General features: G+C 66.8%; 47 protein-coding genes and 8 tRNA genes. 20 read left to right on the top strand and 35 right to left on the bottom strand.

Annotation, left to right across the window (positions count from 1 at the left end; genetic code table 11):
• Nucleotides 1-145 precede the first annotated feature (145 nt).
• From AB9O74_RS16065 to AB9O74_RS16125, 13 genes are all read right to left on the bottom strand, one after another.
• Nucleotides 146-222, bottom strand: a tRNA-Asp gene (locus AB9O74_RS16065).
• Nucleotides 223-251: 29 nt separating this feature from the next.
• Nucleotides 252-326, bottom strand: a tRNA-Val gene (locus AB9O74_RS16070).
• Between the two features lie 11 nt (nt 327-337).
• Nucleotides 338-610 carry an HU family DNA-binding protein gene (locus AB9O74_RS16075; RefSeq protein WP_019185801.1) on the bottom strand — a complete coding sequence of 91 codons (273 nt, stop codon included), beginning with the start codon at nt 608-610 and terminating at the stop codon, nt 338-340.
• 207 nt (nt 611-817) lie between these two features.
• Nucleotides 818-3292 (bottom strand): endopeptidase La, encoded by a 2475-nt coding sequence (gene lon, locus AB9O74_RS16080; RefSeq protein ID WP_176990735.1) that lies wholly within the window; start codon nt 3290-3292, stop codon nt 818-820.
• 142 nt (nt 3293-3434) lie between these two features.
• Complete coding sequence (clpX, locus tag AB9O74_RS16085) at nt 3435-4724, bottom strand: ATP-dependent Clp protease ATP-binding subunit ClpX (RefSeq protein ID WP_019185803.1); 1290 nt, start codon at nt 4722-4724, stop codon at nt 3435-3437.
• A gap of 126 nt (nt 4725-4850) precedes the next feature.
• Entirely contained in the window at nt 4851-5477 is a 627-nt protein-coding gene (clpP, locus tag AB9O74_RS16090; protein ID WP_369349923.1) for an ATP-dependent Clp endopeptidase proteolytic subunit ClpP, read from the bottom strand.
• A gap of 66 nt (nt 5478-5543) precedes the next feature.
• Complete coding sequence (gene tig, locus AB9O74_RS16095) at nt 5544-6836, bottom strand: trigger factor (RefSeq protein WP_179460886.1); 1293 nt, start codon at nt 6834-6836, stop codon at nt 5544-5546.
• A gap of 233 nt (nt 6837-7069) precedes the next feature.
• Nucleotides 7070-7154: transfer RNA gene (locus AB9O74_RS16100), tRNA-Leu, on the bottom strand.
• A gap of 289 nt (nt 7155-7443) precedes the next feature.
• A tRNA-Lys gene (locus AB9O74_RS16105) sits at nt 7444-7519 on the bottom strand.
• Nucleotides 7520-7679: 160 nt separating this feature from the next.
• A tRNA-Lys gene (locus AB9O74_RS16110) sits at nt 7680-7755 on the bottom strand.
• Between the two features lie 80 nt (nt 7756-7835).
• Nucleotides 7836-7912, bottom strand: a tRNA-His gene (locus AB9O74_RS16115).
• 36 nt (nt 7913-7948) lie between these two features.
• Nucleotides 7949-8025 (bottom strand) — tRNA-Arg (locus tag AB9O74_RS16120).
• Nucleotides 8026-8070: 45 nt separating this feature from the next.
• Nucleotides 8071-8147: transfer RNA gene (locus tag AB9O74_RS16125), tRNA-Pro, on the bottom strand.
• 178 nt (nt 8148-8325) lie between these two features.
• Between AB9O74_RS16125 and AB9O74_RS16130 the strand changes: the two genes are divergently transcribed.
• Complete coding sequence (locus tag AB9O74_RS16130; RefSeq protein WP_369349924.1) at nt 8326-9084, top strand: Bax inhibitor-1/YccA family protein; 759 nt, start codon at nt 8326-8328, stop codon at nt 9082-9084.
• 140 nt (nt 9085-9224) lie between these two features.
• Here AB9O74_RS16130 and AB9O74_RS16135 read toward each other — a convergent pair whose 3' ends face one another.
• The 3 genes from AB9O74_RS16135 to grxC form a co-directional block, all read right to left on the bottom strand.
• On the bottom strand, nt 9225-10232 hold the full coding sequence (locus AB9O74_RS16135; protein WP_176990731.1) for an isocitrate dehydrogenase: 1008 nt from the start codon (nt 10230-10232) through the stop codon (nt 9225-9227).
• Between the two features lie 407 nt (nt 10233-10639).
• Nucleotides 10640-11032 carry a carboxymuconolactone decarboxylase family protein gene (locus AB9O74_RS16140; protein WP_019185812.1) on the bottom strand — a complete coding sequence of 131 codons (393 nt, stop codon included), beginning with the start codon at nt 11030-11032 and terminating at the stop codon, nt 10640-10642.
• Nucleotides 11029-11328 (bottom strand): glutaredoxin 3, encoded by a 300-nt coding sequence (gene grxC, locus AB9O74_RS16145; RefSeq protein ID WP_019185813.1) that lies wholly within the window; start codon nt 11326-11328, stop codon nt 11029-11031. Before grxC ends, AB9O74_RS16140 begins: the two co-directional genes overlap by 4 nt.
• Nucleotides 11329-11470: 142 nt before the next feature.
• On the opposite strand from grxC, the gene AB9O74_RS16150 reads away from it, so the two are divergent.
• The 8 genes from AB9O74_RS16150 to lpxH all read left to right on the top strand — a co-directional run bounded on the left by AB9O74_RS16150 (nt 11471) and on the right by lpxH (nt 21763).
• On the top strand, nt 11471-13111 hold the full coding sequence (locus AB9O74_RS16150) for a M48 family metalloprotease (RefSeq protein WP_176990730.1): 1641 nt from the start codon (nt 11471-11473) through the stop codon (nt 13109-13111).
• A gap of 87 nt (nt 13112-13198) precedes the next feature.
• On the top strand, nt 13199-13888 hold the full coding sequence (phoB, locus tag AB9O74_RS16155; RefSeq protein ID WP_123728486.1) for a phosphate regulon transcriptional regulator PhoB: 690 nt from the start codon (nt 13199-13201) through the stop codon (nt 13886-13888).
• 97 nt (nt 13889-13985) lie between these two features.
• Nucleotides 13986-15326 (top strand): phosphate regulon sensor histidine kinase PhoR, encoded by a 1341-nt coding sequence (gene phoR, locus AB9O74_RS16160; RefSeq protein WP_369349925.1) that lies wholly within the window; start codon nt 13986-13988, stop codon nt 15324-15326.
• The gene (gene ppk1 / locus AB9O74_RS16165; protein WP_176990728.1) at nt 15323-17404 is read left to right on the top strand and encodes a polyphosphate kinase 1; all 2082 of its coding nucleotides are present in this window, start codon (nt 15323-15325) and stop codon (nt 17402-17404) included. The genes phoR and ppk1 overlap by 4 nt, the downstream gene beginning before the upstream one ends.
• A gap of 217 nt (nt 17405-17621) precedes the next feature.
• A complete protein-coding gene (gene ppx, locus AB9O74_RS16170; RefSeq protein WP_176990727.1) occupies nt 17622-19148 on the top strand; it encodes an exopolyphosphatase in 1527 nt (508 codons plus the stop codon).
• 131 nt (nt 19149-19279) lie between these two features.
• A complete protein-coding gene (locus AB9O74_RS16175; RefSeq protein ID WP_176990726.1) occupies nt 19280-20419 on the top strand; it encodes a glycosyltransferase family 1 protein in 1140 nt (379 codons plus the stop codon).
• Complete coding sequence (locus AB9O74_RS16180) at nt 20400-20933, top strand: phosphatase PAP2 family protein (RefSeq protein ID WP_369349926.1); 534 nt, start codon at nt 20400-20402, stop codon at nt 20931-20933. Before AB9O74_RS16175 ends, AB9O74_RS16180 begins: the two co-directional genes overlap by 20 nt.
• Before the next feature lie 86 nt (nt 20934-21019).
• A complete protein-coding gene (gene lpxH, locus AB9O74_RS16185; protein ID WP_176990724.1) occupies nt 21020-21763 on the top strand; it encodes a UDP-2,3-diacylglucosamine diphosphatase in 744 nt (247 codons plus the stop codon).
• A 39-nt stretch (nt 21764-21802) separates the two neighbouring features.
• Here the strand turns inward: lpxH and AB9O74_RS16190 are convergent, their stop codons facing one another.
• Nucleotides 21803-23059, bottom strand: coding sequence for a zinc-dependent metalloprotease (locus AB9O74_RS16190; protein ID WP_176990723.1), 1257 nt, complete (start codon nt 23057-23059; stop codon nt 21803-21805).
• 277 nt (nt 23060-23336) lie between these two features.
• Here AB9O74_RS16190 and AB9O74_RS16195 point away from each other — a divergent pair, with 277 nt between their 5' ends.
• Nucleotides 23337-24785 carry a DUF2235 domain-containing protein gene (locus AB9O74_RS16195; protein ID WP_369349927.1) on the top strand — a complete coding sequence of 483 codons (1449 nt, stop codon included), beginning with the start codon at nt 23337-23339 and terminating at the stop codon, nt 24783-24785.
• Here the strand turns inward: AB9O74_RS16195 and AB9O74_RS16200 are convergent.
• The 7 genes from AB9O74_RS16200 to AB9O74_RS16230 form a co-directional block, all read right to left on the bottom strand.
• Nucleotides 24758-25618, bottom strand: coding sequence for a ferritin-like domain-containing protein (locus AB9O74_RS16200; protein WP_369349928.1), 861 nt, complete (start codon nt 25616-25618; stop codon nt 24758-24760). The two genes, AB9O74_RS16195 and AB9O74_RS16200, sit on opposite strands and share 28 nt — an antisense overlap.
• A 9-nt stretch (nt 25619-25627) precedes the next feature.
• A complete protein-coding gene (purF, locus tag AB9O74_RS16205; RefSeq protein ID WP_019185825.1) occupies nt 25628-27094 on the bottom strand; it encodes an amidophosphoribosyltransferase in 1467 nt (488 codons plus the stop codon).
• A 30-nt stretch (nt 27095-27124) separates the two neighbouring features.
• Nucleotides 27125-27904, bottom strand: coding sequence for a CvpA family protein (locus AB9O74_RS16210; RefSeq protein WP_369349929.1), 780 nt, complete (start codon nt 27902-27904; stop codon nt 27125-27127).
• 55 nt (nt 27905-27959) lie between these two features.
• Entirely contained in the window at nt 27960-28985 is a 1026-nt protein-coding gene (locus tag AB9O74_RS16215) for an SPOR domain-containing protein (RefSeq protein ID WP_369349930.1), read from the bottom strand.
• Nucleotides 28986-29083: 98 nt separating this feature from the next.
• Complete coding sequence (gene folC, locus AB9O74_RS16220; RefSeq protein ID WP_369349931.1) at nt 29084-30361, bottom strand: bifunctional tetrahydrofolate synthase/dihydrofolate synthase; 1278 nt, start codon at nt 30359-30361, stop codon at nt 29084-29086.
• Between the two features lie 51 nt (nt 30362-30412).
• Entirely contained in the window at nt 30413-31057 is a 645-nt protein-coding gene (locus AB9O74_RS16225; RefSeq protein ID WP_346491270.1) for a histidine phosphatase family protein, read from the bottom strand.
• 665 nt (nt 31058-31722) lie between these two features.
• Nucleotides 31723-33885 (bottom strand): S46 family peptidase, encoded by a 2163-nt coding sequence (locus AB9O74_RS16230; RefSeq protein WP_369349932.1) that lies wholly within the window; start codon nt 33883-33885, stop codon nt 31723-31725.
• 146 nt (nt 33886-34031) lie between these two features.
• On the opposite strand from AB9O74_RS16230, the gene tdh reads away from it, so the two are divergent.
• Complete coding sequence (gene tdh / locus AB9O74_RS16235; protein ID WP_176990742.1) at nt 34032-35054, top strand: L-threonine 3-dehydrogenase; 1023 nt, start codon at nt 34032-34034, stop codon at nt 35052-35054.
• 193 nt (nt 35055-35247) lie between these two features.
• Here the strand turns inward: tdh and AB9O74_RS16240 are convergent, their stop codons facing one another.
• Nucleotides 35248-35949, bottom strand: a complete 702-nt coding sequence (locus AB9O74_RS16240; protein ID WP_137190938.1) for a TorF family putative porin — start codon at nt 35947-35949, stop codon at nt 35248-35250.
• A 197-nt stretch (nt 35950-36146) separates the two neighbouring features.
• Here AB9O74_RS16240 and kbl point away from each other — a divergent pair, with 197 nt between their 5' ends.
• A complete protein-coding gene (gene kbl / locus AB9O74_RS16245) occupies nt 36147-37358 on the top strand; it encodes a glycine C-acetyltransferase (RefSeq protein ID WP_369349933.1) in 1212 nt (403 codons plus the stop codon).
• A gap of 61 nt (nt 37359-37419) precedes the next feature.
• Here kbl and AB9O74_RS16250 read toward each other — a convergent pair whose 3' ends face one another.
• From AB9O74_RS16250 to AB9O74_RS16265, 4 genes are all read right to left on the bottom strand, one after another.
• Nucleotides 37420-37764 (bottom strand): hypothetical protein, encoded by a 345-nt coding sequence (locus tag AB9O74_RS16250; protein ID WP_176990714.1) that lies wholly within the window; start codon nt 37762-37764, stop codon nt 37420-37422.
• 91 nt (nt 37765-37855) lie between these two features.
• Complete coding sequence (locus AB9O74_RS16255) at nt 37856-38707, bottom strand: pseudouridine synthase (RefSeq protein WP_369349934.1); 852 nt, start codon at nt 38705-38707, stop codon at nt 37856-37858.
• A 19-nt stretch (nt 38708-38726) separates the two neighbouring features.
• A complete protein-coding gene (locus tag AB9O74_RS16260) occupies nt 38727-39236 on the bottom strand; it encodes a hypothetical protein (protein ID WP_176990712.1) in 510 nt (169 codons plus the stop codon).
• 192 nt (nt 39237-39428) lie between these two features.
• Nucleotides 39429-40520: an OmpA family protein gene (locus AB9O74_RS16265; protein ID WP_176990711.1), complete on the bottom strand. Its 1092-nt coding sequence runs from the start codon at nt 40518-40520 to the stop codon at nt 39429-39431.
• A gap of 372 nt (nt 40521-40892) precedes the next feature.
• On the opposite strand from AB9O74_RS16265, the gene AB9O74_RS16270 reads away from it, so the two are divergent.
• From AB9O74_RS16270 to AB9O74_RS16290, 5 genes are all read left to right on the top strand, one after another.
• On the top strand, nt 40893-41918 hold the full coding sequence (locus tag AB9O74_RS16270; RefSeq protein ID WP_369349935.1) for a zinc-binding alcohol dehydrogenase family protein: 1026 nt from the start codon (nt 40893-40895) through the stop codon (nt 41916-41918).
• A 97-nt stretch (nt 41919-42015) separates the two neighbouring features.
• Nucleotides 42016-42627, top strand: coding sequence for a YitT family protein (locus AB9O74_RS16275; RefSeq protein WP_369349936.1), 612 nt, complete (start codon nt 42016-42018; stop codon nt 42625-42627).
• A 103-nt stretch (nt 42628-42730) separates the two neighbouring features.
• Entirely contained in the window at nt 42731-44764 is a 2034-nt protein-coding gene (locus tag AB9O74_RS16280; protein ID WP_369349937.1) for an FAD-dependent oxidoreductase, read from the top strand.
• Between the two features lie 292 nt (nt 44765-45056).
• A complete protein-coding gene (locus AB9O74_RS16285; RefSeq protein ID WP_088435200.1) occupies nt 45057-45515 on the top strand; it encodes a cell wall hydrolase in 459 nt (152 codons plus the stop codon).
• A gap of 89 nt (nt 45516-45604) precedes the next feature.
• Entirely contained in the window at nt 45605-46216 is a 612-nt protein-coding gene (locus AB9O74_RS16290; RefSeq protein WP_346479841.1) for a glutathione S-transferase N-terminal domain-containing protein, read from the top strand.
• An 80-nt stretch (nt 46217-46296) separates the two neighbouring features.
• Here the strand turns inward: AB9O74_RS16290 and AB9O74_RS16295 are convergent, their stop codons facing one another.
• From AB9O74_RS16295 to AB9O74_RS16315, 5 genes are all read right to left on the bottom strand, one after another.
• The gene (locus AB9O74_RS16295) at nt 46297-47358 is read right to left on the bottom strand and encodes a suppressor of fused domain protein (protein ID WP_369349938.1); all 1062 of its coding nucleotides are present in this window, start codon (nt 47356-47358) and stop codon (nt 46297-46299) included.
• 72 nt (nt 47359-47430) lie between these two features.
• On the bottom strand, nt 47431-47925 hold the full coding sequence (locus AB9O74_RS16300; RefSeq protein ID WP_346491280.1) for a hypothetical protein: 495 nt from the start codon (nt 47923-47925) through the stop codon (nt 47431-47433).
• Between the two features lie 324 nt (nt 47926-48249).
• Nucleotides 48250-50127: a propionate--CoA ligase gene (gene prpE, locus AB9O74_RS16305; RefSeq protein ID WP_369349939.1), complete on the bottom strand. Its 1878-nt coding sequence runs from the start codon at nt 50125-50127 to the stop codon at nt 48250-48252.
• A gap of 273 nt (nt 50128-50400) precedes the next feature.
• Nucleotides 50401-51387: a malate dehydrogenase gene (locus AB9O74_RS16310; protein WP_121042906.1), complete on the bottom strand. Its 987-nt coding sequence runs from the start codon at nt 51385-51387 to the stop codon at nt 50401-50403.
• 63 nt (nt 51388-51450) lie between these two features.
• Nucleotides 51451-51945, bottom strand: coding sequence for a peptidylprolyl isomerase (locus tag AB9O74_RS16315; RefSeq protein ID WP_088435214.1), 495 nt, complete (start codon nt 51943-51945; stop codon nt 51451-51453).
• A gap of 329 nt (nt 51946-52274) precedes the next feature.
• On the opposite strand from AB9O74_RS16315, the gene typA reads away from it, so the two are divergent.
• Genes typA through AB9O74_RS16330 form a run of 3 tightly spaced genes read left to right on the top strand, consistent with a single transcriptional unit; the run spans nt 52275 to nt 56300 of the window.
• The gene (typA, locus tag AB9O74_RS16320; protein ID WP_121042902.1) at nt 52275-54122 is read left to right on the top strand and encodes a translational GTPase TypA; all 1848 of its coding nucleotides are present in this window, start codon (nt 52275-52277) and stop codon (nt 54120-54122) included.
• Between the two features lie 14 nt (nt 54123-54136).
• The gene (locus AB9O74_RS16325) at nt 54137-54622 is read left to right on the top strand and encodes a DUF2127 domain-containing protein (RefSeq protein WP_313209644.1); all 486 of its coding nucleotides are present in this window, start codon (nt 54137-54139) and stop codon (nt 54620-54622) included.
• 55 nt (nt 54623-54677) lie between these two features.
• Entirely contained in the window at nt 54678-56300 is a 1623-nt protein-coding gene (locus AB9O74_RS16330; protein WP_369349940.1) for an amidase, read from the top strand.
• A 27-nt stretch (nt 56301-56327) separates the two neighbouring features.
• Here AB9O74_RS16330 and AB9O74_RS16335 read toward each other — a convergent pair whose 3' ends face one another.
• A complete protein-coding gene (locus AB9O74_RS16335; RefSeq protein ID WP_176990695.1) occupies nt 56328-57473 on the bottom strand; it encodes a mechanosensitive ion channel domain-containing protein in 1146 nt (381 codons plus the stop codon).
• Between the last annotated feature and the right edge of the window lie 76 nt (nt 57474-57549).

The following is a 57549-nucleotide window of genomic DNA, read 5'->3' on the forward strand; positions in this document are numbered from 1 at the left end:
ACCCGCGACCTCCGGCGTGACAGGCCAGCATTCTAACCAGCTGAACTACCGCTCCGCACTTGAAACTTTGCAGGCGCTCATTCTATCCGAAGATATTCAGATTGCCCACCCCGAAATACTGCTTTTTTCGAGGTTTTTGTAAAACTGGCGGAGCGGACGGGACTTGAACCCGCGACCTCCGGCGTGACAGGCCAGCATTCTAACCAGCTGAACTACCGCTCCACATTTCAAAACTTTTTACTGGCAGTGCCTGGTGGGTGCTGAGGGTTTCGAACCCCCGACCCTCTCCGTGTAAAGGAGACGCTCTACCGCTGAGCTAAGCACCCCAGCAAGCCGCTTAGTTTACGGCATCCTTCAGGGCTTTGCCAGCCTTGAACGACGGATTCTTCGACGCAGCGATCTTGATGGTGTCGCCGGTCTTCGGGTTGCGGCCGGTACGGGCAGCGCGGTCGCGGACCTGGAACGTGCCGAAGCCCACCAGCGTCACCGCATCACCGCCCTTCAGGGCCTTGGTGACGGAAGCGATGACGGCATCAACGGCGCGGCTGGACTCGGCCTTGGTCAGGTCGGCGGCTTCAGCAACGGCGTCGATCAATTCGGTCTTGTTCATTCTCTACAGCTCCTTTGGCGGGGATTCCGCGGATTCAACATTGAGACACCCGACGACGATACGTCGCCGGATGCCAGTGAAGTTCTCTGTTCGCCGAATTCAGATTTACGCTGACTCGCGAGTGGTGCTTTTATACCAGTGCCCCCCTACCCGCGCAAGCTGAAAAGCCAATAACGACGCGGGTTTCGGGCAGTTGGACAGCGCGCGTCAATGCTTGACGCGCGTGGTGGAAGCTGTCTTGGACTTGCCACGTACCGTGACGCGTTGCCCATCTTTCTTGGGCTTCGGCGCGGTCAGCGGCGTCTCCAGCGCCAGGTCGAGCACTTCCTCGATCCACTTCACCGGCACGATCTTCAGATCACGGGTGACATTGGCGGGGATATCGGCCAGATCCTTGCGGTTCTCCTCGGGGATGATGACCGTGGTGATCCCGCCACGCAGCGCCGCCAGCAGCTTCTCCTTGAGGCCGCCGATGGCCGTGACGCGGCCCCGCAGGGTGATCTCGCCGGTCATCGCGACTTCGGCCCGGATCGGCACCTTGGTCAACGTGGACACCAGCGAGGTCACCATGGCGATACCCGCGCTGGGACCGTCCTTCGGGGTGGCGCCATCGGGCACGTGGACGTGCACGTCGTGCTTCTGCAGGAACTCGTTGTCGATGCCCAGCCGCTCGGCACGCGAACGCACCACCGACAGGGCCGCCGAGGCGGACTCCTTCATCACGTTGCCGAGCTGGCCGGTCAGGATCAGCTGGCCCTTGCCCGGCACCAGCGTGGATTCGATCTGCAGCAGGTCGCCGCCCACTTCGGTCCAGGCCAGGCCGGTGACCAGGCCCACTTCGTTCTGTTCTTCCGCACGGCCGAAATCGACACGGCGCACGCCCAGGTACTTGTCCAGGTTCTTGCCGTTGACCACCACCAGCGCCTTCTTCTTCGCGCTGGCCTTCTTGCCGGCCTTGGCCGGCTTCGCAGCCTTGGCCGGCGCGACCGGACCAGCGAGCGCGATCTCCTTGACCACCTTGCGGCAGATCTTGGCGACTTCGCGCTCAAGGTTGCGCACGCCGGACTCGCGCGTGTAATAGCGCACGATGTCCTGGATGGCGTCCGCCTCGATCTCCAGCTCTTCCGGCTTCAGGCCGTTGGCCTTGATCTGCTTGGGCACCAGGTAACGCATGGCGATGTTGAGCTTCTCATCCTCGGTGTAACCGGGGATGCGGATCACTTCCATGCGGTCCAGCAGCGGGCCGGGGATGTTGAGCGAGTTGGAGGTCGCCACGAACATCACTTCGGACAGGTCCAGGTCCACTTCCAGGTAGTGATCGTTGAACGCGTTGTTCTGCTCGGGATCAAGCACTTCCAGCAGCGCCGAGGACGGATCGCCACGGAAGTCCATCGACATCTTGTCGATCTCATCCAGCACGAACAGCGGGTTCTTGCTGCCCACCTTGTTGAGGTTCTGCACGATGCGGCCCGGCATCGAGCCGACGTAGGTACGACGATGGCCGCGGATCTCGGCCTCGTCGCGCACGCCACCCAGGCTCATGCGCACGAACTTGCGGTTGGTCGCCTTGGCGATGGACTGGCCGAGCGAGGTCTTGCCCACGCCGGGCGGGCCCACCAGGCACAGGATCGGGCCCTTCATCTGCTTCACGCGCGACTGCACCGCCAGGTATTCCAGGATGCGGTCCTTGACCTTGTCCAAGCCGAAATGATCGGCGTCCAGCGTGTCCTGCGCGGCCTTGAGATCCTTGCGGACCTTGCTGCGCTTCTTCCACGGCACGCCCAGCAGCCAATCCAGGTAATTGCGCACGACGGCGGCTTCGGCGGACATCGGCGACATCTGCTTGAGCTTGTTGAGCTCGGCCTTGGCCTTGGTCTCCACCGGCTTGGGCATGCCCGCCTCGGCGATCTTGCGGGCCAGCTCGTCCATCTCGCCCGGCGCATCGTCCAGGTCACCCAGTTCTTTCTGGATGGCCTTCATCTGCTCGTTGAGGTAGTACTCGCGCTGGCTCTTTTCCATCTGCGACTTCACGCGGCCGCGGATGCGCTTTTCCATCTGCTGCACGTCGATCTCGCCATCGACCAGGCCGACCAGCATTTCCAGGCGGTCGCCGATCTGCAGCGTTTCCAGCAGGCGCTGCTTGTCGGCCAGGCGCACGCTGATGTGCGCGGCGATGGTGTCGGCCAGGCGCGCGGGCTCGTCGATGCCGGCCAGGGTCTGCAGCAGCTCCGGCGGCAGCTTGCGGTTGGTTTTGACGTACTGCTCGAACAGCGACATCAGCGAACGGGCGATCGCCTCGATCTCGCGCGGCTCGCGCGACTCGTCCGATTCGATTTCCATGCCCACGCCGTGCAGCGAGCCATCGCGCTCGGTCACTTCGGTGACGTTGACGCGCGACAGGCCTTCGACCAGCACCTTGATGGTGCCATCGGGCAGCTTCAGCAGCTGCAGCACCTGGGCGAGCGTACCGACCTGGTACAGATCGGCGGCGGACGGATCATCCGTCTCGGCGGACTTCTGCGCGAGCAGCAGGATGCGCTTGTCCGCCTCCATCGCCTGCTCCAGCGCATGCATGGACTTGTCACGGCCGACGAACAGCGGAATGACCATGTGCGGGAACACCACCACGTCACGCAGCGGCAGTACCGGCAGGTCGAGAGTCTCAGTTGGGGAACGGGCCATGTGGGCTCCAGTGGAACAGTGGGGATGGCCTCCGGGCGCCTCGCCCGGATACAAAAAAAGCCGATGGCCTCGTTATGGGGCCATCGGCTTCTAGATGCAAGCTGTTCTGAAAAATTTCTTTCAATTCAATTACTTGAACTGATTATTCAGCACCAGCCGCCTTCTGTTCAGGCGCCGGCGGCGTCTGGTAGATCAGGTACGGTTCGGACTTGTGTTCGATCACCGATTCGTCCACCACCACCTTGCTGACGTTCTCTGCCGAGGGCAGGTCATACATGGTGTCCAGCAGGACCGATTCGACGATCGTACGCAGGCCACGGGCACCGGTCTTGCGCTTGAGTGCCTTGCGGGCAATGGCGGCCAGGGCGTCCGGACGGAACTCCAGCTCGACGTGCTCCATCTCGAACAGCTTCTTGAACTGCTTGGTGATGGCGTTCTTCGGCTCGGTCAGGATCCGCACCAGGGCGGCCTCGTCCAGCTCTTCCAGGGTCGCCACGACCGGCAGGCGGCCAACGAACTCCGGGATGAGGCCGAACTTGATCAGATCTTCCGGCTCGACTTCCGCCAGGATCTTGCCCACTTCCTGCTTGCGCTCGGAACTCTTCACCTTGGCACCGAACCCGATGCCGCCCGAATCGTTGGAGCGCTGCTGGATCACCTTGTCCAGGCCGGCAAACGCGCCGCCACAGATGAACAGGATGTTCTTGGTGTCCACCTGCAGGAATTCCTGCTGCGGGTGCTTGCGACCGCCCTGCGGCGGAACGCTGGCCACGGTGCCTTCGATCAGCTTCAGCAGGGCCTGCTGGACGCCTTCGCCGGACACATCGCGGGTGATCGACGGGTTCTCGCTCTTGCGCGAGATCTTGTCGATTTCATCGATGTAGACGATGCCCTGCTGCGCCTTCTCGACGTCGTAGTCGCACTTCTGCAGCAGCTTCTGGATGATGTTCTCCACGTCCTCGCCCACGTAACCGGCTTCGGTCAGCGTGGTGGCGTCGGCCATGGTGAACGGCACGTTGAGCAGGCGGGCCAGGGTCTCGGCCAGCAGCGTCTTGCCCGAACCGGTCGGGCCGACCAGCAGGATGTTCGACTTCGCCAGTTCGACCTCGTCGTTCTTCTGACGGCTCTCGATGCGCTTGTAGTGGTTGTATACGGCCACGGCCAGGGTCCGCTTGGCGCGGTTCTGCCCGATCACGTACTGGTCCAGGACCTCGAGGATCTCGCGCGGCTTGGGCAGCGAACTGCGGGCCGACTGCGCCTTCTCCTCCAGCTCCTCACGGATGATGTCGTTGCACAGCTCGACGCATTCATCGCAGATGAATACGCTCGGACCCGCAATCAGCTTGCGCACCTCATGCTGGCTCTTTCCGCAGAAGGAGCAGTAGAGGATCTTGCCGGTGTCCGTGGAACGACCTTGGCGGTCTTCGCTCATGCTTCGCTTACCCAGTTACCCCACCCGACTGAACGGGGGTTCGATTCGAGAATAGCACAGGGTCAGGAGGACGCCAGTCCTGCCCGACCCGGTGGAAACAAGCCGGTTTCCCGGCCTGGTACAACCTTACGCCGGCTGGATCGACTCTTCCGGACGACGCTCCAGGACCTGGTCGACCAGGCCGTAGGCCACCGCATCGACCGCGCTCTTGAAGTTGTCGCGCTCGGTATCCCGGGCGATGGTCTCCAGCGACTGGCCGGTGTGCTTGGCCAGCACTTCGTTCAGGCGCGAACGCAGGGTCAGGATTTCCCGGGCATGGATGTCGATGTCCGAGGCCTGGCCCTGGTAGCCGCCCAGCGGCTGGTGGATCATCACGCGCGAATTCGGCAGCGCATAGCGCTTGCCGGCCGCGCCCGATGCCAGCAGCAGGGCGCCCATCGAGGCCGCCTGGCCGACGCAGATGGTGCTCACGTCCGGCTTGATGTACTGCATGGTGTCGTAGATCGCCATGCCGGCGGTGACCACGCCACCGGGCGAGTTGATGTAGATGCTGATGTCCTTTTCCGGGTTGTCCGCTTCCAGGAACAGCAGCTGCGCCACCACCACGTTGGCCATGTGATCGTCGATCGGGCCCACGAGGAAGATCAGACGCTCTTTCAACAGGCGCGAATAGATGTCATAGGCGCGCTCGCCGCGGCTGGTCTGTTCGACCACCATCGGAACCATGTTCAGGGCTGTGGTTCGGTTGTCCATTAGTGAGGCACCTATTTTGGGGGGAACGACCCCGCGCCGGGGCGCGGGGCGTAAAACGCGGGCCGCTTACTGGCGGATCGCGTCCTGGAACGACAGCTTCTCTTCGGTGTGCTGGGCGCGCTCGGCGATCCAATCGATCACCTGCTCTTCCATCACGCGATTCTGAAGCCCAGTCATCAGCTGGGGGTCATTGCGGTACATCTCAATGACCTGCTCCGGCTCTTCGTAGGTCGAGGCGATCAGGCGCATGGTTTCATTCAGGCGCTTCGGGTCCAGGCGCAGGTCGTTCTTGCGGGCCACTTCACCGACCAGCAGGCCGACCAGCACGCGCTTGGCGGCGGCGTCCTTGAAGCCTTCATGGGCGTCGGCCGGGACGTCGCCCGGGTTGCGGCCGCTGCGGCGGATCTGCTCGATCTGCTGGGCCAGCATGGCGCGGGCTTCGTTCTCGACCAGGCGCGGCGGCATTTCCACCGAGGCGTAGGCTGCGATCAGCTGCTCACCGACTTCGCGGCGCAGGCGGTTCATCAGGGCACCCTTGAGCTCACGCTCCAGGTTGGCGCGGATGTCCTTGCGGAACTGCTCGACGTCGCCGCCCTTCACGCCAAAGCTCTTGATGAACTCGGCATCCACCTCCGGCAGCACCGGCGCGGACACGTCCACCGCCTTGACGGTGACCTTGACCTGCTTGCCCGCCAGCGCGGGAACGCGCCAATCGGCCGGGAACTCGACGTCCAGGGTCTTTTCTTCACCGGCGGCCAGACCGACCAGGCCCTGCTCGATCTGCTCGAACATCATGCCCTGGCCCACGATCACGCTGCCCTTTTCGGTGCCTTCGGCCGGCAGGCGCTCATCGCCGGCCTGCGACCAGGTTTCCAGGGCGACCAGATCGCCGTCCTGGGCGCCACGGGTGACCGGGCTCCAGCTGCGGCGCTGCTCGCGCAGGTTGGTGATCATCTGGTCGATGTCGGCGTCGTTGATCTCGGCGGTGTGGCGGACCACGGTCAGCTTGCTGACGTCCACGTCGCCGAAGTCCGGCACCAGCTCGACGGTGGCCACGAAGGACAGCTCGCCCTCGCCCTTGTCGATGCGCGGGGTACCGGCGATGCGCAGTTCGTGCTCGCGCAGGGCGGCATCGAAGGTTTCACGCAGCAGGCCGTCGACGGCTTCGCTGCGGACCTGCTGGCCGAAACGCTGCTCGATCACCTTGGCCGGCACCTTGCCCGGGCGGAAGCCCTTGATGCGGGTGGTGCGGGCGATCTCGCCCAGACGGCCGCTGATGTGCGTCTGCAGACGGTCTTCCGGCAGCGAGAAGGTCAGGCGGCGTTCCAGATTGCCAGTGGATTCGATCGAAGCTTGCATGTTGACTCCTGCCACCGGCGGCATGGGCCCCGGCACGATGTGATGGATGAAACGGGTTTTGGACGCGGGGTCGTGGACGCGCATGCCCGCCGCAGCCCTGTAGTTTCGCCGATAAACGCCAGCGCCGCCAGCGCGGGCCGAGAACGTCCGGGGCCACCAGGGGCCCAGCATGTGGCCGTCTCCCCGATCCGGGACGTGCCCATGGTCATGGTGCCGGCGAAAACGCCCTGCACTGGTGCGAAAGGGGGGACTCGAACCCCCACGCCTTGCGGCACTGGAACCTAAATCCAGGGCGTCTACCAATTCCGCCACTTTCGCGAGTTTTCCACTCAGGCGCGCATTGTTGCAGGCCCGGGCCGAAAGCAGAAGCGCCGGAAAGAAAAAAGCCGCTTGGCGGACCAGGCGGCTTCTGTCTTGGTGGGGTAGCTGCTGCGCATTCGCGCTGCAGCCCCACGATTTGCTGCGCAAATCGCGGGCCCCTCTTATCAGCCCCCACATCCCCGCGGCTTCGCCGCGCCCCCTTGACTCAAGGGGGCTCTTCTCCAGCCTGCGTCAACGCCTGTCGGACAAGAAAAAAGCCGCCTGGCGGACCAGGCGGCTTCTGTCTTGGTGGGCTGTCAAGGATTCGAACCTTGGACCTATTGATTAAGAGTCAACTGCTCTACCAACTGAGCTAACAGCCCGAAAATCGGGAGGCGAATTATGCAGGGTTTCCTGCACGCGACGCAAGCGTTTTGTTTGAATGGAGGGCGAATGGCGTCTGAGACGCACAGCGACCAGCCTGCTCAACACGATGTCTCGAACAAGAAAAAAGCCACCGGGCGGACCCGATGGCTTCTGTCTTGGTGGGCTGTCAAGGATTCGAACCTTGGACCTATTGATTAAGAGTCAACTGCTCTACCAACTGAGCTAACAGCCCTGAAAACTCAGGCGCACATTGTAGCGTGTGTGCTGCCTTTTGCAACCCTGATTCACTTTCGGTGAACCAGTTTGAATCAGTGGGGTGGCTGAGGGGACTCGAACCCCCGACCACCGGAATCACAATCCGGAACTCTAACCAACTGAGCTACAGCCACCACTGAAAACCTTTGTCTCCTACCGCTTGCACCGGATGGTGCGCCCGACAGGAATCGAACCTGTAACCGCCGGCTTAGAAGGCCGGTGCTCTATCCAGTTGAGCTACGGGCGCTCGGTCCGGATTGTCGCACTCCAATCCCGATTTGAGCAGCGGGCTTGGTCGGGGTAGAGGGATTCGAACCCCCGACATCCTGCTCCCAAAGCAGGCGCGCTACCAGACTGCGCTATACCCCGGCGGTTTGTTTCCCTCCGGGGTTCCCCCCGAAAGAGCCGCCTATTGTGGGAATCGGTGTGGCATCTGTCAACGGTTTTCACACATCAATTCACATCCCGTCATCGCCGATGGCGGCTTGGGCTATGCTCGGGTCAGCGGCCGGATGGCCGAACCCCTACCCCTTCAAGGAGATTGGCAATGCGCAGCGGCAATCCCGCACTTTCCGAGTCGACCTTCCTCGACCTGGCCAGCGGCTCGGTCGTGGCCCGCCCCGACCAGGTGATGACCATCAACGGCACCGTCAACAAGACCGGCCTGCTGTTGCTGCTCACCGTGCTGACGGCCGCGTTCGCCTGGAGCCAGTCGATCAACGCCGATGGCCTGCCCACCCCCAGCGCGATGCTGTACACGCTGGTCGGTGCGATCGGCGGCCTGGTGCTGGCCCTGGTGACGGTATTCAAGAAGGAATGGTCGCCGGTCACCGCGCCGATGTACGCGCTGGTGGAAGGCCTGTTCCTCGGCGCGATCTCGGCGATGTTCAATGCCAAGTTCCCCGGCATCGTGATGCAGGCGGTGATGCTGACCTTCGGCACCCTGTTCGTGATGCTGGCGGTTTACCGCAGCGGGCTGATCAAGGTCACCGAGAACTTCAAGCTGGGCGTGGTGGCCGCGACCGGCGGCATCGCGCTGCTGTACCTGGCCTCGTTCGTGCTGAGCTTCTTCAACATCAACGTGCCGATGATCCACGAAGGTGGCTGGCTGGGCATCGCCTTCAGCCTGTTCGTGGTGGTGGTGGCGGCCTTGAACCTGGTGCTGGATTTCGACTTCATCGAAACCGGTGCCGAGGCGCGCGCGCCGAAGTTCATGGAGTGGTACGGCGCGTTCGGCCTGATGGTTACGCTGGTGTGGCTGTACGTGGAATTCCTGCGCCTGCTGTCCAAGATCCAGCAGCGCTGATCCACGCACCCGCAGTGACATGACGAAGGCGCCGCAAGGCGCCTTTTTCATGCCTCCGCCGCGTGTCGCGACACAGGCAACAGGCAACAAAAAAGCGGGACGCCGAAGCGCCCCGCTTTCTGGACAACCGACCCGCGCGCTTACAGGCGGCTGGCGATGGCCTGGGCGAAGCCCATCGTGTTGCCGGTGCCGCCCAGGTCGCCGGTCAGCGAATCCTTGGCTTCCAGCGTGGCCACGATGGCCTTGCGCAGGCGCTCGGCGTTCTCGACCTGGCCGACATGGTCCAGCATCTGTGCGGCGGCCAGCAGCAGCGCGCACGGATTGGCCTTGCCCTGGCCGGCGATGTCCGGTGCGGTGCCGTGCACGGCTTCGAAGATCGCCGCGTTCTCACCGATGTTGGCACCCGGGGCCAGGCCCAGGCCGCCGACCAGACCGGCGCACAGGTCGGAGATGATGTCGCCGAACAGGTTGGTGGTCACGATGATGTCGAACTGTTCCGGACGCATCACCAGCTGCATGCAGCAGTTATCGACGATCATCTCCTGGAACTCGATCTCCGGGTACTTGGCCGCCACTTCGCGGGCCACGGCCAGGAACAGGCCCGAGGTCGACTTGATGATGTTGGCCTTGTGCACGGCGGTGACCTTCTTGCGGCCGGTGCTGCGGGCCAGCTCGAAGGCATAGCGCACGATGCGCTCGGAGCCCTTGCGGGTGATGCGGGTGCCGGAGAAGGCGGTCTCGCCATCGGCCGAGACTTCCTGGCCTTCGGCGAGGTACGCGCCTTCGGTGTTCTCACGGACGGTGATCAGGTCCACGCCGTCGCCGAAACGCGACTTGGTGTTCGGGAACGAGACGGCCGGACGCACGTTGGCGTACAGATCGAAGTGGCGACGCAGGCTGACGTTGATCGAGGTGAAGCCACCGCCGACCGGCGTGGTCAGCGGGCTCTTCAGCGCGATCTTGTTGCGTGCGATCGACTCCAGGGTGGAGGCCGGCATCAGATCGCCGTGCTTTTCCAGCGCGACCAGGCCCGCGTCGGCGTCTTCGTATTCAAAGCCGGTGTCCAGCTTGCCGAGCACGAACAGGGTAGCGTCCATGATCTCCGGGCCGATGCCGTCACCGCGGATGACCGTGATTTTCTGCGTCATTGATGTGTATTCCGAACCGAGGGGGAGCGCCGTCCGTGAGGTGCGCGAAGCGCGGGCGCAAGGGAAGTTTCATCGGCAATTATGCCTTAGCCGGGCCAGACGTCCCAACTAGACCATTGGCGCAGCCCGGCAAAGGCACAATTGCCCGCGCATTCCTCCTCTACCCCGCGCCGTTGGCGCGCCCCCTTCAACAGAAGGGGGCTCTTCTCCAGACACGCCATCGGTAGCGCCGGCCGCTGGCCGGCAACCAGGGGCGGCTGAACGATGGGTAGCCACCGACCGTTGGTCGGTGGGAACGGGGTCTCGAACATGAACGGCGCACTGCTGGGGCGCGGACATCGCTGGGACGCCGAAGCAGCCGACCAACGGTCGGCTTCTACCGGGGTGGGGCCATCACGGCCCCGACCTCAATGCTCGTGAACGGCTGGCGCTTCGGCGCCGCCTTCGAGCTGGTCCAGGAAATCCACGGCGCGGCGCAGGTGCGGGATCACGATCGAGCCGCCGACCACCAGGCCCACGGAGAAGGTCTCGAAGAACTCCTCGCGGGTCACGCCGGCGTCCTTGCACTGGGCCACGTGGTAGCTGATGCAGTCATCGCAGCGCAGCACCATCGAGGCGACCAGGCCCAGCAGCTCCTTGGTCTTCACGTCCAGGGCGCCGGCCTGGTAGGTCTGGGTATCGAGCGCGAAGAAGCGGCGCACGACCTGGTTGGGTTCGCCCAGGATGCGCTGGTTCATGCGCTGGCGGAACTCGGTGAATTCGGCGATGCGGTCCTTGCTGCCGTCGTCGGCCGCGCTCATGCCGGGTCCTGCCCGGCCAGCAGCGGCTCCAGCTTGCCGGCGCGGTGCAGGGCCATCATGTCGTCGTAACCGCCCACATGGACCTCGCCGACGAAGATCTGCGGGACGCTGGTGCGCCGGGTCTTGGCCATCATCTTCTCGCGCTCGACCGGGTCGAGGTCGATCCGGACCTCGGTCCAGTCGCGGCCCTTGCTCTTCAGGAAGTTCTTGGCGGCCACGCAGTACGGGCACACCGCGGTCGAGTAGATGGTGATGGCGGGTGCGCCACCGGGGGTGGAAACAGCATCTTGGCTCACGGGAAACTCCACAGCGGAACGTTGGTCTGTATATGGTAGCGGTCCGCTGGATTTTCCACGTCACCGTCGCAACACTGTGGTTTAACTGCAGGTTGCCGTCGCTCTGTCACGCTGTCGCCCGCCTTCCCCCCAGGAGCTTCGTTTGCGCCCCTTGCTGCTCTCCGCCGCGTTGACCCTGGCCCTGGCCGTGCCGCTGGCCGGGGCGCAGGAAAACAAGCTGCCGGACATCGGCTCCTCGGCCGGCGAGCTGCTGACCCCGGCCCGGCAGGCCGAGTACGGCGGGATGATGCTGCGCGAACTGCGCAACTACGGCTATCTGCTCGACGACCCCCTGGTCGATGACTGGCTGCAGACCATGGGCGCCCGGCTGGGCTCCAACAGCGCCCAGCCGCGCCAGTCCTACACCTTCTTCATGCTCAAGGACCGGCAGATCAACGCCTTCGCGACCCTGGGCGGCTATATCGGCGTGAACGCAGGCCTGGTGCTGACCGCCGAACGCGAAGACGAGGTGGCCGCGGTGCTGTCCCACGAAATCGCCCACGTCACCCAGCAGCACGTGCTGCGCGGGGTCGAGCGCGCCCAGCGCGACCAGATCCCGATCCTGCTGGGCATGCTCGCCGCGATCGTGGCCGCGCAGCAGGCCGGCGGCAACTCCTCCGGCGACGCCACCATGGCCGCGATCACCTCCGGCATGGGGCTGATGCAGCAGCGCCAGATCAACTACACCCGGTCCAACGAATCCGAGGCCGACCGCCTGGGCATCCGCACCCTGGCCCGCAGCGGCTACGACGTGGATGCCATGGCCGGCTTCTTCGAGCGCATGTCGGCCTCGATGCGCGGCAACCAGGGCGGTTACAGCGTCCCCGACTTCCTGCAGACGCACCCGGTCACGACCACCCGCATCAGCGAGGCCAAGGCCCGCGCCGAGCAGATGAAGAAAGACACGGTGCTGCTCACCACGGAAGTGCCCGGCGGGGTCCGCCAGGAGCGGGTCAACCCGGCCGATCCGGCGCTGTCGGACCCACTGGTTCGGCGGAGCAACCCGTTGCTGCCCGCCTCCATGCAGATTTCGGTCAATTCCCTCAGCCGCGGCAGCACCGGCCAGTTCGAATGGGCGCGCGAGCGCCTGCGCGTGCTCAGTGCAGACACGCCTGGTGATGTGATCCGTGAGTACGAGAGCCTGCAGCGCGCGCAGAAAAACGGGCTGACCGAGCCCCAGCGCTACGGCCTGGCCCTGGGCCGGCTGCGCAACAGCGCGGCCGCCCAGGCCAGCCGCGACCTGGGCGAGCTGCTGCGCGACCACCCTGACAATGTCTGGGTGGCGCTGGCGCTGGGTGAGGCGGAGTCGCGCAGCGGCCAGCCGGCGCAGGCCAACGCCCGTTTCGAAACCCTGATGCGCCAGCACCCGGGCAGCCGGCCGGTGGCGCTGACCTATGCGGCCATCCTCAATGAACAGGGCGGACGCGAGGCCGGCCAGCGCGCGCAGGCGATGCTGCGCCCGATGCTGTCGCAAAGCGGCAATGATCCGGTCTTCCAGCAGCGGTTCGCCCGCGCCAGCGAGCTGGCCGGCGACACCACCCGGGCCAGCGAGGCCTACGCCGAGGCCGCCTTCCTGAGCGGCCGCCCGGAACAGGCCCTGATCCAGCTGCAGGCGCTGAAGCGGCAGCCGAACCTGGATTATGTCGGCCGCGCCCGTGTCGATGCCCGGATCGAGAGCATCACCCCGACCGTGCTGGAGATGCGCCGCCAGGGCGTCGACGACCCGGAGCTGGACCGCCGCTGAGGGCCATCCGGCACCTCGTCACAAACCTGTCATGAAACCGTAGTCTACTGGGCTCAATCCCGATCTGATGAGTAATACGGTGGGCATGTGCAGAAACGCATCCTGATCGTCGATGACGAACCCGCGATCCGCGAAATGGTCGCCTTTGCCCTGCGCAAGGGCGATTACGACCCGATCCATGCCGGCGACGCCCGCGAGGCGCAGACCGCCATTGCCGATCGCGTCCCGGACCTGATCCTGCTGGACTGGATGCTCCCGGGCACCAGCGGCCTGGACCTGGCCCGGCGCTGGCGCAAAGAAGCCCTCACCCGCGAGGTGCCGATCATCATGCTGACCGCGCGCGGCGAAGAGAACGACCGCGTCGGTGGCCTGGAAGCCGGTGTCGACGACTACGTGGTCAAGCCGTTCTCGGCGCGCGAACTGCTGGCCCGCATCCGTGCGGTGATGCGCCGTGCCCGCGACGATGACGAAGACGGCAGCGTGGCGGTCGGTACGATCCGCATCGATGGCGCCGCACACCGCGTCTTCGCCGGCGACCAGCCGGTACCGATCGGTCCGACCGAATACCGCCTGCTGCACTTCTTCATGACCCATCCCGAGCGTGTCTACACCCGTGCCCAGCTGCTGGACCACGTGTGGGGCGGCAGCGTGTACGTGGAGGAGCGCACCATCGACGTGCACATCCGCCGCCTGCGCAAGACGCTGGAGCCGTTCGCCGCGGAGAACATGGTGCAGACCGTGCGTGGCGCCGGCTACCGGTTCTCCACCTCGACCTGAGTCTCGCCGGGCCGGAACCGGGCGCGCATGCCGGTTCCGGCCACTCCTGCTATAACCTTGGATCGATTCCGAGGCCCGCACTTTCTGCGAGACCGCAATGCCCCGCCACATCCGTTCTGCCTGGTTGAAAACGCTGGCCACCCTCGCCGCCCTGCTGCTCGCGGCCGGCTTGCTGGGCCTTGCGGTCGGACATGTCTGGATGTGCATCGCGCTGGCCTCGATCGGTGCGCTCGCCTGGCATTACTGGCGGTTGCGCCGGGTGCTGCGCGGGCTCACCGCGCGCCATCGCTGGGACATGGGTGACGGCACCGGTGTGTGGAACGAACTGGACCGCCTGCTCTACCGCAACCAGTGGGAAATGCGCACGCGCAAACGGCGCCTGCTGGACATGCTGCGCAGTTATCGCGCCGCCGCCGCAGCCCTGCCCGACGCGGTGGTGGTGGTCGACCGCAACAGCCAGCGCGTGCAGTGGTTCAACGAATCGGCCACCTCGCTGCTCGGCCTGCACCATCCGGGCGATCTCGGTGAAGCGCTGGTCGAACGCCTGCAGCCGATGCCGCTGGCGCACTGGCTGGCCGGTGGCCGCAACGCCGAACCGATCCTGGATGTGCCCTCGCCGGTCGACCCGGCGATCCGCCTCAACCTGCGCCTGATCCCCTACTCGCCCGACTACTGGCTGCTGATCGCGCGCGACGTCAGCAAGCTGCTGCGGCTGGAGCAGGTGCGCCGCGACTTCGTCGCCAACGTCTCGCATGAACTGCGCACGCCGCTGACCGTGGTGCACGGTTACCTGGACATGATGGATCCGGAGGACTTCCCCGGCACGGGCCCGATGCTGGAGGAAATGCGCAAGCAATCCCAGCGCATGGCGCAGCTGGTCGAAGACCTGCTCACCCTGTCGCGGCTGGAGTCGCAGGAACACACCGAAGCCGAAGCCGTGGCGATGACCCCGATGCTGGCCACGCTGCGCCGCGAAGCCGAAGCGCACAGCCAGGGCCGCCACCAGATCAGCATCATCGACACCGCCGGCGTGGACCTGCAGGGCTCCAACAAGGAACTGCACAGCGCGTTCTCCAACCTGGTCACCAACGCGGTGCGCTATACGCCCGCCGGGGGCCGCGTGGAAGTCGAGTTCGCGCGCGAAGGCGATGGCGTGGTGCTGTCGGTGCGCGACACCGGCTACGGCATCCCGGCCAATCATCTGCCGCGCCTGACCGAACGCTTCTACCGCGTCTCCAGCAGCCGCTCGCGCGAGAGCGGGGGCACCGGGCTGGGGCTGTCGATCGTCAAGCACATCCTCGGCCTGCACCATGCCCGCCTGGAGATCCAGAGCGAGGTGGGTAAAGGCAGCACGTTCTCCTGCCATTTCGATGCCGACCAGGTGCGTGCGCGCTCCGAGGCCGTCTCCCTTCCTTCTTCTGAAGACTTTTCCGCATGAGCACTCCTGTTCCCGTCGCCGTGCCTGTGGACGGCGATCCGCTGCGCGATCCCGCGCTGTACATCAACCGTGAACTGTCCCAGCTGGATTTCAATTTCCGCGTGCTGGCCCAGGCCATGGACCCGCAGGTGCCGCTGCTGGAGCGCCTGCGCTTCATGTGCATTTCCTGCACCAACCTGGATGAGTTCTTCGAAATCCGCGCGGCCGCGGTGCGCCATGCGCAGGAGTTCGGCCTGCCGCCCGCACCGGATGGCATGACGCCGCAGGCGATCCTCAACGCGATCCACGACCGCGCCGCGCAGCTGGTCGACCAGCAGTACCGCTGCTGGAACGAGACCCTGCGCCCGGCGCTGCACGAGGCCGGCATCGACGTGCTCGGCCGGCACTCCTGGAACCACCGCCAAAAGCGCTGGCTGCGTGCGTACTTCCGCAACGAGATCATGCCGGTGCTGTCGCCGCTCGGGCTGGATCCGTCGCACCCGTTCCCGAAGATCCTCAACAAGTCGCTGAACATCGTGGTGGTGCTCAAGGGCACCGACGCGTTCGGTCGCGCCGGGCATCTGGCGATCGTGCGGGCGCCGCGGTCGCTGCCGCGCATCATCCAGCTGCCGGAAAAACTCGGCGGCCCGCAGACCTTCGTGTTCCTGTCCTCGGTGCTGTCGACCTTCGTCGATGAGATGTTCCCGGGCATGGAAGTCCAGGGCGCTTACCAGTTCCGCGTGACCCGGAATTCCGAGCTGGTGGTGGACGAGGAAGAAGTCGAGAACCTGGCCCTGGCGCTGCGCGATGAACTGGTCGACCGCGGCTACCGCCCGGCGGTCCGGCTGGAGATCGCACAGGACTGCCCGCGCGACATCGTGCGCACTCTGCTGCAGAACTTCGGCCTGACCGAGAACGCGGTCTATCGCATCGATGGCCCGGTCAACCTCAACCGCGTGATCCAGCTGTACGACGTGATCCAGCGGCCGGAACTGAAGTATCCCTCGCTGAGCCCGCGCGTACTGCGCGACAGCGATGGCATCTTCGAGATCGTCGCGCGCCGGGACGTGCTGCTGCACCATCCCTTCGATGCGTTCACCGCCGTGCTGGATGTGATCAAGCAGGCCGCGGTCGACCCGAACGTGCTGGCGATCAAGCAGACCCTGTACCGCACCGGCAAGGATTCGCTGATCGTCGATGCGCTGATCCAGGCCGCACGCAATGGCAAGGACGTCACCGTCGTCGTCGAGCTGCGTGCGCGCTTCGATGAGGAAGCCAACCTCGGCCTGGCCGACCGCCTGCAGGAAGCCGGTGTGCAGGTCGTCTACGGCGTGGTCGGGTTCAAGACCCACGCCAAGATGCTGCTGATCGTGCGCCGCGAAGGCCGCAAGCTGCGCCGTTACGTGCATCTGGGCACCGGCAACTATCACAGTGGTACCGCACGGGCCTACACCGACCTGAGCCTGATCACCGCCGATCCGGACATCGGCAACGATGTGCACCTGCTGTTCCAGCAGCTCTCCGGGCTGGCCCCGCGGATGAAGCTCAAGCGCCTGCTGCAGTCGCCCTTCACCCTGCACCCGGGCCTGCTGCAGCGGATCGAACGCGAAACCCGCCTGGCCGCCAGTGGCCGTCCGGGGCGGATCATCGCCAAGATGAACGCGCTCAACGAACCGCAGATGATCCGCGCCCTGTATGCGGCCTCGCAGGCCGGCGTGCAGATCGACCTGATCGTGCGCGGCGCGTGCACGCTGCGACCGGGCGTCCCCGGCGTGTCGGACACCATCCGGGTGCGCTCGATCGTCGGCCGCTTCCTGGAGCACAGTCGGGTCTACTGGTTCGGCAACGACGGCGCCTCGGAGCTGTTCTGCGCCAGTGCGGACTGGCTGGAGCGCAACCTGCTGCGCCGGGTCGAGACCTGTTTCCCGATCCTGGATCCGGAGCTGGCGCGCAAGGTCTACCGCGACGTGCTGCAGAACTACCTGGACGACAACCTCAACGCCTGGGAACTGCAGGCCGACGGCAGCTACATCAAGTGCACGCCGGGCCATGACGAGCCGCCGCATGCGGCGCAGATGGCCCTGCTGCAGGGCCTGTAGGTACCGACCGTTGGTCGGTACGCGTTGATTGCCTTGCTCGGTACGCGTTGATTGCCCTGGTCGGTACGTTTTTGCGTGCCGACCAACGGTCGGCACCTACCGGTTCTGCCGTTTGCCGGGCAGCCGCCTGCCCCTTCGATGCGACCGGTCGTCGCAGCCGGCCCATGTGAAGGGCGCGCGGTGACGCGAGGCCCCACCCTTCGGCTAACATTCGCAAATGCCGCATACCTCCACGACTCCGCCCGCTTTGCAGGATGGCGACCTGCTCGCCGCCATCGACCTGGGATCCAACAGTTTCCACATGGTCATCGCGCGATACACCCTCGGGCAGTTGCGGGTGGTCGACCGCCTGCGCGAGACCGTGCGCATGGCCGATGGCCTGGATGGCAAGGGCGGCCTGTCCGCCGAGGCCCGCCAGCGCGCGCTGGAATGCCTGGCCCGGTTCGGCCAGCGCATCCGCGCGATCCCCTCGGTGCGGGTCCGCGCCCTGGCCACCAACACGGTCCGCCAGCTGCGCTCGCCGCAGGCTTTCCTGATGCCGGCCGAAACCGCGCTCGGGCATGCCATCGAAGTGGTCAGTGGCCGCGAAGAGGCGCGCCTGATCTACCTGGGCGTGGCCCATGCGCAGCCGCCCAAGCCGGACCAGCGCCGGCTGGTGATCGACATCGGCGGCGGCTCGACCGAATTCATCATCGGCCAGGGCATGCAGACCCTGGAGCGCGAAAGCCTCCAAGCCGGCTGCATCGCCAGCACGCGGCGCTTCTTCCCCGGCGGCAAGCTGAGCAAGAAGCGCTGGAAGGATGCGCTGACCGAAATCGGCGCGGAGTTCCAGCAGTTCGCCAACAAGTACCGCGCCCTGGGCTGGCACGAAGCGCTGGGCTCGTCGGGCACGCACAAGGCGATCAGTGAAATCTGCGCCACCATGAAGCTGAGCAAGGGCGCGATCACCGCCGAAGCCCTGCCACAGCTGCGCGATGAACTGCTCAAGGCCAAGCGCATCGAGGACATCGACCTGCCCGGCCTGTCCGCCGATCGCCGCCCGATCATCGCCGGCGGCATCCTGGTGCTCGAAGCGGCCTTCCAGGCGCTGGGGCTGCAGAAGCTGCTGGTCAGCAAGGCGGCCATGCGCGAAGGCATCCTGTACGACATCCTCGGCCGCGCCAGCGAGAACGACCTGCGCGACGAGTCGGTCGCCGCGCTGACCCAGCGCTACGGCATTGATACGGTCCAGGCCGACCGCGTGGAAAGCACGGCCATGAACCTGCTCGCCCAGGTCGAGGAAAGCTGGCAGCTGGACCCGGACGATGCGCGCATGCTGGGTTGGTCCGCGCGCCTGCACGAGCTCGGCCTGATGATCGCGCACAGCGGGTATCACGTGCACGGCAGCTACGTGCTGGAGAACTCGGACATCGCCGGGTTCTCGCGGCAGGAACAGCAGCTGCTCGCCGCACTGGTGCGCAGCCATCGCCGCAATATTTCCAAATCCGCCTTCGACGCGCTGCCCGAGCGCCTGCTGCAGCCGGCACGGCGCATGACCGCGCTGCTGCGCCTGGCGGTCCTGCTCAACCGTGCGCACGAGGACACGCCGATGCCGGCGCTGGAACTGACCGCGGATGACGCTCGGCTGTCGCTGATCCTGCCGCAGGCGTACATCGATGCGCGCCCGCTGCTGCGCGCGGATCTGATCGGCGAAACCGAGGGCATGGCGGGGCTCGGCGTACAGTTCCGCCCCTTCGTCGCGTGACCGCGTGACTGACGCGGCCCTGCGGGGCCGTGAGGCTGCCGGCCAGGGAGCGGCGTCATGCCGGCGTCATACGGCGGTCATGTCGGCTACATCGCCCGGCCCCAGCATGCATGGCATACCGGAGGCCCGCCATGCGCTATGCCATCGTCACCGAAACCTATCCCCCTGAAGTCAACGGCGTTGCGTTGACCGTGCAGGGCCTGGAACTGGGCTTGCGCGCCGCCGGCCACCAGGTCGATCTGGTCCGCCCGCGGCAGTCATCGGATGTCGATGCGGCCGAGGGCACCGTCCTGGTCACCGGTGCCAACCTGCCGCGCTATCCCGGCCTGCGCTTCGGCCTGCCCGCGCCGTCCCGCCTGACCCGCCAATGGCAGCAGCAGCGCCCGGATGCGATCTACATCGCGACCGAGGGCCCGCTGGGCTGGTCGGCCCTGCGCACCGCACGCCGGTTGGGAATTCCGGTCGCCACCGGCTTCCATACCCGCTTCGACGAATACCTCCCCGACTACGGCGTGGCCTGGCTGCAGGCCGCCGCCCTGCGCTGGATGCGGCGCTTCCACAACCAGGCCGACGCGACCCTGGTGCCGACCCAGGAACTCCAGCAGTTCCTCGGCGAACAGGGCTTCGACCGGGTCCGCCTGCTGGCACGCGCGGTGGACAGCAGCCAGTTCGAGCCCGAGCGCCGTGACCCCGCCCTGCGCGAGGAATGGGGCATCGATGGCAACGGCTTCGCCGCGATCTACGTTGGCCGCATCGCGCCGGAGAAGAACCTCGGGCTGGCGGTCAAGGCGTTCCGCCGGCTGCAGCAGGTGCGGCCCAAGGCGCGCTTCGTGTTCGTCGGCGATGGCCCGGCGCGGGCCAAGCTTGCCCACGACAACCCGGACTTCATCTTCTGCGGCGTGCAGCGCGGCGATGCGCTGGCGCGCCACTTCGCCAGCGGCGATCTGTTCCTGTTCCCCAGCCGCAGCGAGACCTTCGGCAACGTCACCCTGGAAGCGATGGCCAGCGGCGTGGCCACGGTCGCCTTCGACTACGGCGCCGCCCGCGAGTACCTGCGCACCGATGACAACGGCATCGCCGTGAACGACGACACCGAATTCGTGACCGCCGCCGTGCAGCTGGCCGGCGATGACGCCCTGCGCCACCGGCTCGGCCGCAACGCCGCCACCGCGATGAAGCGGCTGCATCCACAGCAGGTGGTGGCCGAGTTCGATGCCCTGCTCGCCGAACTGGCCCAGGCCCGGAGGCCGCATGCCGACCACGCCGCTTGATGCCCTGCGCGGGCACGAAACGCGCTGGTGCCGACGCGCCAACCACTACTGCCGGCGCCGCCGTGTCCGGCATGCCTTTGCGGTGATCAGCCGCCTGGGCGATGGCGTGTTCTGGTACGCACTGATGGCCGGGCTGGTGCTGCTGGACGGCTTCGATGGTCTGCGCGCCTCGCTGCACATGGCCGCCACCGGCCTGATGGCCCTGCTGCTGTACAAGGGGCTCAAGCGCTGGACGCGACGCCCGCGTCCGTTCGCCGCCGATCTGCGCATCCGTGCCTGGGTGGCGCCGCTGGACGAGTTCAGCTTCCCGTCCGGGCACACCCTGCATGCGGTGTCCTTCACGATCGTGGCGCTCGCCTACTACCCGTGGCTGGCACCGCTGCTGGTGCCGTTCACCGCGCTGATCGGGGTGTCGCGGGTGGTGCTGGGCCTGCACTATCCCAGCGATGTGCTGGCCGCGACCGGGATCGCCGCGTTGCTGGCCGCCGCCAGCCTCCAGTGGCTGCCGTTGTAGCGGCTGTCGCCGCGCCCCTTTGAATCAAGCGGGCTCTTCACCCTGCAGCGATGCCTCGTCCCGTGATCCCGTTTTACAATATGGGCATGACCACGCTGTTCATCTCCGATCTGCACCTGGACCCGAGTCGTCCAGCCATCACCGACCTGTTCCTGGCCTTCCTGCGCGATGAAGCGATGCAGGCCGATGCCCTGTACATCCTGGGCGATCTGTTCGAAGCCTGGATCGGCGATGACACGCCCTCCCCGGCCGCCGATGCGGTGGCGATCGCGCTGCATGCCGTGGCCGATGCCGGCGTGCCGGTGTATTTCATCCGCGGCAACCGCGATTTCCTGGTCGGCGAGGACTACGCGCGGCGCGCGGGGTTCACGATCCTGCCCGACCCGAGCGTCATCGATCTGTATGGCCGCCCGGTGCTGCTGCAGCACGGCGACCTGCTGTGCACGGACGATGTCGCCTACCAGCAGTTCCGCGCGCAGACCCGCGATCCGGTGTTCCAGGCGCAGTTCCTGTCGCAGCCGCTGGCCGCGCGCATCGCGTTCGCACAGAAGGCGCGTGACGCCAGCCAGGCGCGGCAGTCGGAAATGAAGCAGGGCGACCGCGCCCAGTTCGAAACCGTCACCGACGTTGCCCCCGCGGAAGTCGATGCCACCTTCGGCCGCTATGGCGTGGACACGATGATCCACGGCCACACCCATCGCCCGGCCATCCATCCACTGCAGGCCGGCGGCCGCGACTGCACCCGCATCGTGCTGGGCGACTGGTACGAGCAGGGCTCGGTACTGCGCGTCACGCCGGAAGGCTGGACGCTGGACGCGCTGGCCGGCTGATACCCGCGACGGCGCACGGCCGCCGCGGGGAGGCGCAGATCAGCGGAACGCGGCCACCGCCGCCTTGGTGTTGACCAGGACGCGCTGGTTGTCGGCACTGCTGGCAATGCCCGTCGGGATCCCGTTGTACGTGATGTTCGGGTTGGACCAATAGTTCAGGCGCGGGCAGCTGCGGGTGCAGTTGTAGGCCATGATCGTGCGCCAGCCGGTGCCGGTCGCCGGCTCGTAGCGGTACCCGTGGCCGTAGGCATACGGCGACGTGCTGGAGTCGGTGGCGATGTCATGCCGCGCGCTCTGCAGATGGCCGATCTCGTGCGCGAAGGAGTAGTAGCCGGTGGCGCAGTCCCAATGCACCGCCGCAAACGCGGTGGCCGCGGTGGAGCCGATGCCCGAGGCCAGCCCGCACGAGCTGGCGTTGTTGATCACCAGCACGGCGACATCGGCGCGGGTGGTGTTGCGGCTGGCGTGGATGCTGTCCATCACGCCATCGCTGGTGTTGCGGAAGCGCGCCAGATCGGTGGAGAAACTGCTGGACTCGGCATAGCTGGTGGTCTCGTACCCGGCCAGCTGCAGGGTGATGCCGACATTGCTGTTGCTGTAGCCCTGGTTGGACTCCGCCACGGCCAGCTGCACCAGCGACTGCATGTTGCCGCCATAGGCCGCGACCGCACCGTTGGTGGCCACCACCAGCACACGGATGGTGGCCGGGGTGCCTGAAGAAGCCGCGGCGATACCGGCCCGGTCACCGGCCGGCATCGCGATGGTGGGCAGGCTGTTGTAGTCGGCCGGATGGTCGGCCGGCATGCGCGCCTCATCCACTTCCACCAGCACATGCCGCCCATCGCTGACCGGACGCAGCCGGTACAGCTGGCCGTCCCTGCGGATCGAGCCGGTCACCGTGTCGCCGTTGCGCACCAGGATCACCGAGTTCATCGGATCCGGGGCGCCGGCCTTGAGCAGCCGTGCGCCGGCGCGCGTGCCGATCTGGCCGTACCAGATGCTGCCGCCGTCGGCGAGCGTCTCCACCCGGCTCTGCAGGGCCTGCACCGGCTGCCCCAGCAGTTCAAACTCCAGTTGTTTCTGCGCCGACACCACCGCCGCCGCATCCACGCGCACCTCCTGCACCGCGCTGGTCGACGGCGCGCCCATCAGCGCCTGCAGGGCGGGTTGCTGGGCGGTGCCGGCCCGGGTCAGCACCGTGACCGGCTCGAACAATGGGGCGGCGGCGGCGCCACCGGCGCCCAACAGACACAACGCGATCACACCTGCGGCCTTGCTCATCGAACTGGACATCATGTCGCCTCTCTTTGAGTGAAAAACGGAGTGGAGTCGGTTTGCTGCAATCCGCCGGGCGAGCCGGCCTGCCCATCTGGCGCGACGCGGTCGTGTGAATTCAATAGCAATTGCAGATGGGATTCCGGAACTGTGATCGACCGCATCTTGGTTCAGGGAGGTCATGACGGCCCGCCGGTGCTGTCGCGGCGCGTGGATTCCGCGCTACCTTAGCCAGGCATCCTCGGGGAACAGGGACGACATCGCGGTGGCAGCTACCCAACCCACATCGGCGCCGACGGTGTCGCTGCATATCGGCCTGTTCTTCGACGGCACCCGCAACAACGCCGACAACCTGCAGCGCGCCTCGCGCCCGGCCGGCGCCACCACGCCCGCACCGCGGCCGCCCGCCGTGATCGCCGATGATGCATCGCCCTACCAGAGCCGGTTGACCAGCAGCTACAGCAATGGCCTGACCAACATCGCGCGGCTGCAGGCGCTGTACCCCGATCACCGGCAGATGCCGCCGGTAGGCGACACGCTGGCGCTGTCGATCTACATCGAAGGGGTGGGCACGCGCACCGGTGAGGAAGACGATCTCATGGGGCTGGCGTTCGGGATCGGCCGCACGGGCGTGCGCGCCAAACGGCGCGAGGCGCTGGAGCAGCTGCTGCCCGAGGCGCTGCGCCAGCTCGCCCGCGCCCAGCCCGGCCGCACGCTGGGCAACGTGCGGGTGGATCTGTTCGGCTACTCGCGCGGCGCGGCCAGCGCGCGCGATGCGGTGAACGTGCTCAACGCGCCTGCGGCCGCCGCATGGCTGCGCGAACAGCTGGTGCGGTCGGGCTGGGCGCTGGCACCTGGATTTCCCGGCACCGCGCACCCGGTGCGCTTCGTGGGGCTGCTCGATACCGTGGTGGCGATCGGCCGCCAGCATCGCGATGAGATGCCCGCGGTCGCGCTTCCTGCAGGGTGCGCGGACAAGGTCGTGCAGCTGGTGGCCCGCGACGAACACCGTGAGCACTTCGCACTCACCAGCGTCGCGCCCGAACATGAGGAGATCGCGCTGCCGGGCGTGCACGCCAACATCGGCGGCGGCTACGACCAGCGCATCGAAGGCCCCAAGCTGCTCAGCCGTCCGCAGGGGCAGCTGCTGCGTGGCAACGGATTGGCGCCCGGCGCAGTGCCACCGCTGGTGCTGCTGCGCGCGACCACGGTGTACCGCAGCGCACAGGCCACCTGCCGCCGTTGGCAGCGCGCACTCGGCCTGGGCGATGACGCGATCTGGGTCGACGTGTGGCATCAGTGGCAGCCGCAACGCCGCGTCGACAGCCGCAGCGTCCTGCCGCAGCTCACCCTGCGTGCGTATGCGGCGGTGGTGCTGCGCCGCGAGATCGATGCGCGTTATCAGTTCATTGCGCTGCGGCTGCTGCACCAGCGTGCCGCGGCCGCCGGGGTGGCGTGGACAACCTCTCCGGACGCACTGCCTGCCTTGGCGCTGCCAGCGGAACTGCAGCCCATCGCCGCCCGGCTGCTGGCCGGCACGCCGCTCGATCCCACGCAGGAACGCCTCCTGCGCCAGCGCTACCTGATGCAGTCGGCGCATTGGAACTTCGATGCATTGGGCGACACCGCCCTGCTCTACGCCGCCGATGCGGGCACGCAGGAACTGCCTTATCGGCCAGGCCCGGGGTTGTTCTACATCAACCGGCCGACCGGAAACGGTCAGCGCGTGGTGCTGGCCAACACCTGACCACGCAGTTCGGTCTGTTCGATCAGCTCGGCGAGTTCTTCCTCCTCGAAGCCGGCCAGCAGGCGCGCTTCCAGGTTGAACGGGCCATACAGGAAGCCGCCGGCGTATTCCTTCAGCAGCGCCATGAACCGCGGGCGCGGCTCGACCCCTTCGCGCGTGCAGTACCAGCGGTACCAGCGCGAGCCGGCGGCGACGTGCGCCACTTCTTCGCGCAGGATGATTTCCAGCACATCGGCGGTGGCGTGGTCGCCCCCGGCGCGCAGTTTCACGATCATGCCCGGCGTGACATCCAGCCCGCGCGCTTCAAGCACGCGCGGCACCAGCGCCATGCGGGCCAGCCCGTCGTGCGCCGTCTTCTCGCACATTTCCCACAGGCCGTTGTGCGCGTCGAAATCGCCGTAGGCATAGCCGTTGGCCTGCAGCCGATCGTGCAGCAGCATGAAGTGGCGCGATTCGTCATCGGCCACGCTGACCCAGTCGGCATGGAAGGAGGTCGGCAGGCCACGGAAGCGGTAGACCGCATCCCAGGCCAGGTCGATCGCGTTGAGTTCGATATGCGCGATGGCGTGCACGAACGCCGCACGCCCTTCCACGCTGCCGAGGCCACGCCGCGGCAGATCGCGCGGGTGGACCAGGATCGGCTTGGCGGGGCGCCCCGGCATCCGGATCGGGTCCGGTGCCGGCGCATCGGCCGGGGCTTTCAGGCGACCGGCGCGGAACTGCACGGCGTAGTGCTGGGTCAACGCGACCTTGCGCAGCGGATCCGGCTCGGCCAGGCAGTGCTGCGCGGCCTGCAGCAGATCGCCGGCCGCGGTATCCAACACATCACTCATGCCCTGCCCTCAGGCGCGACGCTTGTGCTTGGCATCGTCCGAACGCAGCTGCTGGATGCGCTCGAAATAGCCCGGCTCGATCCCGGTCGGGTAGACGCCGTTGAAGCACGAGGAATCGAACGATTTCAGCTCCGGGTTGCCTTCGCTCACCGCGGCTTCCATGTCCTCGATGTCCTGGTAGATCAGCCAGTCGCAGCCCAGGTGCTTCTCGATTTCCTCGATGCTGCGGTTGTGCGCGACCAGTTCTTCGGCGGCCGGCATGTCGATGCCGTAGATGTTCGGGTAGCGCACCGGCGGCGCCGCGCTGGCCAGGTAGACCTTGCGGGCACCGGCGTCGCGCGCCATCTGCACGATCTGCTGGCTGGTGGTGCCGCGCACGATCGAGTCGTCCACCAGCAGCACCACGCGGTTGCGGAACTCCAGGTGGATCGGGTTGAGCTTGCGGCGCACCGACTTCACCCGCTCACCCTGGCCCGGCATGATGAAGGTGCGGCCGATGTAGCGGTTCTTGATGAAGCCTTCGCGGTACTTCACCCCGAGCGTGTTGGAGATCTCCAGCGCGGCATCGCGCGAGGTATCCGGGATCGGGATGATGGTGTCGATGTCGTGGTCCGGGCGCAGGCGCAGGATCTTCTCGCCGAGCTTGATGCCCATGCGCATGCGCGCCTTGTGCACCGAGACGTTGTCGATCATCGAGTCCGGGCGCGCGAAGTACACGTACTCGAAGATGCACGGGCTGTGCTCGACCGGCTCGGCGCAGACTTCGGAGAACAGCTCGCCGCGCGCGGTGATCACCAGCGCTTCGCCCGGGCGCACGTCGCGCACGCGCTGGAAGCCGAGCACGTCGAGTGCGGCCGATTCGGAGGCCACGATGTATTCGTCGCCTTCGGCGTGGGCGCGCTTGCCCAGCACCAGCGGACGGATGCCGTGCGGATCGCGGAAGGCGACCAGGCCCAGGCCCAGCACCACGCTGATCACCGCATAGCCGCCCTTGACGCGACGGTGCACGGCGGCCACGGCGCGGATCGCCGCTTCCGGGGTCAGCTGGCGCTGCGCATCCAACTCGAAGGCGAACACGTTCAGCAGCACTTCGCTGTCCGAATCGGTGTTGACGTTGCGGCGGTCCTGCTCGAACACCTGCTGGCGCAGGGCTTCGGTATTGATCAGGTTGCCGTTGTGGGCCAGCGCGATGCCGTACGGCGAGTTCACGTAGAACGGCTGCGCCTCGTCCATGCCTTCCGAACCGGCGGTGGGGTAGCGCACGTGCGCGATACCAACGCGGCCTTCCAGCGTGGACATCCGCTTGGCATCGAACACATCGCGTACCAGGCCATTGGCCTTCTGCACGCGCAGGCGGGTGCCGTCGGCGGTGGCGATGCCGGCCGCGTCCTGGCCACGATGCTGGAGGACGGTCAGGCCGTCATACAACTGCCCGGCGACGTTCTGGTTGCCGACGATTCCGACGATGCCACACATGGTGCGAATTCTCCGCTGGGCTGCGCCCATTTACTGTGAAGGTGGCCGTGCCTGGCCGGGGGAACCGCTCCGTGCCGGATCGGTGGGATCCGGGCGCACGAGCGCCGGATCAATGTTGTCGGGGCTACCTGGGTGAGGCCCACGCGCCGATACGTCGGCGGGGTCTCCTCCCTGCTGTGGGGTCTCGTCCAGCGGTCGCGGCCATCCGCGCCCGGCCAGCAGGCCGTCAAGCACACCATTATCGCCTGTCAGCAGCGGCTTGCCCAACTCCGAGCCGGGAAGTTGCGCCATGTTCACGTCAGGCAGCGCCATCGGCATGCCCTGCAGGTTGGGCAGCTGTGGCATGTCTGGCATCTGCGGCATCCTGGCCTGCAGCCAGCCCACACCGGGGCTGAGCATCGCGCGCAGGTTGGAATCACGCCAAGCTGCCTCGCGCGGCAACGGTGTATACGAGGCGATCAGCAGCAGCAGGCAACCGATCAGGCCGCCACGGGCCAGGCCCAGCACGCCGCCGAGCATCCGGTCGGCGCCGTTGAGGCTCGTCGAACGCACGGCCTGCCGGATCACCAGGCCGATGGCCCACACCGCCACCATCACCAGCAGGAACACGCTCAGGTAGCCCGCGAAGAGGTGCCCGGTACCGGGCGCCGCCGGCGCCGACCACCAGCCCGCGGCCGCCGTGCCGAACATCAGCGCCGCCCAGCTGCCGAGCAGCCAGGACAGGGTGCTGATGAGGATGCTGACGAAGCCGCGCATCACCCCGAGCAGGGTCGAGATGCCGATCACCGCCAACAGTACGAAATCGATCACGCGCATCCTCCGGGGAGGAACGTTCGAGCCTCACGGCACGGGCGCATGGCCGGCATCAGGGATGCGGCCGGACCATGCCGGCGACGCCGACCTTGGCAGCCACCTGGGCCTTGAGGTTCTCCGCATCGCCGCGGTTGGCGACCGGCCCGACGCGGACCCGGTTGAGGGTGCCCTTGTCGGTGCGGACCTGCTCGACGAAGGCGCTGAAGCCGGCGGCACGGACCTTGTCACGCAGTGCGTTGGCCTCGGCCGCCTGGCCGAAGGCACCCAGCTGCACGGCGAAGCCGACGCTGCTGGCGGCAGGCGCAGCCGGGGCAGCCACCGGCGGCGCGGCGGCCGTTTCGGGCTTGGGTGCCGGGGCCGGCTTGGGCTCGGGCTTCGGTGCAGCCGGCTTCGGTGCCGGGGGGGCAGCCGCGACCGGTTCGGCCGGCAGGGATTCGGTTTTCACGGTGTTGCCGGACGGCGCGGCGGCGGCGCTGGAGGCGGTCGGCGCCGTTGCAGCGGGTGCAGCGGGCGCCGGGGTGGCGGCGACCGCGGTATCGGCGCGCGCATCCAGGGTGATGACTTCGGCCTTGACGTCGTTGCGCACCTTCACCGCCTGCAGGCGGCCGGCTTCGGCCAGCGCGCGGTCGGCATAGGGGCCCACGCGGACACGCCAGGCCTGGCGGCCATTGATCGTGGCCGGCTCGCGGAAGCCCGCCAGCTGGGCGCTCTTCAGCGTGGCGATGACGCGGTCGGCATCGGCTTCGCTGGCATAGGCGCCAAAGCTCACGGCGTAGTTGCCCGCGGCCACGGCCGGCGAGGTATCGGCCGGCGCCGGATCGGCGGCGGCAGCGCTGTCGGCCAGTGGCTGGGTGGTCGATGCCCCGCTCTGCAGGCCGGTGGCGCCACCGGTCGGTGCGACCAGCGGCAGCTCGCGGGTTTCGAACTGGCCATCGGATGGCGCGGCCGGTGCGCTGATCGGCACGTTGGCAACGCCACTGTCAGGCGCGGGACCCTTGACGAGCATGGGCAGGAAAATCACGGCCAACGCCACCAGGACGATGGCACCAATCAGTCGCTGTTTCAGAGGAGTATCCACGTGAAGGCAGGCAGGCGGCGCGGCGGAATGCCACGGGGATTATACGGGTGTGCGCGTGTGCGGCGGCTGATGCGGCTGAACGGCGCTGCAAAGGCCGCTCAGGCGCCGGGATCCAGGGTCTGCAGCGCCTCGGCGGCGGTATGGAAGGAGCCGAACACCAGCACCCGATCACCGGCCTTGGCCTGCTGCAGGGCGTGCTGCAGGGCTTCGGCGACGGTGGCGTGGGGCGTGGCGCCGGCCGCTGCCGTGCCGTCCAGGCGTGCCTGCAGTTCCCCGGCACTCTGCGCACGGGCACCGGCCAGCCCGGCCAGATGCCACTGCTGGACCTGGTCGGCCAGGGCATCGACGACGCCGGCCGCGTCCTTGTCCTGCAGCGCGGCGAACACGGCGAGGGTGCTGCCGGTGACGCGGGCGGCCTTGAGTGCGCCCGCCAGTTCGCGCGCGGCCTGCGGGTTGTGGCCGACATCGACCAGGACCTCGACGCCGTCACGATCAAAGGCCTGCAGACGGCCGCGGATACGCGCGGCGGCAACGCCTTCACTGAAGGCGGTGCGCGGCAGCGGACGATCGAGCGCGCGCAGGGCGGCGATCGCGGTGGCGGCATTGGCGCGCTGGATCGGGCCACGCAGGCTCGGGTACGGCAGTTCAAGACGGAAGCCGACATCGCGCCAGCGCCAGCGTTCGCCATCGATGTCGTCGGCAAAGAAGTCGCTGCCGCCCCGGATGGCGTTGGCCCCCACCAGATAGGCGCGCGCGAGCACGCTCGAGGGCGGGTCGATTTCGCCGAGGATGACCGGCTTCCAGCCGCGGATGATGCCGGCCTTCTCGGTGCCGATCGCTTCACGGTCCTCGCCCAGCCAGTCGCTGTGGTCGATGTCCACGGTGGTGATCACCGCGACGTCGCTGTCGACGATGTTGACGGCATCCAGGCGGCCGCCGAGGCCGACTTCCAGCACGGCCAGGTCGAGCCCGGCCTGCGCGAACAGGTGCAGCGCGGCCAGCGTGCCGCATTCGAAGTAGGTCAACGTGGTGTCGCCACGGGCATCTTCGATGGCATTGAACGCCGCCATCAGTGCCTCATCGCTGGCGTCCTCGCCATCGATGCGCACACGCTCGTTGTAGCGCAGCAGGTGCGGCGAGGTGTACGCACCGACCTTCCAGCCGGCGGCACGGGCGATCGCTTCGATGAAGGCGACAGTGGAGCCCTTCCCGTTGGTGCCACCGACGACGATGCTGCGCTCGGCCGGTGCGCCCAGCCCCATCGCCTCCGCCACGGTACGCACCCGGTCCAGCCCCATGTCGATGGTGGCGGGGTGCTGCTGCTCGATGTAGCCGAGCCAATCGGAGAGGGTCTGCGGGCGGGCGATGGTGGTCATGGTCGCTGGATCGGAATCGTTGGGGCGGACGGCAGGATGGGACGCAGTGCGTTACAGCGCGCGGTGCTTGGCTTCGCCAAAGAACGGCGTGTGGTGGGCGCAGTCGTTGAGGCGGACCACTTCGAGCTGATCGAGGTCGGGGCCTTCGAGCAGGTTGAGGGTGGTCGGTGCCTGGCGGAAGGTCCACAGGCGCGAGATCGGCAGGCCGAGGATGCGGCACAGGATCACGCGGTTGACGGCGTCATGGGCGACGACCAGCAGCGTGTCATGTTCACCGAGGCCTTCGGCGGCGCGCGCCAGGCCACGCCAGCTGCGCTCGAGCACCAGGCGCAGCGATTCGCCGCCGGGCATCAGCACGGTGTCCGGCTCTTCGCGCCAGGCACGCAGGCGGGAGGGATCCTTGTCATGGATTTCGCTGGCGAGCAGGCCTTCCCATTCGCCGTGGGCGATTTCCTGCAGGTCCGGTTCGGTCAGCAGCATCGGGGCCCGCTCGGCGCCGAGGGCGAGCTGGGCGGTGAGCTGGGCGCGCACCAGCGGCGAGGCGACGGCGCGGGTGATGTCCACGGACTTCAGCCGTTCGCCCAGCGCGCTGGCCTGGGCTTCGCCGATCGGCGACAACGGGATATCGATCTGGCCTTGGTAGCGGCCTTCGGCATTCCACGGCGTTTCGCCGTGACGGGCAAGCAGGATGCGCATGCGGACAAGGGTTCCTTGGGGGGAGGAGGTTTCGGCGTTTCGTTCACATCCTGTGAAACCACACCGAACGGGGATCATACCCGGTCGCGGCTGTGAAGCTGCGTGGCTCTTTGGTCTTTGACGGATGGCTCGTAGAGCGTTGGCGCCTGACTGGCCCGCGCAGGCTGAGGCGGGGCAGCCTCTGGCAGGACGCGCCGTGAACCCATCCCTGGGGGCTCGTACGACGGCATCCATGCCGTCGAACGGTCCTGCCAGAGGCTGCCCCGCCTCATCCACCAAGATTTCCGTCTCTGACGCGGACACGAGAGCAACTGCAGTGCCGCTGCTTTTCCGTCCGTACAACGGTCCTGCCAGAGGCTGCCCGGCCTCATCCAACGAGGTTTGTCGCTGAAGCGGACGCAGAGAGCAGGTGCAGTGCCGCTTCGCTTTTTTGTCCGCACACGGGCATCTGTCCAGAGCGCGTCGGGCAGGGCTGGGCGAGACCGTTCGACCGCATGGATGCGGTCGTACGAGCCCCCATGGATGGGTTCACGGCGTGTCTCGCCCAGCCCTGCCCGGCGCGCTCCCTCCGGGAAGACGAGACGCCGCGCCTGGATCTCCCAGCTCAGCCACAACAAAAAACCCCGCAGGTTTCGCTGCGGGGTTCTGGAAACCGACGTGTCGGCTTACTTGCTGAGGTTCAGCTCTTTCAGCAGCTGCGGCGCCGGCGCCACTTCCTGCATGATCCACTGCATGTAACGGCTGTCGACCGCGATCATGCGGGTCATCACCGGATCGAACACCCAGTTCGAACTCACCGACTCCCAGTTGCCGTCGAAGGCCAGGCCGACCAGCTTGCCGTTGGCATCCAGCACCGGCGAACCGGAGTTGCCGCCGGTGATGTCCAGGTTGGACAGGAAGTTCACCGGCACCGAACCGATGCGCTTGTCCTCCAGGCCGCCGTAACGCTTGGCCTTGACCGCCTCCAGCAGCGCCTTCGGCGAATCGAACGGATCCTCGCCGGTTTCCTTCGCGGCCACGCCTTCCAGGGTGGTGAACGGGGTGTAGTTCACGCCGTCCTTGCCGTAGCCCATGACGTTACCGAAGGTGATGCGCAGCGACAGGTTGGCGTCCGGATAGACGAACTCGCCCTTGCTCTTCTTGTAGTCGGCCACGGCCTGCAGGTACAGCGGGCGCGAGACCAGCGACTCGCCTTCGCGGGTCTTCTTCTGCTCTTCCTGCTTCAGCAGCGCCGGCATCACCGCCACCGCGTACTGGATCGCCGGATCGGTGCTGGCCTCGAACGCCGCGCGGTCGGCCTTGAACCACGTCAGGCGCTCGTCCAGGCTGCCCAGCTTGGTGGCCGAGAGTTTGCCGACCAGACCCTGCACGGCGGCCGCGTCGCTGCCCGCCAGCCACTGGTTGAGCACCTCGTTGCTGCGCTGCGCGGCCGGCAGGGCCACGTACTGGCTCAGCCAGTAGGTCTGCAGCTGCTGGTCCATGCGCGCGACGTAGCGGCGGTCCATCTGCTTCAGGCCGCCTTCGATCGACGGCAGGTCGCGTTCCTGGTAACCGGCTTCACGCTCGGCGTCGGGCTTGCTGCGCTCGATCGACAGGCGGTACAGGCTGATCGCCGCCCCCACCGCCGAGGTGCTGTTGAACTGGCTGACGAACAGATCGCGCTCACGCGTCGCCTTGCTGGTGTCCAGGTGCTGGACCAGCTGCGCATGCGCAGCCAGCGCCGGCTTGCCGGCGGCACCGCGCTTCTTCAGCCAGGCCAGCACGGCGGCCTCTTCGGCCTGCTTCTGCCCGGCCGCGTCGATGCGCTTGAAGCCCTCCAGCTGGCCGGCGTAGTTCTTGGCCACGTTGTTCATGCTGGCCGCAGTGGCGGCGTACTTCACCTTGACGTCCGGATCGGCCTTGCCGGCCTCGTCGATCATCTTCAGCACGGCGTTGTAGTGGCGCGCGATGGTCGGGTAGGTCCAGCTGGCGGTTTCATTGAACTCACCGGCCAGGGCGTAGCGGTTGGTGCGGCCCGGGTAGCCGGCCACCATCACGAAGTCATCGGCGCCCAGCGGCTGGTCGGCGAACTTCAGGAAGTGCTTGGGCTGGTACGGCACGTTGTCGGCGGAGAAGGCGGCCGGCTTGCCGTCCTTGCCCACGTAGGCGCGGTAGAACGAGAAGTCGCCGGTGTGGCGCGGCCACATCCAGTTGTCGATGTCGCCGCCGAACTTGCCGACGCTGCCCGGGGGCGCGTAGACCAGGCGCACATCCTTGATTTCCATGTTGCGGAACAGGCGGTAGGTGTTGCCGCCGGAGAAGCTGTACAGGCGGCAGCGGAAGCCGGCATCGGCTTCACAGGCGGCGGTCTGTGCCTTGTCGAAGGCCTCCAGCGCGCGGGTGCGGGCCAGCGGGTTCTTGCCGGCGGCAGCGATCGCGGCCTTGGCCTGGTCGGTCACGTCGGTGATCTGGTCCAGCACGAACACGCGGGCGTTCGGGCCGGCGCTCAGCTCGTCCTTCAGGGTCGGCGCGTTGAAGCCGTCCTTGATCAGGTTCTTCTCGGCCGTCGAGTTCAGCTGGATCGCACCGTAGGCACAGTGGTGGTTGGTGACCACCAGGCCCTGCGGGGAGACGAAGCTGGCGGTGCAGCCGCCCAGTGCCACGACCGCGCCCATCGGGTCGCCGGTCAGGTTGGAGATCTGCTCCGGGGACAGCTTCAGGCCGGCCTGCTTCAGCGGACCGGCGATCTCCGGCAGCTGCTGCGGCACCCACATGCCTTCTGCGGCATGGGCGACCTGGACCAGCCCAAGGCTGGCGACGACGGAGAAAGCAAGCAGGTTCGAGCGCATAGAGCAGCCCCTGGTGAAAGAACCGCCGATTCTAGCCCAGCCGCTGCGCCGCCAAACCACCCGCGCTGCAACATGGGAAAACCGCCGGCGGCTCTATAATCCGCGTTTTCCCCCAGACGAGTTCCACCCCGATGGCGCAGCAAACAATGAAGGCCCTGGTCAAACGCGAAGCCGCCAAGGGCATCTGGCTGGAAGAGGTTCCGGTCCCCACCCCCGGCCCCAACGAGGTCCTGATCAAGCTGGAAAAGACCGCCATCTGCGGTACCGACCTGCACATCTACCTGTGGGACGAGTGGAGCCAGCGCACGATCAAGCCGGGCCTGACCATCGGCCACGAGTTCGTCGGCCGCATCGCCGAGATCGGCCCGGGCGTGACCGGCTATGAAGTCGGCCAGCGCGTCTCGGCCGAAGGCCATATCGTCTGCGGCCATTGCCGCAACTGCCGTGGCGGCCGCCCGCACCTGTGCCCGAACACCGTCGGCATCGGCGTCAACGTCAACGGCGCCTTCGCCGAGTACATGGTGATGCCGGCCAGCAACCTGTGGCCGATCCCCGACCAGATCCCGTCCGAGCTGGCCGCCTTCTTCGATCCGTACGGCAACGCCGCGCACTGCGCGCTCGAGTTCAACGTGATCGGCGAGGACGTGCTGATCACCGGCGCCGGCCCGATCGGCATCATTGCCGCGGGCATCTGCAAGCACATCGGTGCACGCAACGTGGTGGTCACCGACGTCAACGATTTCCGCCTGAAGCTGGCCGCCGACATGGGCGCCACGCGCGTGGTCAACGTGGCCAACACCTCGCTCAAGGACGTGATGAAGGACCTGCACATGGAGGGCTTCGACGTGGGCCTGGAAATGAGCGGCAACCCGCGTGCGTTCAACGACATGCTCGACTGCATGTACCACGGCGGCAAGATCGCCATGCTCGGCATCATGCCCAAGGGCGCCGGCTGCGACTGGGACAAGATCATCTTCAAGGGCCTGACCGTGCAGGGCATCTACGGCCGCAAGATGTACGAGACCTGGTACAAGATGACCCAGCTGGTGCTGTCCGGTTTCCCGCTCGGCAAGGTGCTGACCCACCAGCTGCCGATCGACGATTTCCAGAAGGGCTTCGACCTGATGGAACAGGGCAAGGCCGGCAAGGTCGTACTGAGCTGGAATTGAGGCATCGCGCCGTTGGCGCGCCGGTTGGTGTCACGACCAACGGTCGTGACCTACCTGGTAGGTACCGACCGTTGGTCGGTACGCGCCTCGGCCGTGGCATGGCCCCGGCAGGTACCGACCGTTGGTCGGTACGCGACCGGCAAACGAAAAAGGCGCCTTTCGGCGCCTTTTTCATGTCCATCGCAGCGTCAGGTCATTTGCCCACGGCCACGGTGAATACCACGCGGTTGTCCGCCAACTTGCCGTTGTTGTCGCGACCGGCGCCATCGGTGCCGTGGTACCCCAGGCCCAGGTTGAACAGGCCGAACTGGCGGCTCACGCCGACGTTGAAGTCGGTGTAGTCCTTGCCGAAATCGGTCTCGAGCGAGGTGCGGCCCACGTTCGCGCTCAGGGTGAAATCATTGGGCAGGCCCCACTCGCCGCCCACCGCGTAATACCAGCTCTTGGTATCGGACCCGGACAGGTCGTCGGTGTAGGCCACCGTCAGCTTGTACTGCTCGGCGAAGGTGGTGGTGGTGATCAGCTCGTTGTAGTTCAGCTCGCTGGCGCCCGGATAGGTGTAGCGGTTGAGGAGCACGTCGAAATTGACGCCGTCGGTGACATCCACCCCGTAGCCGATCAGGTAGTCGATCTCGGTGCTGGGGTCGCCCGGCCCGAAGTCCACGCCCGAGCCCCACACGCCCGCATACAGGCCTACCGGCGAGGTATAGGTGAAGCCGGCCTGCAGGGTCGGATCCTCATCGGTCTGGGACACACCACGGAACACGTAATCCGATACCGCGGTGACGTTCCAGCTGAACGGCGATTCGGCCTCGTCCTGGGCGCTGGCGGCAAACGGGGCAAGCAGGGCGGCGCAGAGCACAGCGGCGGCGGTACAGCGCGTGGCGTGGTTCATGCGGGGTCTCTCCAGACGTGGGTGGGGGTGGTCGGAACGGCGCGGTTTACAGTTTTTTAACCTGATTGATATTGCGATGCAACAATCACGTCTGCAACCGTCTCCCGGCCTGCCCCGCCCATCCACCGCCCGCGGCAACCCCGCCGTCGCCCCCGACAGGTAAAATCCCGGGTTTCCCGTGCCGAAGACTGCCTGCCATGACCGACGCCACCACCGCCTCGTTGACCCAGCACTACGTTGAAGAACTGGAGGCGATCCGCGCCCAGGGCCTGTTCAAGTCCGAACGCATCATCACCAGCCCGCAGTCGGCCGAGATCACCCTGGACGACGGCCGCACGGTGCTGAACTTCTGCGCCAACAACTACCTGGGCCTGGCCGACCATCCGGACCTGATCCAGGCCGCGAAGGACGCCCTCGATACCCACGGCTTCGGCATGGCCTCGGTGCGCTTCATCTGCGGCACCCAGGACCTGCACAAACAGCTGGAAAAGCAGATCGCCGACTTCTTCGGCAAGCAGGACACCATCCTGTACGCGGCCTGCTTCGACGCCAACGGCGGCCTGTTCGAGCCGCTGCTGGGCGAGCACGACGCGATCATTTCCGATGCGCTCAACCATGCCTCGATCATCGATGGCGTTCGCCTGTGCAAGGCCAAGCGCTTCCGCTACGCCAACTGCGACATGGCCGATCTGGAAGCCCAGCTGCAGGCCGCCGATGCGGCCGGCTGCAAGACCAAGCTGATCACCACCGACGGCGTGTTCTCGATGGACGGCTTCATCGCCCCGCTGGACGAGATCACCGCGCTGGCGAAGAAGTACAACGCCCTGGTACACATCGACGAATGCCATGCCACCGGCTTCCTTGGCGCGACCGGCCGCGGCTCGGCCGAGGTCAAGGGCGTGCTGGAGAAGATCGACATCATCACCGGCACCCTGGGCAAGGCCATGGGCGGCGCGCTCGGCGGCTTCACCTGCGCCAGCGCCGAAGTGATCGAACTGCTGCGCCAGCGCTCGCGCCCGTACCTGTTCTCCAACTCGCTGCCGCCGCACGTGGTCGCCGCCGGCATCAAGGCCTTCGAGATGCTGGCCGCCGCCGATGACCTGCGCGACACCCTGGCGCAGAACACCGCCTACTTCCGCGAGAAGATGACCGCCGCCGGTTTCGATGTGAAGCCGGGCGTGCACCCGATCAGCCCGGTGATGCTGTACGACGCGCCGCTGGCGCAGAAGTTCGCCGAACGCCTGCTCGAAGAAGGCATCTACGCGATCGGCTTCTTCTTCCCGGTGGTGCCCAAGGGGCAGGCCCGCATCCGCACCCAGATCAGCGCCGCGCACACGCGTGCGCACCTGGACCGTGCGATCGATGCCTTCACCCGGATCGGCCTGGAGCTGGGCGTCATCAAGGGGTGAGCGGACGACGGCGCCTGGCGCGCCGTCCCCACGGAACGCCGGGCCATGCCCGGCGTTTTTTTTATTTCTTCTTTTTCTTCTTGTCCTTGGCCGATTCCTTGCTGGCCACCACCACCGGCGCGGCGACCGGACCGTCCTGGCCGTTGCCCTTGGCCACGCGGATGCCGTTGGCCTTCATCCAGGCGTCGAACTCGTCGGCGCTCATGCGCTTGTCGCCATCGCTCATCATGAAGCGGTAGCTGCCGCGGCCGTCCAGCTCGGGAATCTTGATCTCCACCACCTTGTCGGTCACCGGCGGATCCTGCTTGGCGATCTGTTTGTGGCCGCCACAGGCGGTCAGCAGCGCGGCCGGCAACAACAGGCAGGCGCCGCGGAACAGGGAACGGGTGAGGCTACGGATGTGCATGGTCTTACTCCCGGTGTTGAACGGAACGTCCCTTCGAAGGCCATCCATTGCCCGGGTCGATTGGCCTGCCACATGCCGGCAGGCCACGAGGTCACGGTGTGGCCGCGGCGCTGTCGGCCACGGCGTACAGCAGATCCAGATCGTGCTGGCTGAGCTCGCGCCAGGCGCCCTTGCCCAGCTCGCCCAGCGGCAGCTGGCCGATCGCCACGCGCACCAGGCGCAGCACGTTGATGTCGAACGCGGCCAGCAGACGGCGGATATGCCGGTTGCGGCCTTCCTCCAGCACCACTTCCAGCCAGGCGGTCTTGTCGCCGCTGCGCAGGAGCGTGGCGCGGCGCGCGCGCAGCAGTTCGCCCTCGTCCTCGATGCCCGCGCACAATGCCTGCAGCTGCGCGGCATCGGGGATCGCGTCAATCTGGACGTGATAGGTCTTGTCCGGGCCGGTGGCCGGATCGGTCAGGCGCGCGGCCCATTGCGGATCGTTGCTGAAGAGCAGCAGCCCTTCGCTGGCCTTGTCCAGGCGCCCGACCGGCGCGATCCACGGCAGGCCGGCAGCGTCGAAGCAGCGGTACACGGTGTCGCGGCCGCGCTCGTCCTGCGCGGTGGTGACCAGGCCGCGCGGCTTGTTGAGCATCAGGTGCACGCGCTTGGGCGCATCCAGCGGCTGACCATTGACGCGCACGTGATGGCGACCGTCGATGATCGGAAATTCGGGGTTGTTGATGACACGGCCGTCGACCGTGACCCGGCCATCAGCGATCCAGCGCGCGGCTTCGGTGCGCGAGCACAGCCCGGCCTTGGAGAGCACACGCGCCAGGCCATGGCGCGGCGCGGGCGGACTGGCGCTGGCGGCGGTGGTGCGGGTACCTGCTGCGGGGCTCGCACGCCGCTCGGGGCGGCGTGGTCGGGACGCGGTCGCGGCGGGTGGCCGGCGTGTCGTCATCGTGCTCCGCCCGGGCGGCTTACTTCTTGTCCGCCGGCTTGGTCTCAGCCGGTGCTTCGGCGGCGGCGGCCGGCACGGCAGCCGGTGCCGGGCGTGCCTTGACCACGCGTACGCCACGCGCCTTCATCCACGCGTCGAATTCTTCGGCGGTCATGCGCTTGCCGTTCTGGCTCATGTCGAAGCGCCACGGCGTGTTGTCGAACTCGGTCTGCGGCTTGTAGGCGGCCGGATCGTTCGGATTGATCACCGGTGCGCTGGGAATCGCCTTGGCGATGTTCTGGCAGCCATCGATGCGCAGGCGCTGCAGCACGCTGTCCAGCGACTGTTCCCGGTCGAAGCTGGAGGTCAGCACGCCGGCGGGCATGCCCAGCTGGACGTTGCGGATGTACAGCTCTTCGGCAACCGGTGCGATCGCGGTGGCCGGCAGCGGCAGCGGCGATGCGCTGGCAGGTGCCGAACAGTCCACGGCAGCGTGGGCGGCGGGAACCAGGGCCAGGCCAAGCGCGGCGGCCAGTGCAAAACGCTGCATGGGATGCATCCAGGAAGGGGTCGACGCGGCGAGTTTAACAGCGCCACAACGTCTTTCAAGCGCCACCTTCAATGAATACGGCAACTTGTTGGATTTATTGTCGATTTCCGGGATCGAACCGCCCCGGACACACAAAAAAACAGGGCCCGGCAATGCCGGGCCCTGCTTGGTGAGACTGTACCGCCAGAAGGATTAGTTCTGGACGTTCAGCTCGGTACGACGGTTCTTGGCGCGGCCTTCCGGGTTATCCGAACCATCCGGGTTGGTGTTCGGCGCAATCGGGCGGCTCTCGCCGTAACCGATCGGACCGACCAGACGCGAAGCGTCAACGCCGTTCTGGGTCAGGTAGTTGTACACCGAGGTGGCACGACGCTCGGACAGCTTCTGGTTGTAAGCGTCGGAACCCTTGGAATCGGTGTGACCGGCGACTTCAACGCGCAGATCCGGGTAACGCTTCAGGATTTCCGAAGCTTCGCTCAGGATCGCAACCGCGTCCGGACGCAGGTTCGACTTATCGAAGTCGAAGTTCACGCCCTTCAGATCGATCGACACCGGGACCGGGCAACCGTCCGGACCGATGGTCTGACCCGGCTGCGAGTTCGGGCACTTGTCGTCGCAGTTGTTGACGCCGTCACCGTCGTCATCCAGATCGGCGCAGCTCGGAGCAACCGGAGCCGGAGCCGGCACGGCAGCGACCGGGGCCGGGCCCAGCGGGATCACGACACCGACCGAAGCCAGCACGTCGCCGAACCAGTCTTCGCTCGGAGCAGCAATGCTCTGGTCGTCGAAGTCAGCGCGGTAGGCCACTTCGGCACGCACGGCGACGCGCTTTTCGAAGGTGGTCTGCAGACCGACGCCGAGCTTGGCGGCGAAGTTGCCGTCCTTGCGCTCACGCGGACCGTTGGTGTTCAGCGCTGCGTACTCTTCTTCCGACTTCTGGTAACCCAGGCCGAACAGCAGGTACGGGTTCCAGCCGCGGCCTTCCTGGATGAAGTGGCGACGCAGATCGACGGACGCGCCGTACTGGCTCCAGTTCAGATCCTGGTTGGCATCGAAGTTCGGGTTCTGGTAGTTCAGCTCGCCATCCAGCGACCAGTTGGGGCTGATGAACTTACCGAGGCCCAGGGTAACGAACGGAGCGTCGTTGGTCAGACGGTCGCTATCCTGGAAGTTGAAGCCGGCCGAACCGGTCAGGTACCAGCGGTCGTCAAAATCCTGCGCCGATGCAGCCTGGGCGAAAGCCAGACCGCCCAGCAGCGCGGCAGTAAGGATCTTCTTGTTCATTGAGTACAGCTCCTATTTCGGGGGTATGAAACCGGTAGAGGCATGGGCCAGCACTACTGCGTCGTTTTCAGACTGCCGATTCAGCACGCCACCGCCGCGAACATTATGCTCAGGCGAGTGAAGGTGATGTTAACAGTCCCGTAACATGTGAAGACGACCGCCAGACCTCTACCGGGTCCAGCTGGTGGCACCCTATACAGGTTGATGAAATTCCGCAAGACCCAGCAATGACAAGGGTTTTGCGCAATTCAGGCGGCGTCACGACACATTTTTCACGTTAGGGTTCAAATCGCGATTTCGCCTTGATTCAGCGCAAAAACAGGGACGTCGTGATCCGTATGATGGGGAAGATTCCCCCGTTCCGGAGCCGATATGAAAGCCGTGGGATTGACCCAGTATCTGCCGATTGAAGACCCCGCCGCGCTGCAGGACCTCAGCATCGCCCCGCCCGGCACGCCGCAGGGACGTGACCTGCTGGTGCGGGTACACGCTGTTTCGGTCAATCCCGTGGACACCAAACAGCGCGCCCCGCGCGCGCAGCTGGAGGATCCGCCGCGCGTGCTGGGCTACGACGCGGCCGGCGTCGTTGAAGCCGTAGGTCCCGACGTCACCGCCTTCGCCGCGGGCGACGAGGTGTATTACGCCGGCGATGTCACCCGCTCCGGTTGCAATGCGCAGTATCACTGGGTGGACGAGCGGCTGGTCGGACGCAAACCCACCACGCTGGATTTCGCCGAGGCCGCGGCGTTGCCATTGACCACGCTGACCGCCTGGGAACTGCTGTTCCAGCGCATGCCGCTGCACTTTGAAGACAGCCGCCATCGCGGCCAGCACCTGCTGATCATCGGCGGCGCCGGCGGTGTCGGGTCGATCGCCATCCAGCTGGCACGGCATGCCGGCTTCACCGTGATCGCCACCGCCTCGCGCGAGGAAACCCGCGCGTGGTGCCTGCAGATGGGCGCCGACCACGTGATCGATCATCGCCAGCCACTGGCCGCCCAGTTGCAGGCAGTGGGCATCGCGCAGGTACAGGTCGCGCTCAACCTTGCCGATACCGATCATTACTGGGAGACCCTGGGCGAGCTGCTGGCACCGCAGGGGCATGTCGGCCTGATCGTCGAGCCACGCGGGCCGCTGCGCATCGGCGATCCCTACAAAGCCAAGTGCATCGGCATCCATTGGGAATTCATGTTCGCGCGCGCGCGTTTCCAGACCGGGGACATGATCGAGCAGCACCGCATCCTCAGCCGTGCGGCCAGCCTGATCGACGCCGGCGAGCTGCGCACGACCGCGCACACGCACCTGGGCACGATCAACGCCGCGAACCTGCGCGAAGCGCACCGTCTGCTGGAAGGTGGCGGCGTGATCGGCAAGCTGGTGCTGTCCGGCTGGGGGTAGTCGCGCGGCAACGTGTCAGCGCGCATTCGCCTTCATCTGTATCTGTCGGCGGCGCCCGGTGCCGCCTACAGTCAGTGGCCCTTCCGGTGAATCCGCCATGCCCACGTCCCTGCCCCTGCGCCTGCTGCAACTCCTGCTCGGTCTGTTCCTGTACGGCTTCGGCGCGGCGGTGATGATCCGCGCGGCGATCGGGGTGGCGCCCTGGGATGTGCTTTCCCAGGGCATCGCGCTGCAGACGCCGCTGTCCTTCGGCGTGGCCACCAATGTGATCGGCGCGCTGGTGCTGTTGCTGTGGTGGCCGATCCGGCAGAAGCCCGGCTTGGGCACGGTACTCAACGTGATGCTGATCGGCCCCAGCGCGCAGTTCGGGCTGTGGCTGCTGCCGGAGGTGCATGGCCTGGCCTGGCAGATCCCGATGTTCGTCTGCGGCCTGCTGCTGGTCGCGCTCGCCACCGGCCTGTACATCGGCGCGCGCTTCGGCCCCGGCCCCCGCGACGGCCTGATGACCGGCCTGCATGCCCGCACGGGCTGGCCGATCTGGATCGTGCGCAGCGCGATCGAAGGCACCGTGCTGCTGATCGGCTGGTGGCTGGGCGGCAACGTCGGCGTGGGCACCCTCGCCTTCGCCCTGCTGATCGGCCCGCTGTGTGGGGTCACCCTGCCGCTGTTCGGCATCCGCAAGCCTGCGCCGGCCACCGTCGCGCCGTAACAGCGCCGGTGCCGACCGGGCGTCGGCATCGGCCGGGCGCCGCCGCTTGCTCTTCAGAAGCATTCGCGGCACCCTGCGGGCTTCCGTACGCAAGCGTATCCACATGTCGCCAGCCGCCGAATCCTCCGCCTACCCGCATCTGTTCGCCCCGCTCGATCTGGGCTTCACGCAGCTGCGCAACCGGGTCCTGATGGGGTCCATGCACACCGGCCTGGAAGACCGCGCGCGCGATTTCCCGCGGCTGGCGGCGTATTTCGCCGAGCGGGCCGCTGGCGGCGTCGGCCTGATCGTCACCGGCGGCTTCGCGCCCAACGTGGTCGGCTGGCTCAAGCCGTTCGGCGGCAAGCTGTCCTGGCCCTGGGAGGTGCGACCGCATCGCCAGGTCACCCGGGCCGTGCACGACAACGGCAGCAAGATCTGCCTGCAGCTGCTGCATGCCGGCCGCTACGCCTACCACCCCCTCTCGGTGGCACCTTCCAAGCTGAAGGCGCCGATCAACCCGTTCACCCCGCGGGCGCTGTCCGCGCGCGGCGTGGACCGCCATATCGCCGATTACGCACGCAGCGCGCCGCTGGCCCGCGAAGCCGGCTACGACGGCGTCGAGGTGATGGGCTCGGAAGGCTATCTGATCAATGAGTTCATCGCGCCGCGTACCAACCAGCGCACCGACCGCTGGGGCGGCGACGCGGCACAGCGCATGCGCTTCGCGGTGGAGATCGTGCGGCGCATCCGCGAGGCCTGTGGGCCGGACTTCATCATCATCTACCGGCTTTCGCTGGTGGACCTGGTACCCGACGGCAGCAACTGGGCCGAGATCGTGCAGCAGGCGCAGGCCATCGAAGCGGCGGGCGCGACCCTGATCAACTCCGGCATCGGCTGGCATGAGGCGCGCATCCCGACCATCGCCACCTCGGTCCCGCGCGGCGCCTTTGCCGGGGTCACCGCCAAGCTCAAGCCGCATGTCCGCGTGCCGGTGATCGCGACCAACCGCATCAACATGCCCGACGTTGCCGAGCGCATCCTCGCCTCAGGCGGTGCCGACATGGTCTCGCTGGCGCGGCCGCTGCTGGCCGATCCGCAGTGGGCCAACAAGTCGCGCGCCGGCCGCCCCGAGGCGATCAACACCTGCATCGCGTGCAACCAGGCCTGCCTGGACCACGTATTCGAGAACAAGACGGCCAGCTGCCTGGTCAACCCGCGCGCCGTGCACGAGACCGAGCTGGTCTACCGCCCGACCACCGCCCCGCGCCGCATCGCCGTGGTCGGCGCCGGTCCGGCCGGGCTGGCCTGCGCGACCGTGGCTGCCGAGCGTGGCCACGCGGTGACGCTGTTCGATGCCGGCAGCGAGATCGGCGGGCAGTTCAACGTCGCCAAGCGCATCCCGGGCAAGGAAGAATTCCACGAGACGCTGCGCTATTTCCGCCACAAGCTGGGCGAGACCGGCGTCGAGGTGAGGCTGGACACCGTGGCCGACGTGGCCGCGTTGGCCGGTTTCGACGCGGTGGTGATCGCCACCGGCATCACCCCGCGCCGGGTCGATTTCCCCGGTGCCGACCATCCCAAGGTGGTCAGCTACCTGGATGTGCTGCTTGGCAGGGTCCAGGTGGGCGAGCAGGTCGCGATCATCGGCGCCGGCGGCATCGGCTTCGATGTCGGCGAGTTCCTGGTCCACGAAGGGCCCTCCTCCGCGCTGGATCCGGCGCGCTGGATGGCCGAGTGGGGCGTGGACCCGACGTTCGAGGGCCGCGGCGCGCTCGCCAAACCGGCACCTGAAGCCCCTGCGCGCAAGGTCTGGCTGCTGCAGCGCAGCCCGGGCAAGCCCGGCGCCCGCCTGGGCAAGACCACCGGCTGGATCCACCGCGCCACGCTCAAGGCCAAGGGCGTGAGCATGCTCGGTGGCGTTGAGTACCTGGGCGTGGATGACAGCGGCCTGCGCATCCGCGTGGACGGTCAGGAACAGCTGCTGCCGGTGAGCCATGTGGTGGTCTGCGCCGGGCAGGAACCGCGCCGTGATCTGCACGCCGCGCTGCAGGCAGCCGGCATCCAGGCACAGCTGATCGGCGGCGCGGATGTCGCCGCCGAACTCGACGCCAAGCGCGCGATCGATCAGGGCAGCCGGGTCGCCGCTGCCCTCTGATCCGGGTCCAAATGGACCTGAATACGGGGCTGAACCGCCGATTCAGCCCCACCTCCGAACCTGAATGTCAAGCTTTCGGGTTCAGGATGTATTGGGAAATCCCCCCCTATCGTGCGCCAACTTTCCCGCTCACCACCCAGTTCGAGTGAGCGCGCGGACCCCACGTCTTCTTTCGGGTCCGCCCCCGGGCGGCCCCGATGGTCGCCTCCCCATGACGCCAAGTCGTACCCACGCCCCGTCCGCACGATCGGATGGAACAGCCAGGTGCGGCCCACACGGAGCAAGGAGATTTATGAAACTGGCCTGGATTCTCTGGCTGTCACAGTTGTTGCCGCAGCCTGCCGCCGATTCGTTGTGCCTGAGCACGACCGTCTACCTCGAAGCGCGTGACCAGACCCTGCGCGGCCAGCAAGCCGTCGCGGAAGTGGCGCTGCGCCGCCTGGACAGCGGCCTCTGGGGCGACTCGATGTGCCAGGTGGTGACCGCCCGCAAGCAGTTCGCCCCGACCATCGTCGCGCCCGGCACCCAGCTCGGCAACGCCGATGCCTGGCAGGAAGCGATGACCGTCGCCTTCGACGCCGAACGCAACTGGGCCCTGCCGGCCGGTGAGCGCAAGGAGATCGTGCCCGGCGCCAGCCACTTCGCGGCCTTGGCAATCGCCAACCCGAGCTGGCGCAATGCCTACCAGGTGGCCACGATCGGCGATCACACCTTCTACCGCGTGCAGAAACTCAAGCCACGCGCGTCGTAACGATCTGTTACGGCCATACCGTTGAGGATGCGGGGCCGGCTCTGGAATAGTGGGCGGCTCACCTTCCACCCATCCGCAACGGAGTTCCCATGAAGCTGTACAGCAAGCCCGGAGCCTGCTCCACCGCCGATCACATCGCCCTGCAGTGGACCGGCCAGCCGTTCGAGGTGGAACTGCTCGACAAGGACACCTTGAAGGCGCCGCCGTTCCTGGCCCTCAATCCGGCCGGCTCGGTGCCGGTGGTGGTCGATGGTGATTTCGTGCTGACCCAGAACGCGGCCATCATGGGCTACATCGCCGATACCTACCCGCAGGCCGGCCTGACCGGTGACGGCAGCCCGAAGCAGCGCGCCGAAGCCACCCGTTGGCTGTCCTTCGTCAACTCCGACCTGCACCCGGCGTTCAAGCCGCTGTTCGGGCCGGGCACCTTCATCGAAGACGACACCCAGTACGACGCGCTCCGCGCCGCCGCCCGCAAGCGCCTGCGCGCCCTGTTCGAGCGCGCCGATGCGCAGTTGGCCGACCGCCCTTGGCTGGCCGGCTTCCGCAGCTTCGCCGATCCGTACTTCTACATCACCCTGCGCTGGGCTGCGGGCGCGAAGATCGACCTGAGCGGCCTGGACAACCTTGCCGCCTTCAAGCAGCGCATGGAAGCCGATACCGGCGTGCAGGCGGCACTGAAGGCGGAAGGCCTCCTGTAGAGCCACCCCATGGGTGGCTGCAGGCGGTCCGGCCAGAACACACGCGTCCGGCCGGACAAGGAGCCACGCATGGCGTGGCTCTACCCGATCGTACGCACCACATTGCCCTCGGCATCGCGCAGTTCGCTCGGCTCCACCACCACCTGCAGCGCCGGCCAGCCCGGGATCGCATAGGTCCCGCGGCGTGGCATGACCGTGGCTACCAGCGCCTGTACCGTGGCCGGCGCCAGCTGGCAGTCCAGCGCTTCGTCTTCGACCACCAGCGCATTGACCGCGGCCGGCGACAGCGTGATCTGCCGATCGTTGCTGACCAGCGTCAACGGCTGCCCGAACAGCAACCGCGCAGGCAGCAGCGCGAGCAGCGATTCCACCTGGCGCGCGCCCAGCGTTATGGTCAACTGCTGCCCAGCGCCCTCGCCCTGCACCGACCAACCCAGCTTTTCCAGGAACAGATAGGCCGTCTGCGAGCCTTCGCGTGCCGCGCCCTCGGCCACCGCAGCAGCGAGCGCGGGGTCGTCCAGCAACGAGCCACGCGCGATATCGGTGATCCACAGCGGCATCTTCGGCAGCAGCGCCTCGAGCACGCCGGTGGTCGACCAACGCTTCACCGCATCCATCTCGTCATCGGTCAGCCCGATCACCTGCAGGAACTCCAGCGAACCGTTGGGCGTCTCCTGCGGCGGCAGCTGCGGGTCGCGCATGAAGGCGATGTGCCGCAGCAGCGTATCGGTGTCGGCGGCGATCGGCCCGCCTGCGTTGAGGTAGTGCCCCTGCTGGAACACCTTGCCGTTGGCGAACACGTAGCGCGCCAGGTTCTGCAGGAAGTTCATCGCCCACGCCGGCGGCTCGCTGCCCGCCGCGGCGGCAACCCGGAAGCTCAGTTCGAAGCCGTAGCCACTGGTGGCCGGATCATCGCTCTCCTTTTCATACAGCTCGGAGAAGCCGTAGCTGACGAAGTGCCAGTGCGGCAGCGGCGCATCGTTCCAGTACGCGCTGATGCCGTCCAGCGGATCCTCGCCACCGAGCAGCGAGCGCAGCACCGGGCCGTAATGCTGCGGCGCCTGCGTGGTATACACCGCCTTCAACGCGGCATCGATGGCATCCCACCCGGGTGCGCCGTCGTCCTCGATCTCATCCACCATCGCTACTCTCCCGCACACGAAACAGCACGCATTCTAAACAGCGTGCTGCCTGGCCGCCGTCGACGTACCGTCTCAGGCGATCACGGGCTCGCTCTGCAGCAGCGCGCGCGTCTCTTCCAGCCAGCGATTCGCCAGCGCCGGGCTTTTCGCCTTGCTGATCGCGGCGGCCATGTCCGGCCACAGTTTCTCCAGGCTGCCGGCATCGGTGCAGCGCTCGACTTTCAACTGCATGAAATAGCCCTTGAGACCAAGGTGCCTGCGCACCGATTCGCTCATCCAGTCGTACAGACGCTTGTAGAGCTCCGGGTCCTGCTCGCGCCCGGCGGTCAGCGCCGCGGCGACGACCGGTGCGGCACTGCCGCCGACGATCTCGATCAGGCCCATCGCCGAGAGCTGCGCCAGCGCATCGTCCGGCGCACGGAGGCCCGGCAACAGCGCGGTCAACGCGGTGTCATCGCGCTGACCATCGACCATCAGCAGAATGGATCGCAGCGCCGGCGGCAGGCGCCGCGCACGATCCTCGATTTCCTGACGGCCAGCGGCCGTCTTGGCATGGATGTACGCCATGTGCTCCCCCTTTCACGTGGTGCATCATCGCGCGTCGCGCCGGCCGTTCGCCGACTCGTACGCGCCCCCTTTCCCATCTTCCAGGCCGATCGGCGTCGGTGGCCGCCCCAGGCGCGCCGCGTCCCCAGCGATCACATCCGGAGCTTACCCGAGCGCTCGCGTCCTCGGTAATGCACTGCAGCATGGTCCTGGAGGCACCCCGCACAGGCAGGAAAAAGGCCCGTCTCTCCGAGGAGGACGGGCCTTGGGGAACGCGTCGAATGCCGGTGCGCGTCGCGACAACGCATGGCGCGGCACTACACGACCGGGCTGACCTGCAGCACGTCAGGTTCCCAGCGCGCGCCGGATCTCGTCCAACGCCGCCGGGTCATCCAGGGTCGACAGATCACCCGGGTCACGCTCCTCGGCCAGCGCCTGCAGCGAGCGCCGCAGCAGCTTGCCCGAGCGCGTCTTGGGCAGCGCGTTGACGATATGGATGTGCGCCGGCCGCGCGACCGCGCCGAGGGTGTTGGTCACCCGCTGCATCATCTCGGCCGCCACGGCACTGCCGTCTCCCTGCAGGGCCTGCTTGAGGGTGACGAACACCAGTGGCACCTGGCCCTTGAGTTCATCCTTGACCCCGATCACGGCGGCCTCGGCCACCAGCGGATGGCCGGCGATGCACTCCTCGATCTCGCGCGTGCCCAGGCGGTGCCCGGCCACGTTGATGACATCGTCGGTGCGGCCCAGGATGAAGGTGTAGCCGTCTTCGTCCTGGATCGCCCAGTCGAGCGAGCTGTAGAGCAGTTCCTTGAAGTGGCTGAAATAGCTCTGGATGAAGCGCGCATCGTCCTTCCAGACCGTGGTCATGCAGCCCGGCGGCAGCGGCGGGATCATCACCAGCACCCCCTTCTGCCCCGGCGCGACGGTCTCGCCGGTGTTCTCATCGATGACCTTCATCCGGTAGCCGAGGTTCGGGAAACCGGGCGAGCCGAAGCGCACCGGTTTCATGTCCACGCCCGGCAGCAGGGTCAGTGCCGGCCAGCCGGTTTCGGTCTGCCAGTAGTTGTCGATGATCGGCTTGCCGAGTGCGTCGTTGATCCAGTGCGCGGTCGGCTCGTCGAGCGGTTCGCCGGCGAGGAACACGTACTTCAGTGCTTCCAGATCGTGGCGGCGGATGAAATCGGTATCGTGCTTCTTGAGCACGCGGATCGCGGTCGGCGAGGAGAACAGCGTGCGCACGCCGTACTGTTCGCACAGCGCCCACCAGATGCCCGGGTCCGGGTTGGTCGGCAGCCCTTCGTACAGCAGCGAGGTGCAGCCGCCGATCAGTGGGCCGTAGACGTTGTAGGAATGCCCGACCGCCCAGCCCACATCCGAGGTGGAGAACATAACCTGGCCGGGTTTGCAGTCGAACACCGTCTCCATCGACTGCGCCATCGCGACCGCGTAGCCGCCGACATCGCGCTGCACGCCCTTGGGCTTGCCGGTGGTGCCGGAGGTGTACAGCAGATAGCTCGGCTCGCTGGATTCCAGCCACACCACCGGCACATCCTGGTCGCCCACTTCGGCACGCAGCGTGGCGTAGTCGACGTCGCGGCCGGGCACCTTCGGTTCGGCCGGGTCCAGACCGCGCGAGACGATCAGCACGTGCGGTGGCGGCGAAGCGGCTTCGGCGCAGGCAGCATCGACCATCGCCTTGTACGGAATCACTTTGCCGCCGCGCTTGCCGGCGTCGGCGGCGATCAGCAGCTTGGGTTCGGCGTCATCGATGCGCAGTGCCAGGTTGTGCGCGGCGAAGCCGCCGAACACCACCGAGTGGATCGCACCGATGCGCGCGCAGGCCAGCATCGCGAACACGGCTTCGGCCATGTTCGGCATGTAGATCACCACGCGGTCGCCACGCTGCACGTCCAGCCGCTGCAGCACGGCGGCGAAGGCATTCACTTCACGGTGCAGCTCGCGGTAGGTGACCTCGCGGGTGACGCCGGTTTCGCTGGAGACCGCGACCAGCGCGAGCTGATCCGGGCGATCGACCAGATGGCGGTCGACCGCGTTGTAGCAGAGGTTGGTTTCCCCGCCGACGAACCAGCGCCGGAACGGCGGGGTGCTGTAATCGAGGATCTGCTGCGGCGGTGTATGCCAGTAGATGCGCTGGGCCTCTTCGCCCCAGAACGCCTCGGGTTCATCGACCGAACGTCGATAGACATCTTCGTAACGCATGACAGCCCTCCCAGACAAAGCCATGGGATCGAGCATAGTCCGATGGTGAGGCGCGGGCCGTCCGACCTTGGTCGTACGTAGTGCCGGCCGCTGGCCGGCTCCTTGCACTGCCGGGGACCTGCAGAGCCGGCCAGCGGCCGGCACTACCGGGAATACGCGACCGACCGTGCCGGGAATACGCAGCCGACGGTGCGGACAAAAAAACGCCGGGCAGTGCCCGGCGTTTTTCCAATCCGTACCGACCAACGGTCGGTACCTACCGCGGCAGCTCGATCAACCCAGCAGGTGGGCGACGCCGGAGCGCTCTTCTTCCAGCTCGGCCAGGGTCTTGTCGATGTACTTCTGGCTGAAGTCGTCGACCGGCAGATCCTTGACCAGGGTGTACTCGCCGTTCTCGGTGGTGACCGCGAAGCCGAAGATCACGCCTTCCGGGATGCCGTAGGAGCCGTCGGACGGCACGCCCATGGTGACCCACTTGCCGTTGCTGCCCAGCACCCAGTCACGGATGTGGTCGACGGCGGCATTGGCAGCCGAGGCCGCCGAGGACGAGCCACGGGCTTCGATGATCGCCGCGCCGCGCTTGCCCACGGTCGGGATGAAGGTCGATGCGTTCCATTCCTGGTCGTTGATCGCCTCGGCGATGGAGGCACCCTCGGCGGTGGCGAAACGGTAATCCGGGTACATGGTCGGGCTGTGGTTGCCCCACACGATCAGCTTCTCCATGCCACCGACCGGCTTGCCGAGCTTGGTCGACAGCTGGCTCAGCGCACGGTTGTGGTCCAGGCGCAGCATGGCGGTGAAATTGCGCGGGTTCAGGTCCGGCGCCGACTTCATGGCGATGTAGGCGTTGGTGTTGGCCGGGTTACCGACCACCAGCACCTTGACGTCACGCTTGGCGACCTTGTTCAGCGCCGCGCCCTGGGCGGTGAAGATCTTGGCGTTTTCCAGCAGCAGATCCTTGCGCTCCATGCCCGGGCCGCGCGGACGCGCGCCGACCAGCAAGGCGATATCGGCGTCCTTGAAGGCCACTTCGGCGTCATCGGTACCGACCATGCCGGCCAGCAGCGGGAAGGCGCAGTCTTCCAGTTCCATCATCACGCCGCGCAGGGCGGCCTGGGCCTTGTCGACCGGCAGCTCGAGCAGCTGCAGGATGACCGGCTGGTCCTTGCCCAGCATGTCGCCGGAGGCGATGCGGAACAGCAGGGCGTAGCCGATCTGGCCGGCGGCGCCGGTCACGGCAACACGAACAGGTGCTTTCATGGGGATTTCCTCTGCTAAGAAACGTAAAAACGGCCCCCTTCACAGGGGGCCGTCGGGATCGGATCAGGCGGTGGGGATCAGCTTGTTCCACTCCGCCACGCGCTCGGCCTGGGCGGCCAGCACGGCGTCGGTGTCGCCTTCCAGGGTGATCGAATGGATCACGTCGCCCTGCTTGACCGAGTCCACGATGGCCTGGCCGTCGAGGACCTGGCCGAACACGGTGTGCTTGCCGTCCAGCCAATCGGTCTTGATGTGGGTGATGAAGAACTGGCTGCCGTTCGTGTTCGGGCCGGCATTGGCCATCGACAGCGAACCGACCTGGTGCTTCACGCCGTTCTTTTCATCTTCGAACTTGTAGCCCGGGCCGCCGGTGCCCTGGCCCTTGGGGCAGCCGCCCTGGATCATGAAGTCCGGGATCACGCGGTGGAAGACCAGGCCGTCATAGAAGCCGTGCTTGACCAGGTTGACGAAGTTGGCGACCGTCAGCGGGGCCTTGTCGGCGAACAGCTCGACCTTGATCGGGCCCTGGGTGGTGTCGAAAGTGGCGATGAGGGACATGCAAATCCTTGGGGTACGGGGGTTTGTCGTTAGCCCCATAGGATACACCCGTGGTATGCGCCACCGCATGCGCGCTGCCGCCCCACGCTTCGCTGCGCGAACCGCGGGCCCCTCTTACCACCACCCACACCCCCGCCGCTTCGCGGCAGCCCCCTGACTCAGGGGGCGGTGGTGCTTCCTGCATCATCTCGGCGCCCCGGACAGGCGTCCCTCACACAGCTGAATGCCCGTCCGGCAAGGCTTGCGACGCACTTTTCGCGATTGGTCATCTTGGCCGTATAATGTTGGACTTCTTTTTCCAAATCCGGCGCCGACTGGCCCCCTTTCGCATGTCTATCGAAAATCTTCGCAACATCGCCATCGTCGCCCACGTCGACCACGGTAAGACCACCCTCGTCGACCAGCTGCTCAAGCAGTCCGGCACCCTCTCCGAGCGCACCGTGCTCGCCGAGCGCGTGATGGACAGCAATGACCAGGAAAAGGAACGCGGCATCACCATCCTGGCCAAGAACACGGCCATCACCTGGGAAGACAAGAAGACCGGTATCAAGAACCGGATCAACATCGTCGACACCCCGGGACACGCCGACTTCGGCGGCGAAGTGGAGCGCGTGCTGTCGATGGTCGACACCGTGCTGATCCTCGTCGACGCGATGGACGGCCCGATGCCGCAGACCCGCTTCGTGACCCAGAAGGCCTTCGCGATGGGCTTCAAGCCGATCGTCGTGGTCAACAAGGTCGACCGTCCGGGCTCGCGTCCGGATTGGGTGATCGACCAGGTCTTCGACCTGTTCGACAAGCTCGGCGCCACCAATGAGCAGCTGGACTTCCCGATCGTCTACGCGTCGGCCCTGAACGGCTACGCTGGCCTGGAAGACACCGTGCGCGACGGCGACATGACCCCGCTGTACGAAGCGATCATGCAGCACGCGCCGATGCCGGAAGTGGACCCGGAAGGTCCGTTCCAGATGCGCATCAGCCAGCTGGACTACAACAACTTCGTGGGCGTGATCGGCATCGGCCGCGTGCAGCGCGGCACCCTGAAGAAGAACATGCAGGTCGCGGTCATCGATCGTGAAGGCAAGAAGCGCAACGGCAAGGTCGCGCAGGTGCTGGGCTTCCTGGGCCTGGAGCGCATCGAGCAGGACACCGCCGAAGCCGGCGACATCGTCGCCATCTCCGGTATTCCGGAACTGACCATCTCCGACACCCTGTGCCACCCGGATACCCCGGAAGCCCTGCCGGCGCTGACCGTCGATGAACCGACGATCTCGATGACCTTCCAGGTCAACAACTCGCCGTTCGCCGGCAACAAGGACCTGTCCGGTGGCAAGTTCCTGACCAGCCGCCAGATCAAGGACCGCCTGGATCGCGAGCAGGTCCACAACGTGGCCCTGAAGGTCGAACAGCTGGAAGACGCCGACAAGTTCCTGGTCTCCGGCCGTGGCGAACTGCATCTGTCGGTGCTGATCGAGAACATGCGTCGTGAAGGCTACGAGCTGGCCGTGTCGCGTCCGGAAGTGATCATCAAGCAGATCGACGGCCAGGCCATGGAGCCGATCGAGCAGCTGGTGGTGGACATCGAAGAACAGCACCAGGGCGGCGTCATGGAAAAGCTGGGCACCCGCAAGGGCCAGCTGAAGAACATGGAGCCGGACGGCAAGGGCCGTGTCCGCCTGGAATACCAGATCCCGGCCCGTGGCCTGATCGGTTTCCAGAACGAATTCAAGACCCTGACCCAGGGTTCGGGCCTGCTGTTCCATGTGTTCGACCATTACGGTCCGAAGGAACAGGGTTCGATCGCCAAGCGCCAGAACGGCGTGATGATCGCCAATGCCCCGGGTGCCACCCCGGCGTACTCCCTGGGCCCGCTGCAGGAACGCGGCAAGCTGTTCGCTGCTGAAGGCGACAACGTGTATGAAGGCCAGCTGGTCGGCATCCACTCCAAGGACAACGATCTGACCGTCAACGCGATCAAGACCAAGCCGCTGACCAACATGCGCGCTTCGGGCAAGGACGATGCGATCCAGCTGACCCCGGCGATCAAGTACTCGCTGGAGCAGGCCCTGGACTTCATCGAAGACGACGAGCTGGTCGAGATCACCCCGAAGGAAATCCGCCTGCGCAAGAAGGGCCTGACCGAAAGCGACCGCAAGAAGGCATCGCGCGGCGGCTGATCGGACCCATTGTCGTGATCGACAAGCCCTACAACCCGGATCCTCACAAGCATCCGGGGCTTCACCTGATCGCCTTGCTGGAAGCCAGCAAGGCGGTTCTGGCGCTGTTGGCTGCGACCGGGCTGGAAATGCTCGGCCCGCAGCCCCTGCGCGATGCGGTCAATGCCCTGATCCGCCGGTTCAGTCTGGACCCGGATCACGGCACCCTGCCCTCGCTGCTCAACATGATCAGCCCCGATGCGGTGCATCTGGCGGCTGCTGCAATGGTCGCCTACGGCGTCCTGCATCTTTTCGAGGCCTGGGGCCTCTGGCGCGCCAAGGCCTGGGCCTCCTGGCTGGGCTGCGTCACTGCCGGCATCTACCTGCCGTTCGATATCTACGCCATCCTCCGTCACCCGGGCTGGGCCTCGTGGTCGGTGCTGGTGATCAATCTGATCGTGGTCGGCGTGCTCGCCCGCGATATCCGCAAACGCCATGGCAAGGCCGCCCAAACGGCTTGAGTTGCCAAGCGGCGCCCGCGGTGGTTAGCCTGACGGCCGGTTCGGGGGGACAGGCATGCGCCTGACACTGACATCGCTGATGCTCATCGCGCTGGCCGGCTGCAGCCCGGGCCCGGCGCCCCTGCATGCCCGTGAATCGCCTGCGCCGACACCCTCGCCGAGCGCCACGCTCCCGTTCGCCTTCGCCGAAGCCGGCATCAGCGACCTGCAGTCGCGCATGGCCAGCGGCGAGCTGGACAGCGTCACCCTCACCCGCGCCTACCTGGACCGCATCGCCCGACTCGACCGGGCCGGCCCGCGCCTGCGCGCGGTCATCGAGCTCAACCCCGATGCGCTGCGCGAGGCTGCACAGCTGGACGCCGAGCGTCGCCAGGGACAACTGCGTGGCCCGCTGCACGGTATCCCGCTGCTGCTCAAGGACAACATCGGCGCCAGCCCCATGAGCACCACCGCCGGCTCGCTGGCCCTGGAAGGGTTCCGCCCGGACGATGCGTTCCTGGTCCAGCGCCTGCGCGCGGCCGGCGCGCTGATCCTGGGCAAGACCAACCTGAGCGAGTGGGCCAACTTCCGCTCCAGCCGATCGATCTCGGGCTGGAGCGCCCGCGGCGGCCAGACCCGCAATCCGTACCGGCTCAGCCACAACCCGTGCGGCTCCAGCAGCGGCAGCGCGGTGGCGGTCTCGGCCAATCTCGCGGTGGCGGCGATCGGCACCGAGACCGACGGCAGCATCGTCTGCCCGGCCTCGGTCAACGGCGTGGTCGGCTTGAAGCCGACGGTCGGGCTGGTCAGCCGCGAGGGCATCATCCCGATCTCCTTCAGCCAGGACACCGCCGGCCCGATGACCCGCAGCGTGGCCGACGCAGCCGCCCTGCTGACCGCCATGGCCGGCCGCGACGAGGCCGACCCGGCCACTGCGACCATGCCAGGACGTGCGGTCTACGACTACACCTCGCGCTTGAACGCCGACGGCCTGCGCGGCGCGCGGATCGGCGTGCTGTACGGCGACCTGATGCAGAAGCCGGGCATCGCCCCGGCCCTGCAGCATGCCGTGGCCGTGCTGCGCGATGCCGGCGCGACCGTGGTGCCGGTGCAGCTGCCGACCCAGGGCCAGTGGCAGGATGCCGAACGGATCGTCCTGATGCACGAGTTCAAGGCCGGACTGCAGCGTTACTTCACGACCTACCGGGCACCGGTGCGGAGCTTGGACGACGTGATCGCCTGGAACCGCCAGCATGCGGGCAAGGAACTGGCGCTGTTCGACCAGGACCTGATGGACTCCGCCGCGACGATGGGGGGCCTGGGTACACCCGAATACATCCGCGCGCGCAGCGATGCCCGCCGGCTGGCCGGCCCGGAAGGCATCGATGCGGTGCTGCGCGAACAGAAGCTGGATGCGCTGGTGGCGCCGACCACCGGCGTGGCATGGCCGATCCGGCCGGGCAGCGGCGATGACTTCCCCGGCGAGAGCTACAGCGCTGCGGCGGTGGCGGGCTACCCGAGCCTGACCGTGCCCATGGCGCACGTGGACGGCCTGCCGCTGGGGTTGCTGTTCATGGGGACGGCGTGGAGCGAGCCGCGCCTGATCGAGCTGGGCTACGCCTACGAGCAACGGACCCGCGCACGCCGCCCGCCGCGGTTCCAGACCGATACCCTGCTGACGAACGGCGTCGCGCCCTGAGGGCGTGTACCGACCAACGGTCGGTACCTACCGTGTGGTATCGCCCGGGTCCGGCAGGATCGCGGGCTCACCATCCTCGGCACCGGGGGAGCGCACATCCTCGGCCGGCTGCGAACGCGCGCGGCGCGTCGGCGTGGCTTCCTGATTGAGCTCGGCACGGGTGCGCGGCAGTGCCTGCGGATGCTCGCGCGCCAGGAAGTCGAGCATGCGCTCGCGCACGATGCAGCGCAGGTCGAAGGCATCACCGGAGTTGCGCGCGCTCACCAGCAGACGCACCTGCAGCGTGTGTTCACTGGTTTCGGTCACCTGGGTCACGCAGACCTGGCCATCCCACAGCGCCTCGCCTTTGCAGATCCGCTCCAGTTCGGCGCGGATCGCCGGGATCGGCGCGGTGTAGTCCAGCCACAGGAACGCGGTGCCAAGCAGATCGGCGCTGCGCCGGGTCCAGTTCTGGAAGGGGTGTTCGATGAACCAGGTCAGCGGCACCACCATCCGCCGCGCATCCCAGATCCGCACCACCACGTAGCTGCTGTTGATCTCTTCCACGCGGCCCCATTCGCCCTCGACGATGACCACATCGTCCAGCCGGATCGGCTGGGTCAACGCGATCTGCAGACCGGCGATCAGGTTGCCGAACACCGGCTTGGCCGCGATGCCGGCGACCAGGCCGATGATGCCGGCCGAGGCCAGCAGCGCGGTGCCGATCTGGCGGACCATCGGAAACGTCAGCAGGATCAGCGACACACCCACCAGGATGATCGCGCCCATCAGCACACGGCTCAGCACCCGGGTCTGGGTCTGGATGCGGCGTGCCTCGAGGTTGTCGGCCACCTCCATCGGGTGATCGCGCAGGATCGCCTGCTCGCCGGCGGCCACCGCGCGGACCAGCAGCCAGATGAAGCAGCCGGTCAGGCCGATATGCAGCAGCCGCAGTGCCTGCTCGAGCCGGTGCTCCTGCAGCGGCGTGGCCTCCAGGGCCGGAATCAGCAGCAACAGCGGCAGCGCGAACGCCAAGGGCCGGCTGATCACCCGCGCGATGCGGGCACGGCGGTAATCACGGTCTTTCAGACGACGCGTCAACGCCATCAGCAACCACCAGCCACTGATTCCGATCGCCAGCGCGATCGAGATGGGCCAGAGATACAGCGCTGCCTGCTGCCAGTCGACGGTCACGGCACGCTCCTGTGTTCTTCGCGGGGAAGTCCACAGGATGCCGGTGCCGCCATGACCATCGTGTCAGGCGAATGTA

Source organism: Stenotrophomonas sp. JAG2 (assembly GCF_041080745.1).
In the GTDB taxonomy this organism is placed as follows: Bacteria; Pseudomonadota; Gammaproteobacteria; order Xanthomonadales; family Xanthomonadaceae; genus Stenotrophomonas; species Stenotrophomonas maltophilia_AA.

Bases quoted from the DNA above. Each gene is read 5' to 3' on its own strand.
- AB9O74_RS16075 (WP_019185801.1), bottom strand. From the start codon at position 610: ATGAACAAGACCGAATTGATCGACGCCGTTGCTGAAGCCGCCGACCTG.
- lon (WP_176990735.1), bottom strand. From the start codon at position 3,292: ATGGCCCGTTCCCCAACTGAGACTCTCGACCTGCCGGTACTGCCGCTG.
- clpX (WP_019185803.1), bottom strand. From the start codon at position 4,724: ATGAGCGAAGACCGCCAAGGTCGTTCCACGGACACCGGCAAGATCCTC.
- clpP (WP_369349923.1), bottom strand. From the start codon at position 5,477: ATGGACAACCGAACCACAGCCCTGAACATGGTTCCGATGGTGGTCGAA.
- tig (WP_179460886.1), bottom strand. From the start codon at position 6,836: ATGCAAGCTTCGATCGAATCCACTGGCAATCTGGAACGCCGCCTGACC.
- AB9O74_RS16130 (WP_369349924.1), top strand. From the start codon at position 8,326: ATGCGCAGCGGCAATCCCGCACTTTCCGAGTCGACCTTCCTCGACCTG.
- AB9O74_RS16135 (WP_176990731.1), bottom strand. From the start codon at position 10,232: ATGACGCAGAAAATCACGGTCATCCGCGGTGACGGCATCGGCCCGGAG.
- AB9O74_RS16140 (WP_019185812.1), bottom strand. From the start codon at position 11,032: ATGAGCGCGGCCGACGACGGCAGCAAGGACCGCATCGCCGAATTCACC.
- phoR (WP_369349925.1), top strand. From the start codon at position 13,986: ATGCCCCGCCACATCCGTTCTGCCTGGTTGAAAACGCTGGCCACCCTC.
- ppk1 (WP_176990728.1), top strand. From the start codon at position 15,323: ATGAGCACTCCTGTTCCCGTCGCCGTGCCTGTGGACGGCGATCCGCTG.
- ppx (WP_176990727.1), top strand. From the start codon at position 17,622: ATGCCGCATACCTCCACGACTCCGCCCGCTTTGCAGGATGGCGACCTG.
- AB9O74_RS16175 (WP_176990726.1), top strand. From the start codon at position 19,280: ATGCGCTATGCCATCGTCACCGAAACCTATCCCCCTGAAGTCAACGGC.
- AB9O74_RS16180 (WP_369349926.1), top strand. From the start codon at position 20,400: ATGCCGACCACGCCGCTTGATGCCCTGCGCGGGCACGAAACGCGCTGG.
- lpxH (WP_176990724.1), top strand. From the start codon at position 21,020: ATGACCACGCTGTTCATCTCCGATCTGCACCTGGACCCGAGTCGTCCA.
- AB9O74_RS16190 (WP_176990723.1), bottom strand. From the start codon at position 23,059: ATGATGTCCAGTTCGATGAGCAAGGCCGCAGGTGTGATCGCGTTGTGT.
- AB9O74_RS16200 (WP_369349928.1), bottom strand. From the start codon at position 25,618: ATGAGTGATGTGTTGGATACCGCGGCCGGCGATCTGCTGCAGGCCGCG.
- purF (WP_019185825.1), bottom strand. From the start codon at position 27,094: ATGTGTGGCATCGTCGGAATCGTCGGCAACCAGAACGTCGCCGGGCAG.
- folC (WP_369349931.1), bottom strand. From the start codon at position 30,361: ATGACCACCATCGCCCGCCCGCAGACCCTCTCCGATTGGCTCGGCTAC.
- AB9O74_RS16225 (WP_346491270.1), bottom strand. From the start codon at position 31,057: ATGCGCATCCTGCTTGCCCGTCACGGCGAAACGCCGTGGAATGCCGAA.
- AB9O74_RS16230 (WP_369349932.1), bottom strand. From the start codon at position 33,885: ATGCGCTCGAACCTGCTTGCTTTCTCCGTCGTCGCCAGCCTTGGGCTG.
- tdh (WP_176990742.1), top strand. From the start codon at position 34,032: ATGAAGGCCCTGGTCAAACGCGAAGCCGCCAAGGGCATCTGGCTGGAA.
- AB9O74_RS16240 (WP_137190938.1), bottom strand. From the start codon at position 35,949: ATGAACCACGCCACGCGCTGTACCGCCGCCGCTGTGCTCTGCGCCGCC.
- kbl (WP_369349933.1), top strand. From the start codon at position 36,147: ATGACCGACGCCACCACCGCCTCGTTGACCCAGCACTACGTTGAAGAA.
- AB9O74_RS16250 (WP_176990714.1), bottom strand. From the start codon at position 37,764: ATGCACATCCGTAGCCTCACCCGTTCCCTGTTCCGCGGCGCCTGCCTG.
- AB9O74_RS16255 (WP_369349934.1), bottom strand. From the start codon at position 38,707: ATGACGACACGCCGGCCACCCGCCGCGACCGCGTCCCGACCACGCCGC.
- AB9O74_RS16260 (WP_176990712.1), bottom strand. From the start codon at position 39,236: ATGCAGCGTTTTGCACTGGCCGCCGCGCTTGGCCTGGCCCTGGTTCCC.
- AB9O74_RS16265 (WP_176990711.1), bottom strand. From the start codon at position 40,520: ATGAACAAGAAGATCCTTACTGCCGCGCTGCTGGGCGGTCTGGCTTTC.
- AB9O74_RS16270 (WP_369349935.1), top strand. From the start codon at position 40,893: ATGAAAGCCGTGGGATTGACCCAGTATCTGCCGATTGAAGACCCCGCC.
- AB9O74_RS16275 (WP_369349936.1), top strand. From the start codon at position 42,016: ATGCCCACGTCCCTGCCCCTGCGCCTGCTGCAACTCCTGCTCGGTCTG.
- AB9O74_RS16280 (WP_369349937.1), top strand. From the start codon at position 42,731: ATGTCGCCAGCCGCCGAATCCTCCGCCTACCCGCATCTGTTCGCCCCG.
- AB9O74_RS16285 (WP_088435200.1), top strand. From the start codon at position 45,057: ATGAAACTGGCCTGGATTCTCTGGCTGTCACAGTTGTTGCCGCAGCCT.
- AB9O74_RS16290 (WP_346479841.1), top strand. From the start codon at position 45,605: ATGAAGCTGTACAGCAAGCCCGGAGCCTGCTCCACCGCCGATCACATC.
- AB9O74_RS16295 (WP_369349938.1), bottom strand. From the start codon at position 47,358: ATGGTGGATGAGATCGAGGACGACGGCGCACCCGGGTGGGATGCCATC.
- AB9O74_RS16300 (WP_346491280.1), bottom strand. From the start codon at position 47,925: ATGGCGTACATCCATGCCAAGACGGCCGCTGGCCGTCAGGAAATCGAG.
- prpE (WP_369349939.1), bottom strand. From the start codon at position 50,127: ATGCGTTACGAAGATGTCTATCGACGTTCGGTCGATGAACCCGAGGCG.
- AB9O74_RS16310 (WP_121042906.1), bottom strand. From the start codon at position 51,387: ATGAAAGCACCTGTTCGTGTTGCCGTGACCGGCGCCGCCGGCCAGATC.
- AB9O74_RS16315 (WP_088435214.1), bottom strand. From the start codon at position 51,945: ATGTCCCTCATCGCCACTTTCGACACCACCCAGGGCCCGATCAAGGTC.
- typA (WP_121042902.1), top strand. From the start codon at position 52,275: ATGTCTATCGAAAATCTTCGCAACATCGCCATCGTCGCCCACGTCGAC.
- AB9O74_RS16330 (WP_369349940.1), top strand. From the start codon at position 54,678: ATGCGCCTGACACTGACATCGCTGATGCTCATCGCGCTGGCCGGCTGC.